General features: G+C 49.5%; 54 protein-coding genes, 4 tRNA genes, 2 riboswitches and 2 other annotated features (1 of these 62 running past the window's edge). Of the genes, 56 read left to right on the plus strand and 2 right to left on the minus strand.

From position 1 onward, the window contains the following. Window positions 1-212: 212 nt before the first annotated feature. From Q0G26_RS02965 to Q0G26_RS03055, 19 genes are all read left to right on the plus strand, one after another. Window positions 213-3,377 (plus strand): PD-(D/E)XK nuclease family protein, encoded by a 3,165-nt coding sequence (locus Q0G26_RS02965; RefSeq protein WP_293828474.1) that lies wholly within the window; start codon window positions 213-215, stop codon window positions 3,375-3,377. Then, a complete protein-coding gene (locus Q0G26_RS02970; protein WP_293828476.1) occupies window positions 3,370-6,759 on the plus strand; it encodes a UvrD-helicase domain-containing protein in 3,390 nt (1,129 codons plus the stop codon). The genes Q0G26_RS02965 and Q0G26_RS02970 overlap by 8 nt, the downstream gene beginning before the upstream one ends. Before the next feature lie 8 nt (window positions 6,760-6,767). Next, window positions 6,768-6,971: a hypothetical protein gene (locus Q0G26_RS02975; RefSeq protein WP_293828478.1), complete on the plus strand. Its 204-nt coding sequence runs from the start codon at window positions 6,768-6,770 to the stop codon at window positions 6,969-6,971. Window positions 6,972-7,054: 83 nt separating this feature from the next. Beyond that, window positions 7,055-8,176 carry a M20/M25/M40 family metallo-hydrolase gene (locus Q0G26_RS02980; protein ID WP_293828480.1) on the plus strand — a complete coding sequence of 374 codons (1,122 nt, stop codon included), beginning with the start codon at window positions 7,055-7,057 and terminating at the stop codon, window positions 8,174-8,176. A 70-nt stretch (window positions 8,177-8,246) separates the two neighbouring features. After that, window positions 8,247-8,363: riboswitch (FMN riboswitch) on the plus strand. Between the two features lie 82 nt (window positions 8,364-8,445). Continuing rightward, entirely contained in the window at window positions 8,446-9,570 is a 1,125-nt protein-coding gene (gene ribD, locus Q0G26_RS02985) for a bifunctional diaminohydroxyphosphoribosylaminopyrimidine deaminase/5-amino-6-(5-phosphoribosylamino)uracil reductase RibD (RefSeq protein WP_293828723.1), read from the plus strand. Continuing rightward, window positions 9,570-10,220 (plus strand): riboflavin synthase, encoded by a 651-nt coding sequence (locus Q0G26_RS02990; RefSeq protein ID WP_293828482.1) that lies wholly within the window; start codon window positions 9,570-9,572, stop codon window positions 10,218-10,220. Before ribD ends, Q0G26_RS02990 begins: the two co-directional genes overlap by 1 nt. A 21-nt stretch (window positions 10,221-10,241) precedes the next feature. Next, on the plus strand, window positions 10,242-11,471 hold the full coding sequence (locus Q0G26_RS02995; protein ID WP_293828484.1) for a bifunctional 3,4-dihydroxy-2-butanone-4-phosphate synthase/GTP cyclohydrolase II: 1,230 nt from the start codon (window positions 10,242-10,244) through the stop codon (window positions 11,469-11,471). Window positions 11,472-11,519: 48 nt separating this feature from the next. Next, on the plus strand, window positions 11,520-11,981 hold the full coding sequence (gene ribE, locus Q0G26_RS03000) for a 6,7-dimethyl-8-ribityllumazine synthase (RefSeq protein WP_009145144.1): 462 nt from the start codon (window positions 11,520-11,522) through the stop codon (window positions 11,979-11,981). A gap of 175 nt (window positions 11,982-12,156) precedes the next feature. Beyond that, window positions 12,157-13,056 (plus strand): Hsp33 family molecular chaperone HslO, encoded by a 900-nt coding sequence (hslO, locus tag Q0G26_RS03005; protein WP_293828486.1) that lies wholly within the window; start codon window positions 12,157-12,159, stop codon window positions 13,054-13,056. 90 nt (window positions 13,057-13,146) lie between these two features. Continuing rightward, window positions 13,147-14,199 (plus strand): recombinase RecA, encoded by a 1,053-nt coding sequence (gene recA, locus Q0G26_RS03010; protein WP_293828488.1) that lies wholly within the window; start codon window positions 13,147-13,149, stop codon window positions 14,197-14,199. Continuing rightward, window positions 14,174-14,701 carry a regulatory protein RecX gene (locus Q0G26_RS03015; protein WP_293828490.1) on the plus strand — a complete coding sequence of 176 codons (528 nt, stop codon included), beginning with the start codon at window positions 14,174-14,176 and terminating at the stop codon, window positions 14,699-14,701. The genes recA and Q0G26_RS03015 overlap by 26 nt, the downstream gene beginning before the upstream one ends. 237 nt (window positions 14,702-14,938) lie before the next feature. After that, on the plus strand, window positions 14,939-16,483 hold the full coding sequence (rny, locus tag Q0G26_RS03020) for a ribonuclease Y (protein WP_293828491.1): 1,545 nt from the start codon (window positions 14,939-14,941) through the stop codon (window positions 16,481-16,483). An 81-nt stretch (window positions 16,484-16,564) separates the two neighbouring features. Beyond that, a riboswitch (cobalamin riboswitch) is annotated at window positions 16,565-16,748 on the plus strand. A gap of 146 nt (window positions 16,749-16,894) precedes the next feature. Next, window positions 16,895-17,473, plus strand: a complete 579-nt coding sequence (gene cobU / locus Q0G26_RS03025) for a bifunctional adenosylcobinamide kinase/adenosylcobinamide-phosphate guanylyltransferase (RefSeq protein WP_210684739.1) — start codon at window positions 16,895-16,897, stop codon at window positions 17,471-17,473. Window positions 17,474-17,481: 8 nt separating this feature from the next. Beyond that, window positions 17,482-18,492 (plus strand): nicotinate-nucleotide--dimethylbenzimidazole phosphoribosyltransferase, encoded by a 1,011-nt coding sequence (cobT, locus tag Q0G26_RS03030; RefSeq protein WP_293828492.1) that lies wholly within the window; start codon window positions 17,482-17,484, stop codon window positions 18,490-18,492. 4 nt (window positions 18,493-18,496) lie between these two features. Further along, window positions 18,497-19,231: an adenosylcobinamide-GDP ribazoletransferase gene (gene cobS / locus Q0G26_RS03035; protein ID WP_293828494.1), complete on the plus strand. Its 735-nt coding sequence runs from the start codon at window positions 18,497-18,499 to the stop codon at window positions 19,229-19,231. Window positions 19,232-19,287: 56 nt separating this feature from the next. Continuing rightward, window positions 19,288-20,088 carry a nicotinate-nucleotide--dimethylbenzimidazole phosphoribosyltransferase gene (locus tag Q0G26_RS03040; protein ID WP_293828496.1) on the plus strand — a complete coding sequence of 267 codons (801 nt, stop codon included), beginning with the start codon at window positions 19,288-19,290 and terminating at the stop codon, window positions 20,086-20,088. Then, the gene (locus Q0G26_RS03045; protein ID WP_293828498.1) at window positions 20,088-20,729 is read left to right on the plus strand and encodes a histidine phosphatase family protein; all 642 of its coding nucleotides are present in this window, start codon (window positions 20,088-20,090) and stop codon (window positions 20,727-20,729) included. The genes Q0G26_RS03040 and Q0G26_RS03045 overlap by 1 nt, the downstream gene beginning before the upstream one ends. A 382-nt stretch (window positions 20,730-21,111) precedes the next feature. Beyond that, entirely contained in the window at window positions 21,112-21,396 is a 285-nt protein-coding gene (locus Q0G26_RS03050; RefSeq protein ID WP_009145133.1) for a zinc-ribbon domain containing protein, read from the plus strand. Between the two features lie 149 nt (window positions 21,397-21,545). Beyond that, window positions 21,546-22,796 carry a RecQ family ATP-dependent DNA helicase gene (locus Q0G26_RS03055; protein WP_293828500.1) on the plus strand — a complete coding sequence of 417 codons (1,251 nt, stop codon included), beginning with the start codon at window positions 21,546-21,548 and terminating at the stop codon, window positions 22,794-22,796. Window positions 22,797-22,806: 10 nt separating this feature from the next. Here the strand turns inward: Q0G26_RS03055 and Q0G26_RS03060 are convergent, their stop codons facing one another. Continuing rightward, window positions 22,807-23,478: a metal-dependent hydrolase gene (locus Q0G26_RS03060; RefSeq protein WP_293828502.1), complete on the minus strand. Its 672-nt coding sequence runs from the start codon at window positions 23,476-23,478 to the stop codon at window positions 22,807-22,809. 195 nt (window positions 23,479-23,673) lie between these two features. Between Q0G26_RS03060 and Q0G26_RS03065 the strand changes: the two genes are divergently transcribed. From Q0G26_RS03065 to Q0G26_RS03095, 7 genes are all read left to right on the plus strand, one after another. Then, window positions 23,674-24,618, plus strand: a complete 945-nt coding sequence (locus Q0G26_RS03065) for a glucosaminidase domain-containing protein (protein ID WP_293828503.1) — start codon at window positions 23,674-23,676, stop codon at window positions 24,616-24,618. 43 nt (window positions 24,619-24,661) lie between these two features. Next, complete coding sequence (trmL, locus tag Q0G26_RS03070; protein WP_293828505.1) at window positions 24,662-25,141, plus strand: tRNA (uridine(34)/cytosine(34)/5-carboxymethylaminomethyluridine(34)-2'-O)-methyltransferase TrmL; 480 nt, start codon at window positions 24,662-24,664, stop codon at window positions 25,139-25,141. Further along, the gene (queD, locus tag Q0G26_RS03075) at window positions 25,138-25,494 is read left to right on the plus strand and encodes a 6-carboxytetrahydropterin synthase QueD (protein WP_293388690.1); all 357 of its coding nucleotides are present in this window, start codon (window positions 25,138-25,140) and stop codon (window positions 25,492-25,494) included. Before trmL ends, queD begins: the two co-directional genes overlap by 4 nt. A gap of 1 nt (window position 25,495) precedes the next feature. Further along, on the plus strand, window positions 25,496-26,272 hold the full coding sequence (gene folE2, locus Q0G26_RS03080; RefSeq protein WP_293828507.1) for a GTP cyclohydrolase FolE2: 777 nt from the start codon (window positions 25,496-25,498) through the stop codon (window positions 26,270-26,272). Then, window positions 26,263-27,456: a dihydropteroate synthase gene (folP, locus tag Q0G26_RS03085; RefSeq protein WP_293828509.1), complete on the plus strand. Its 1,194-nt coding sequence runs from the start codon at window positions 26,263-26,265 to the stop codon at window positions 27,454-27,456. The genes folE2 and folP overlap by 10 nt, the downstream gene beginning before the upstream one ends. Window positions 27,457-27,809: 353 nt before the next feature. Next, complete coding sequence (folK, locus tag Q0G26_RS03090) at window positions 27,810-28,268, plus strand: 2-amino-4-hydroxy-6-hydroxymethyldihydropteridine diphosphokinase (protein ID WP_293828511.1); 459 nt, start codon at window positions 27,810-27,812, stop codon at window positions 28,266-28,268. Window positions 28,269-28,350: 82 nt separating this feature from the next. After that, window positions 28,351-28,752 (plus strand): hypothetical protein, encoded by a 402-nt coding sequence (locus Q0G26_RS03095; RefSeq protein WP_293828513.1) that lies wholly within the window; start codon window positions 28,351-28,353, stop codon window positions 28,750-28,752. A gap of 61 nt (window positions 28,753-28,813) precedes the next feature. Here the strand turns inward: Q0G26_RS03095 and rpmB are convergent, their stop codons facing one another. Next, on the minus strand, window positions 28,814-29,005 hold the full coding sequence (gene rpmB / locus Q0G26_RS03100) for a 50S ribosomal protein L28 (protein WP_021719311.1): 192 nt from the start codon (window positions 29,003-29,005) through the stop codon (window positions 28,814-28,816). 120 nt (window positions 29,006-29,125) lie between these two features. On the opposite strand from rpmB, the gene recG reads away from it, so the two are divergent. From recG to Q0G26_RS03250, 30 genes are all read left to right on the plus strand, one after another. After that, window positions 29,126-31,186 carry an ATP-dependent DNA helicase RecG gene (recG, locus tag Q0G26_RS03105; protein ID WP_293828515.1) on the plus strand — a complete coding sequence of 687 codons (2,061 nt, stop codon included), beginning with the start codon at window positions 29,126-29,128 and terminating at the stop codon, window positions 31,184-31,186. Between the two features lie 15 nt (window positions 31,187-31,201). Continuing rightward, window positions 31,202-31,900 (plus strand): TVP38/TMEM64 family protein, encoded by a 699-nt coding sequence (locus Q0G26_RS03110; RefSeq protein ID WP_293812732.1) that lies wholly within the window; start codon window positions 31,202-31,204, stop codon window positions 31,898-31,900. 83 nt (window positions 31,901-31,983) lie between these two features. After that, the gene (gene hemW, locus Q0G26_RS03115; protein ID WP_293828518.1) at window positions 31,984-33,180 is read left to right on the plus strand and encodes a radical SAM family heme chaperone HemW; all 1,197 of its coding nucleotides are present in this window, start codon (window positions 31,984-31,986) and stop codon (window positions 33,178-33,180) included. 107 nt (window positions 33,181-33,287) lie between these two features. Next, window positions 33,288-34,322, plus strand: coding sequence for a heat-inducible transcriptional repressor HrcA (gene hrcA / locus Q0G26_RS03120; protein ID WP_293828521.1), 1,035 nt, complete (start codon window positions 33,288-33,290; stop codon window positions 34,320-34,322). Between the two features lie 18 nt (window positions 34,323-34,340). Further along, entirely contained in the window at window positions 34,341-34,946 is a 606-nt protein-coding gene (gene grpE, locus Q0G26_RS03125) for a nucleotide exchange factor GrpE (protein WP_293828523.1), read from the plus strand. 107 nt (window positions 34,947-35,053) lie between these two features. Beyond that, window positions 35,054-36,913, plus strand: coding sequence for a molecular chaperone DnaK (gene dnaK, locus Q0G26_RS03130; protein ID WP_293828525.1), 1,860 nt, complete (start codon window positions 35,054-35,056; stop codon window positions 36,911-36,913). A gap of 173 nt (window positions 36,914-37,086) precedes the next feature. Continuing rightward, window positions 37,087-38,238 carry a molecular chaperone DnaJ gene (dnaJ, locus tag Q0G26_RS03135; RefSeq protein WP_293828528.1) on the plus strand — a complete coding sequence of 384 codons (1,152 nt, stop codon included), beginning with the start codon at window positions 37,087-37,089 and terminating at the stop codon, window positions 38,236-38,238. Between the two features lie 49 nt (window positions 38,239-38,287). After that, window positions 38,288-38,395 (plus strand) — a sequence feature (ribosomal protein L20 leader region). A gap of 82 nt (window positions 38,396-38,477) precedes the next feature. Next, window positions 38,478-38,981 carry a translation initiation factor IF-3 gene (gene infC / locus Q0G26_RS03140; RefSeq protein WP_009145116.1) on the plus strand — a complete coding sequence of 168 codons (504 nt, stop codon included), beginning with the start codon at window positions 38,478-38,480 and terminating at the stop codon, window positions 38,979-38,981. Window positions 38,982-38,998: 17 nt separating this feature from the next. Next, window positions 38,999-39,196 carry a 50S ribosomal protein L35 gene (gene rpmI, locus Q0G26_RS03145; RefSeq protein ID WP_009145115.1) on the plus strand — a complete coding sequence of 66 codons (198 nt, stop codon included), beginning with the start codon at window positions 38,999-39,001 and terminating at the stop codon, window positions 39,194-39,196. A gap of 28 nt (window positions 39,197-39,224) precedes the next feature. Then, on the plus strand, window positions 39,225-39,578 hold the full coding sequence (rplT, locus tag Q0G26_RS03150; protein WP_210684724.1) for a 50S ribosomal protein L20: 354 nt from the start codon (window positions 39,225-39,227) through the stop codon (window positions 39,576-39,578). 101 nt (window positions 39,579-39,679) lie between these two features. Further along, a complete protein-coding gene (locus tag Q0G26_RS03155) occupies window positions 39,680-40,606 on the plus strand; it encodes a hypothetical protein (RefSeq protein ID WP_293828530.1) in 927 nt (308 codons plus the stop codon). 71 nt (window positions 40,607-40,677) lie between these two features. Then, entirely contained in the window at window positions 40,678-41,463 is a 786-nt protein-coding gene (locus Q0G26_RS03160; RefSeq protein WP_293828532.1) for an RNA methyltransferase, read from the plus strand. A 60-nt stretch (window positions 41,464-41,523) separates the two neighbouring features. Next, window positions 41,524-41,608, plus strand: a tRNA-Tyr gene (locus Q0G26_RS03165). Between the two features lie 8 nt (window positions 41,609-41,616). Then, a tRNA-Met gene (locus tag Q0G26_RS03170) sits at window positions 41,617-41,692 on the plus strand. Window positions 41,693-41,702: 10 nt separating this feature from the next. Continuing rightward, window positions 41,703-41,778: transfer RNA gene (locus Q0G26_RS03175), tRNA-Thr, on the plus strand. 3 nt (window positions 41,779-41,781) lie between these two features. Next, window positions 41,782-41,858: transfer RNA gene (locus Q0G26_RS03180), tRNA-Met, on the plus strand. A gap of 487 nt (window positions 41,859-42,345) precedes the next feature. Continuing rightward, the gene (locus Q0G26_RS03185) at window positions 42,346-44,367 is read left to right on the plus strand and encodes a TonB-dependent receptor (protein WP_293828534.1); all 2,022 of its coding nucleotides are present in this window, start codon (window positions 42,346-42,348) and stop codon (window positions 44,365-44,367) included. Between the two features lie 73 nt (window positions 44,368-44,440). Further along, entirely contained in the window at window positions 44,441-45,403 is a 963-nt protein-coding gene (locus Q0G26_RS03190) for an ABC transporter substrate-binding protein (RefSeq protein ID WP_293828536.1), read from the plus strand. A gap of 4 nt (window positions 45,404-45,407) precedes the next feature. Continuing rightward, window positions 45,408-46,820: a radical SAM protein gene (locus Q0G26_RS03195; protein WP_293828538.1), complete on the plus strand. Its 1,413-nt coding sequence runs from the start codon at window positions 45,408-45,410 to the stop codon at window positions 46,818-46,820. Window positions 46,821-46,836: 16 nt separating this feature from the next. After that, window positions 46,837-47,367 carry a flavodoxin family protein gene (locus Q0G26_RS03200; RefSeq protein WP_293828540.1) on the plus strand — a complete coding sequence of 177 codons (531 nt, stop codon included), beginning with the start codon at window positions 46,837-46,839 and terminating at the stop codon, window positions 47,365-47,367. Between the two features lie 58 nt (window positions 47,368-47,425). Then, window positions 47,426-47,611, plus strand: a complete 186-nt coding sequence (locus Q0G26_RS03205; protein ID WP_293828542.1) for a hypothetical protein — start codon at window positions 47,426-47,428, stop codon at window positions 47,609-47,611. Between the two features lie 205 nt (window positions 47,612-47,816). Continuing rightward, window positions 47,817-48,863 (plus strand): Fic family protein, encoded by a 1,047-nt coding sequence (locus Q0G26_RS03210; RefSeq protein WP_293828544.1) that lies wholly within the window; start codon window positions 47,817-47,819, stop codon window positions 48,861-48,863. 198 nt (window positions 48,864-49,061) lie between these two features. After that, window positions 49,062-49,275 (plus strand) — a binding site (T-box leader). A gap of 123 nt (window positions 49,276-49,398) precedes the next feature. After that, window positions 49,399-50,430 (plus strand): phenylalanine--tRNA ligase subunit alpha, encoded by a 1,032-nt coding sequence (pheS, locus tag Q0G26_RS03215; protein WP_210684713.1) that lies wholly within the window; start codon window positions 49,399-49,401, stop codon window positions 50,428-50,430. Between the two features lie 12 nt (window positions 50,431-50,442). Continuing rightward, a complete protein-coding gene (gene pheT / locus Q0G26_RS03220) occupies window positions 50,443-52,896 on the plus strand; it encodes a phenylalanine--tRNA ligase subunit beta (protein WP_293828547.1) in 2,454 nt (817 codons plus the stop codon). 168 nt (window positions 52,897-53,064) lie between these two features. After that, window positions 53,065-53,829, plus strand: coding sequence for a cyclase family protein (locus Q0G26_RS03225; protein ID WP_293828549.1), 765 nt, complete (start codon window positions 53,065-53,067; stop codon window positions 53,827-53,829). A 148-nt stretch (window positions 53,830-53,977) separates the two neighbouring features. Then, entirely contained in the window at window positions 53,978-54,940 is a 963-nt protein-coding gene (locus Q0G26_RS03230; RefSeq protein WP_293828551.1) for an MBL fold metallo-hydrolase, read from the plus strand. Between the two features lie 184 nt (window positions 54,941-55,124). Next, window positions 55,125-55,901, plus strand: a complete 777-nt coding sequence (locus Q0G26_RS03235; RefSeq protein WP_293828553.1) for an HNH endonuclease — start codon at window positions 55,125-55,127, stop codon at window positions 55,899-55,901. 60 nt (window positions 55,902-55,961) lie between these two features. Beyond that, window positions 55,962-56,495, plus strand: a complete 534-nt coding sequence (locus Q0G26_RS03240; RefSeq protein WP_293828555.1) for a hypothetical protein — start codon at window positions 55,962-55,964, stop codon at window positions 56,493-56,495. A gap of 37 nt (window positions 56,496-56,532) precedes the next feature. Then, a complete protein-coding gene (locus Q0G26_RS03245; RefSeq protein WP_293828557.1) occupies window positions 56,533-56,943 on the plus strand; it encodes a peptide deformylase in 411 nt (136 codons plus the stop codon). A 49-nt stretch (window positions 56,944-56,992) separates the two neighbouring features. Then, a protein-coding gene (locus tag Q0G26_RS03250) for a hypothetical protein (RefSeq protein WP_293828559.1) crosses the window boundary here: on the plus strand, window positions 56,993-57,671 show its 5' portion. 89 nt of this gene lie beyond the right edge of the window; the window shows 679 of its 768 coding nt (coding positions 1-679); its start codon is at window positions 56,993-56,995; the stop codon falls past the right edge of the window.

A 57,671-nucleotide genomic window follows, 5' to 3' on the forward strand; every position in this document is an offset into this window, starting at 1 on the left:
ATGTTACCTGCAGTTTTGGAAGAACATACTTTAAGTTTACTTGAAGAGGAGAGAAAAGTCAAGGGAGGAGAGAGGAGGTTACTGTTCCTTTCTTCCTAAAAGTTTGTTCCTCGAATAGACAATTTTTGACAGTCGCTTATGGTATAATAAACAGTATAGAGATTTTATCAAGATTACTTGAAGCATTAGAGAAGCAAAAGAAGGAGATTGTTATGGCAAAGTTGATTTATGTACCTCTCGGCTGCAGCCTGCGACCGCAGCTGGCAGAGGAGCTTTCGCAACAATCGTTGGGCGAGGGCGTACTGGTGCTGCCTAACCGCCTGCTGATGGACGAGGTGTGCCGCAATTACCCTAATGTTGAAACCATGGGCATGGACACCTTGGCCAGCAAGCTGATGAATATCAACGGCGGTACTGATTACAAGGAATTGAGCCGCCGCAGCCAGGAGCTGATTGTGCAGGATATTATTGACTACATGATGGAAAACAAGCAGCTTACCGGTATGAAAACGCATAAGCAATTGGAATATTTTGGCTCGTTGGCGCACAAAACCGGCTTTGTGAAGGCCATGACCTCACTTGTAAGCCAGCTTTCGCGTTGTGGTGCGACTAAGGAGGATATCTATGGCCAAATGCAAAAATCCTTTGAAGAAGATGAGCTGAAGGGCAAGGATTTGGGCGTTTGCAATTTTTACTTGCTTTACCGTCAATATCTGGAAGATAACAAATGGTATGACCTGGAGGGCAAGTACCGTCTGGCGGTGGAGAAGCTTAAAAAGCAGGATTGCAAAATCCCCTGGAAGCATATTTATATCAGCGATTTCTTCAGCCTGGACCAGGTGCAGGTAAACTTTCTGCAGGCTTTGGCAAAGCATGTAGATGACCTGGTAATCAGCATGAGCTACGAAGGACGCAGGGTAAGCATTGACGAAAAGGCGAAGTATGAGTCGATTACCAAATTTATGCGCGCGAGCACGAATACAGTTAACTCTCTCAAAATTTTGGGCGCGACGGTTGAAAGCATCGCGGCTGAAGAGCTGCAGCAGGCTCCTGCAGCAGCTGCCATGCAGCAGCTGCGTCGCCTGGGGCATGCGCCCGCGCCGGTGCCGCTGGCAGGCGTGGAAAGCTACTGCTTTGCTTCCGACGAGCAGGAGATGCGTTGGGTGCTGAAGCGCATTAAACACCAGCTTGCGCAGAAGCAATGTGCTGCCAATCGCATAGTTGTGGCTGTGCGTGATTTTTCCTTATACAGCGGCCTGCGCCAGCTGGCAGATGAATACGGTGTGCCGGTGAGCCTGCCGCAGACAACAGCGCTGGTGTCGCAGCCATTGGCTGTTATGCTGCGCCTGCTGCTTACTGCTGCAGGCAGGGGACGTGAGGCTGCAGTGGCTTATCTGGAGCTGCTGGACTGCGAGCTTTTGCGTTTATTCTTTGACGTAGATGTGGAGGCGGCAAGCAGCCTGCGCTCCCAAACGTATTTTAAAACACGTCAGCAGGCTATGCAGAAGGCGCATGAGCTGTTAGGAGATGCAACGGCGCTGTGGCAGCAGCTTGATGCTTTTATCGAAAACACGCAGGCGGAGGCCAGCATCAGCGATTATGCCGAACAGCTGACGCAGCTTGTGCAATCGCTGCCGCTGGAGGAACGCCTTGGCAGCCTGCATAAGCAGGGTGTGCCTATTGCTTCGCTGCTTGCCTGCCTACGCAGTAAGGACGCTGTGCTGAAGGCTGTGCAGCAGCTGGTGCATGATTACGATGTTGCGCACAATCTTACCTATAAGCTGACGCTGAGCCAGTGGAACAGCCTGCTGCAGGAGGCCTTGGGACAGGTGCAGCTTACGCTGCGCTTCGGTCGCAGGGACGGCGTGCTGTTTACCGAGGTAGGCAACGTGCAGGGATTGAGCTTTGACAGTGTTTATATTATGGGCCTGCGCGAGGGCGAATTTCCGCAGGCTAAAAACGAAAACTGGATTTATAACGATACAGAACGTAAGCAGCTGGCAGATGCAGGCTATGACTTGCCAACAGTTGGCTCCTCCTTTGATGAGGACGCGTACTTCTTCGCTCAGGCTGTGTGTGCAGCGCAAAGGGAGCTTATCCTTACCTGGCATGAGGAGGTAGGCGAAAGCCTGGCCAGCAGCTATTTGGACGAAATCTGGAAGCTGTTCCTGCAGCCTGGAAGCGATGAAAAGCGCGTGGACAAGGATTATGTGAAGGCGCAGACACCGCCGGATTTTGGCATTGCTTCAGCTGAAGAGGCCTACAGCGACAAGCGCTTCGCTGCTGCTGACCTGCCGAAAATCGAGCAGCTCAGCGGCCAGCAGGCTCCTACGGCAGAGCTGCAGCAGGCTGCTCAAGCAGATACCTTGCGTAAAGCACAGCAGGCTGAATATAACGGTGATTTGCAGAACGTTTTGCCGACAGCTATGCTGCAGAAAAAAATCGGCAGCCGCTTCAGTGCGAGCAGGCTGGAGATTTATGCTGCCTGTCCCTTCCGCTTTTTGGCAGAGAAGGTGTGGCTGGCGCAGGCAGCGGAGGCGGCAGATGATTTGCTGCAGCCGCGTGATGCCGGTGATATCCTGCACCAGACGCTGAAAAGCTTTGTCGAGCCATATATTGGCAGCAAAATTATTGACGAAACCATAGAAGACCTGACAGAGGAGCTGGAGGCTGTCTTTGAGGATGTCTGCACCGCTGCACGTAATGATAACAGCAGTGCTATTGCTTCCGTCAATGAGGATATCTGGCAGGTAGAAAAGCAGCGCCTGTGGCGTATGCTCGTGCGCTGGCTGCGCTTTGAATATGCTGACCAGCAGCGCTGGGGCGGCTTTACGCCGTATGCTGTGGAATGGGACTTCAGCTCCAAAAACGGCAAGCCCTTGTATTTGTCGCTCAGTGACGGCAGTGAGGCTTCGCTTATCGGCCGCATTGACAGGATCGACAGCGATGGTGAGCATGCCTTTATTACGGACTATAAAAGCGGCAGCGCTCCCAGCAGTAAGGCGATGGCGCAAGGTCTTGATCTGCAGCTGCCGGTGTATCTGCTGGCGGCAGCTTTGGCTAAGGAGCAGCTTGCAGTCAGCGGCGGCTGCTATTATTCACTGAAGGAGGGCAAGCGCAAAAGTGCCTTTTTGCTGGAAAGCGTGGGCAACAGCGACTTGCCGTATAAAAAGCCGAAGAATGCCGAAGCACTGACCTGGGATAGCTTTAAGCAGGAAAAGGAGCAGCTGCTGAAGGATTATATAGAAAGAATTTATGCAGGCGATTTTGCGTTGGCTGGCTGCAAGCGCTGCGATATATATTGCCCGCTGCATGATATTTGCCGTGTACAGCTTATGAGCGGCACTAATGAACAGGGAGGCGAGAGCGATGAGTAAGAATCCTACACCGGAACAGGAGTTGGCAATCAACAGCATAAAAAGTAATGTTTCGCTGCTCGCCGGTGCCGGCAGCGGCAAAACCTATGTGCTGATGAAACGCTTTGTGCAAATCCTGCGCTCGGATTTAAGTGTTAACCCTACGAACATTGTGGCAATTACCTTTACACGTAAGGCTGCTGCCGAAATCAAGGGGCGTGTACGTCAGGCTGTCAGTGAATGCGTGGAGCAGGCGCAGACAGATTTGGAAAGAATGCGTTGGCAGGAGCACCTGCAAAAGGTGGAAAGTGCGCCAATCAGTACTATTCATGGTTTGTGCAGCCGCATTTTGAAGGATAACCCGGTAGAAACGCAGCTTGATCCTGATTTTACGATTCTGGAGGATTTTGAGGCGCAGGACTTTTTCCTGGAAACGCTGCAGCAGTTTTTGCGCAAAAATATCAAGGAAGATGAGGCAGTGCGCCGTCTGGTACAAACCTACGGCGTAACGAGCTTTGTGAATCAGGTTACGTCGCTGGGGGACAAGCTTTCGGAGCTGGTGCAGGACAAGGACCTGGCATTGCCTTATATCAAGGCTAAGGAACAGCTGCCGGGTTTGCAGCAAAAGCTGTTTGCCGCTGTGCGTGAGGTAATCGAAGCACGCGAGGCTTTGGGACAAAAGACGAAGGGACGCCAGACCTTGACGGAGGCAGCAGGCCATTTGGCTGAGCTGGAGCAGCAGATTCTGGCACCGGAGCCGGACTGCTCTCTGCTGGATGCATTGGGAATTGCTAAGGTCAGCGGCAAAGCGTTGGCGGCGGAGCTGGATAATTTAAAAAGTCTGCGGCAGGAACTGAACAATGTGATTTTGAACGCCAAGGGCTGTGCTTTAGTGCAGGACTGGCTTACTGTGCTGCAAAAATTTTACGCTTGCCTGAGCGCGCGTAAGCAGGAAAATAATGTGCTTTTCAGTGATGATTTGGATTTGCTGGCTATTGAGTACCTGCAGAAGAATGAGGAGCTGCGCAAAAAGTATCAGGAGCGCTATAAATATATCATGGTAGACGAATTCCAGGACACCAATGAACGTCAGCGACAGCTGATATATTTGCTGTGTGGCAACAAGCTTGACGGTACAAATAATTTGTTTATTGTCGGTGACGTGAAGCAGTCTATCTATCGCTTCCGTCATGCTGATGTCAGCGTCTTTACCAAGGTGAAGGAGGACATTGCACAAAATGCAGGCCAGAACCTGGGCATGAAGACTAATTTCCGCAGCACGCAGAGCATCGTGGAGACCTGTAATACAGCTTTTTGTCAGCTGATGGATTTGCCTGAGGAGGAAATCCGTCTGGAGCATCACGAGGGTGCAAACACCGGTGGGGCCAAGGTTTGTCTGTTGCAGGTGCCGTATAAATCTAAGGACGACGACCTGGGCAATAAAGAGGATAAATGGCAGAAGGAGGCAGAGGCAATCGCCGCCTATCTGCAGCAGGAGCTGCCCAAGGTAGAGCCGCAGCTCAGGCCGGGAGCCAGCAAGGCTATTTTGCTGCGTGCAATGACGCATTGCGAAATTTTGCGGCAGACGCTGCAAGGCTACGGCATTAATTGCGTAGTAGTCAAGGGCAAGGGCTTTTATGAGCAGCAGGAGGTACTGGATATTCTGAATCTGCTGGCTGCGCTGCACAACCGTTACGCAAGTCTGGAGCTGGCAGGTGCCTTGCGCTCCAATTATTTCGGTTTGGACGACGCAACACTGACGCAGCTTTTCTGGCAGACGGGCAAGGACAGACAGCTGTGGGACGTTTTGCAGGCTGTAGGCAGTGGCGAGCTGGAGATTAAACTAGAGCCGGAGCAGCAGGCTTTGGCAGTGCAGGCTGCTGCAATCCTGGGACGTCTGCGCGAAGCGGCAGCGCTGCTGGCGCTGCCGGAGCTGTTCGCACAGCTTTGGACTGAGCTGAAGCCTGAGTTCGTCCTCTCGCAACAGGAAAACGGCCCCAGCAAGCTGGCCAACGTCAAAAAGCTGCGCCGACTGGCGCAGCAGTACTGCCAGACGAAGCAGGCTTCGCTGGCTGAATGGCTGCAGTACGTCAAGGACCTGCGTGCCAACAGCAGTAAAGAGCCTGCTGCTACCGTACAGGCTGACGATGCCTTGCAGATTATGACGATACATAATTCCAAGGGACTGGAATTCGATCTGGTAATTTTACCGCAGCTTGATAAATCAGTGAAGGGCGATACCTCCTCTATCAAATATTTGCCCGGCAAGGAAGGCGAGCAGGGACTTTTGGGCATCAAGGTACCTGATGAACAGCTGCAGCTGCAAAACAGTGGGATTTACGAGCTGGCGAAGGAACGCGACAAGGTGCTGGAAGAGGAAGAAGCCAGACGCTTGCTGTACGTTGCGATGACGCGTGCGCAAAAACAGCTTTTAATGGTTGGTACGGTGGCAAGGGAAAAGCTGCCGGAGACTATTGTCAGTCTGCCGTCTGCTACAGGCTGGTGGCAGCAGCTGCAGGCAGTGCTGGAGGCAGATTGGCAAAAGCAGGCGTGCAGCTGCCAGTGGGTGCGTCTGCTGTGCGCCGATGATTTGCAACCAGCTGTTGCGCAGCAGAGCGAGCAAGAGCAGCTGGTGCTGGAGCCGTTGGCCTTGGCACCGCTGCCTGCTTACGCGGCCTGCGGCCGTACCTGCTTTACGGCAAGTGCGCTGCAGACGTATCTGCATTGCCAGCGCCAGTACTACTACCAGCAGGTTCTGGCGTTGCCTGAGCTGGAGCAGACAGTTGCTGACGAGCAGGCGCGTGAGCTGCCTGCGAGTGTAACCGGCAGTATTGTGCATAGAGCGCTGGAGCTGTATAATGGCTATAATGCGGAGGCTGTTTTTGCCATTGCGTTGCAGGAAAATGCTCCCGGCGCAGTTGGCGGCTGGGCGAAGCAGCTGTTTACCAATTATATTGCCAGCGATTTGTATAAAGCGCTGCCCAAAAAGCAGAAGCGTGAATTAGCCTTCGTGCAGCCGCTGCAGCAGGAGCTGGCGACTGAGGGCGTAATTGATTTGCTGGCCTTTGACGAAAATGATAAGATGATAATAGTGGACTATAAAACAGGTACGCCGCCGGAGCCTGATGAGGTGAAGCTTGGCTATGCTTATCAGCTGGCGCTCTATAAGGACGCAGCGGAAAAGCTGTACCACGGTAAAAGAGTTGTGCGCGCCGAGCTGCACTTCCTGCAGAACATGAGCGTCTGGCAGCTGCCGTTTGATAAGTCGTACCTGCAGGAGGCAGTGGAGCTGTGCGAGGAAATCAGCGGCAAGGGCGAGGAGGAAGACTTCACCTGCAGCTGTAACGCAGGCTGTGCTTACTGTCACTATGCATATCTGTGTCCGCAAAATAATAAAGAATAGGTGATGTAATGGAGATTTTTGCTAAATTGGAAAGCTGGGATTATCTGGCGGCGGCTATGCTGCTGTTTTCTGCCTGGCTGCTGTTAGGCGGTATCGGCTGTCTGCAGAAGAGCGATCCGGAGCGCGTTGATGTGAAAAAGCTGCGCATCCGTGCCTGCGGTGGCCTGGTTGCGGGCGCCTTGTATCTGGCCTGCCGTTATCTGCAAATGTAATATTGCCGGCAGCTAAACTTGCGCGTGGCTTTCATTAAGGTATATAATATGCTTATATCCGAAACTATTACGAGGTGACCTAGATGATAAACAAAACAAGATTAATTGATGAATTTATAGAGCTGGTAAGCGTTCCCTGCCCCAGCAAGGACGAAAAGCAGGAAGCAGAGCTGATTATGGCGAAGCTGCGCGAGCTTGGCCTGGAGCCTGAGATGGACAAGGCGCACGAAAAAACCGGCGGTACCTGCGGCAATGTGTGGGCCTATGTGAAGGGCACCGTGCCGAATGCTCCTACGCTGCTGTTTGAAGCGCACATGGATTCCGTAGCACCGACAACAGGCACTAAGGTTGTCCGCAAGGACGGCGTGCTGTACAGCGACGGCACCACAACTTTGGGCGGTGACGACAAGGTTGGTGTTGCTGCGATGCTGGAGGCGGTGCGCGCACTGAAGGAGGACGGCGTAGCTCACGGCGACGTGCAGCTGTGCTTCACCGTCAGCGAGGAAATTGGCTGCCTGGGCGTAGTCAACATGGACCAGAGCTGGATTAAGGCTGATTATGGCTATTGCATGGATATTGGCGGCGCACCGGGTGAAATTACCTACGCTGCACCGAAGCTGTACGATATTTACGTAACCGTCAAGGGCAAGGCCGCCCATGCAGGCATTGCTCCGGAAGAAGGCGTCAATGCGATTATGCTGGCAGCGGATGCTCTGTCCAAGCTGCCTGCTTACGGCCGTCTGGACAGCGAAACTACCTTTAACATCGGCATGTTCAATGCAGGCGTCGGCACCAACATCGTTTGCCCAGAGGCTAAATTCGTCATTGATATGCGCTCTCTGAACGTACCGCGTCTGGAAGCGTTGAAGGATTCCACCATCGCTTTGATTAAAGAGGCTGTTGAAGCCGGTGGCGGTCAGGTTGAATTCGACGTAGTGGAAGGCTGTCCTGCTGTGGAGCTGAACAAGGACCACGAATGCATTAAGCTGGCAGCACGCGCTGCGGAAACACTGGGCTTCCCGGTAGAGCTGAAAACCACCGGCGGCTGCAGCGACGGCAACTATCTTTGCGGTTACGGCCTGCCCTGTGGCCTTTTGGCAACCGGCATGAGCAATGTACATACTACCGCGGAATATCTGAAGGAAGAGGACCTGTACAACACTGCACGCTGGACCTACGAAATTATTAAAGAGGCAGCGAAGTAAATCATAGTGTTCACGTATAGTTTTCTTGACTGGAAGAAAATTTGACGCTATAATAAAAATAACTTCATAATGTAACCTTTGGGGCAGGGTGCAATTCCCGATCGGCGGTAAAGTCCGCTAGCGCAACAGCGCATGAACCGGTGTGATTCCGGTACCGACAGTATAGTCTGGATGATAAAAGGTGGCAAAACTGTATTTTTTACCGCATATGGGCTCCTTAGGTCTTTATGCGGTTTTTTATATTACTGGAAGGTGATATTTTGGCAAGAATGACAGATGAAGCATATATGCAGCGAGCCCTGGAGCTGGCGCTGCAGGCAGAGGGCAACACCAGTCCCAACCCGATGGTTGGCTGTGTGATTGTGGATGATGACGGCAATATTGTGGGCGAGGGCTATCACCATAAGGCCGGCGAACCGCATGCGGAGGTCAATGCCTTGGCTGAAGCCAAACAGATGGCTCAGGGGGCAACGGCCTATGTAACGCTGGAGCCCTGCGCACATTACGGTCGCACCGGTCCCTGCTGCGTAGCTTTGGCACGTGCTGGCATCGGCAAGGTTGTTGTGGCCTGCCTTGATCCTAATCCCAAGGTTGCAGGTCAGGGTTTGGAATATCTGCGCCTGCAGGGTATAGAGGTTGTTACCGGCGTGTGCGAAAAGGAGGCTCAGCGATTAAATGAGCGCTTCTTTACCTGGATTACCAAAAAGCGTCCGTTTATCACTTTAAAATACGCTATGACATTGGATGGCAAGATTGCGACGGCAACGGGCGACAGCAAATGGATTACTGGCGAGGAGGCACGCACCTTCGCACATCGCCTGCGCAAGCAGCATGACGCTGTGCTTGTCGGCATCGGCACAGTGCTGGAGGATGACCCGGAGCTGACCACCCGTCTGGTGCGCGGTAAGAATCCGGTGCGTGTAGTGCTCGACAGCAGCCTGAAGATTTCGCTGATGGCGACAGTTTTAAATCCGTTGGCGGATACGATTATCTTTACCGGTCTGGATTCAGATATCGTTAAGGCGGAAGCGCTGGCTGCTCTACCTAACGTAGAGGTGGTACGTCTACCGTTGGCTGACGGCGTGCTGCCTGTGGCGCAGGTAGTACAGGCTTTGGCCGAGCGCGGTATTACCAGCCTGTTGGTAGAAGGCGGCAGTGCAATTCATGGTGCCTTCTTCGATGCAGGCCTGGCTGACAGAGTGTGCGCCTTTGTAGCGCCCAAGCTGATCGGTGGCGCTGCTGCTCTGCCGCCGGTAGGCGGCGCAGGCAGCAGCCTGGTAGAAACCGGCTGGCAGCTTGATGAGGTCGAGGTTGAAAAAATGGGCAGTGATGTACTGATAACAGGTCTGGTGCCGGAGCTGGATAAGCAGGAGCTGCTGAGGGGGGCAGAATAATGTTTACAGGATTGGTAGCTGAACTGGGAACAGTGCAGAAGCTGGCGCAGCAGGGTGAATCATATCACCTGACAGTGGCGGCGGCGAAGGTACTGCAGAATTTGAAAATCGGTGACAGCGTTGCCGTAAACGGCGCCTGCCTGACGGTAGTAAGCATGGATGATTCCGCTTTTACCGCCGACGTGATGCCGGAAACAGTGCGCCTGACCAATATCGGCAGCCTGCATGCCGGCGACAGGGTGAACCTGGAGCGCACGCTGCGCCTGTGCGACGGTCTTGACGGTCACATCGTCAGCGGACATGTGGAAGGCTTAGGCGTGATTGCCAGCCGTAGGCCTGAGGGCATTGCCATGGTGGTGACCATCAACACCCCGCCGGAGCTTTTGAAGTATATCATCAAAAAGGGCAGCATTGCGATTGATGGTATCAGCCTGACGGTAACGCAGGTTACAGAAAGCAGCTTTTCCGTATCGCTGATTCCGCATACCGCCAAGGAAACAACGCTTGGCTTTAAGGATGTGGGCGACAGCGTAAATCTGGAAACGGATATTATCGGCAAATATGTAGAGCAAATGTTAAAATTTAACCCCAAGCAGACTCAGGAGCCTGCTTTAAATAAAAATATGCTGTTGGAAAATGGGTTTATCTGAGCAGCAACAAAGAGGTAGAAAATGGAAAAGTTTAAGTATAATACAATTGATGAAGCCATCGCTGCGATTAAAGCAGGTCAGATGGTACTGGTAACCGATGACGAGGACCGCGAAAACGAAGGCGACCTGATTATGGCAGCCGAGCTGTGCACTCCCGAGGCTATTAACTTTATGGCTAAGGAAGCACGCGGACTTATTTGCATGCCGGCAGACAGCGAGGTTATGGACAAGCTGCAGTTCGGCGCTATGGTAACGCACAACACCGACAATCACGAAACAGCCTTCTCTGTTTCTATTGACCATGTTGACACCACCACCGGTATTTCCGCTTACGAGCGCGCTTATACCATAAAAAAATGCGCTGAGCCCGGTGCACAGCCAAACGACTTCCGCCGTCCGGGCCACGTTTTCCCGCTGCGCGCACGCAAGGGCGGTGTACTGGTGCGTACCGGTCACACCGAAACTACTGTTGATTTGTGCAAGCTGGCAGGTCTGCAGCCTGTAGGCATCTGCTGCGAGATTATGAATGACGACGGCCATATGGCGCGTACTCCGGATTTAATCGAGTTCGCCAAAAAGCATAAGCTTGTTTTCATCACTGTTGCCGAGCTTGTTGCTTATCGTAAGGCACATGAAAAAATGGTGCACCGTGCTGCTGAGGCTGCACTGCCGACTAAATACGGCAATTTCCGCATTATTGCTTATGAAAACGATTTGGATAACCTTTGCCATGTTGCTATTGTCAAGGGTGATGTTGCCGGCAAAAAGGACGTGCTGGTGCGCGTACACAGCGAGTGCCTGACCGGTGATGCCTTCGGCAGCCTGCGCTGCGACTGCGGCGATCAGCTGGCAACCGCTTTGAAGATGATTGAAAAGGAAGGCTGCGGCGCTGTTGTTTACATGCGTCAGGAGGGCCGTGGTATTGGCTTGGCCAACAAAATCCGTGCTTACGCACTGCAGGATCAGGGCCTTGATACCGTTGAGGCTAACGTGCGTCTGGGCTTTGCTCCCGACCTGCGCGACTATGGCATGGGCGCACAAATTCTGGCTGACCTCGGACTCACCAGCATCCGCCTGATTACCAATAACCCCGCAAAACGCATCGGCCTCTCCGGCTACGGCATCACCATTACCGACCGCGTGCCCATCATCATGGAGCCTAACAAATACAACGAACATTATCTCGACGTTAAAGAAGAGAAAATGGGCCACAAGCTGCACGAAGGCTGTGGCTGCCACTGCGGAAAATAATAAAGTATAAATTAACGTAAAACGTAAAACCATTAGGAGGAACAAACCATGAAAACATTAGAAGGAAAACTCACCGCCAAAAACATGAAAATCGCAATCGTCGTAGCCCGCTTCAACGAATTCATCACCAGCAAACTCCTCAGCGGCTGCATCGACTGCCTGATCCGCCACGAAGCAGCTGACGAAGACCTCACCGTAGCCTGGGTACCGGGCGCCTTCGAAATCCCCATGGCAGCAAAAAAACTCGCAGAAAGCGGCAAATACGACGCAGTAATCTGCTTAGGCGCAGTAATCCGCGGCGCAACCCCGCATTTCGACTATGTATGCGCTGAAGCCTCCAAAGGCATTGCTCAGGTAAGCATGCAAACCGGCGTACCCGTAGCCTTCGGCGTACTCACCACCGAAAACATCCAGCAGGCTGTAGAACGTGCTGGCACCAAGGCCGGCAACAAGGGCGTAGACTGCGCAATGACCGCCATGGAAATGGTAAATCTCTTCAAAGAAATGTAACATTTTCACCGCTTGCCTTTTTGACTATTATGATTTATAATTGACATTGTGGAAGAGCTGATAACAGGCTGTTCCCCATGCATGAAATTTGCAAGCCCGCTAGCAGTAGTTTAGTGGGCTTGTTTTATTAAGCAAGTGAAATTTTTGCCGTAAGGCAGGATTGTGAGGCAATATTATGGAAGATGTTTTAACAAAGGCTACGGCCGATGGTGTACGTATTTATGCATTATGCACCACTAATCTGGTACAGGAGGCAGCTAAAAAGCATGGCTGCTCCCATCTGGCAAGCGCTGCTCTGGGACGTGCAATGAACGGTGCTTTGCTGCTGGCCGCAACCATGAAGGATAACGAGCGCATCAGCCTGCGCCTGAAGGGCGACGGCCCTCTGGGCGAGGTAGTAGCAGATGCCGAAGGCAGCACCGTGCGTGGTTATGTAGAAAACCCGGACGCATTTTTGCCGTTGAAAAATGGCAAGCTGGATGTCGGTGGCGGTATCGGCGAAGGCAATATTATTGTAACGCGTTATCTTCAGAATGCAGAGCCCTTCACAGGCTACTGCGAGCTGCAGGACGGCGAGATTGCCAGCGATTTGACCAAATACCTCTACGTTTCCGAACAGACTCCTACAAGCGTTGCTTTGGGCGTACTCGTTGACAAGGACGGCAACGTAACAGCCTCCGGCGGCTTCTTTATTCAGGCTATGCCGGGCTGCACAGACGAGGTGTTGGAAAAACTGGAAAACAACGTTAACCTGACGCCGTATGTAACTCAATTGTTGGAAATTGGCTATACTCCGCAAAAGATGATTGAAATTCTTGGCCGCGGTCTGGACGTTGATATTAAAGAAACAATTCCCCTGAGCTTCAAATGCCGCTGCAGTCGTGAGCGCATTCTGGCAGCTCTGGGAAGCCTTGATATGAAATCCCTGGAGGAGCTGGCGCAGGATAAAACAACAGAAGCTCACTGCGAATTCTGCAACAGCACCTATGAATATACTCAGGATGAAATCAAGCACCTGCTGGAAGAAAAGGAAAAGCAGGCACAGATGGAAGCTACTAAACAGAATATTAAATAACAAAACTTCTCTTGACAAACGAAACTTTTGTTTGTATAATAAAGGCAGTGAATCGATGAATTTTAAATTTATATATTAGGAGGCAAGCAAATGGACGCAGATAAAAAGAAAGCTTTAGACATGGCGATGCACCAGATTGAAAAGGATTTTGGCAAGGGCAGCATTATGATGCTGGGCGAAGCAAGTGCCAAGATGAATATTGAGGTTATCCCTACAGGTGCTTTATCCTTAGATATTGCTCTTGGTGTCGGTGGTATTCCGCGTGGACGTGTTATTGAGATTTACGGTCCTGAATCTTCCGGTAAAACTACCGTTGCATTGCATATGATTGCTGAAGCTCAGAAAATGGGCGGCTATGCAGCTTTTATTGATGCGGAGCATGCGCTTGATCCGGAATATGCCCGTCATCTTGGTGTAAATATTGATGATCTGTTGATTTCTCAGCCGGATAATGGTGAGCAGGCATTGGAAATTGCTGACGCACTGGTACGCAGCGGCGCTATTGATATTATCGTTATTGACTCTGTTGCTGCTTTGGTTCCGCGTGCAGAAATTGAAGGCGAGATGGGTGATTCACACGTTGGTCTGCAGGCACGTCTGATGAGCCAGGCTCTGCGTAAGCTGACAGGTCTGATTTCCAAATCCAAATGTGCTACTATTTTCATCAACCAGATTCGTGAAAAGGTCGGCGTTATGTTCGGTAATCCGGAAACCACTACCGGTGGCCGTGCGTTGAAATTCTACTCTACTGTCCGCATGGATGTACGTCGTATTGATACGCTGAAAAACGGTAACGATGTAATTGGCAGCCGTACCCGTGTCAAGGTTGTCAAGAACAAGGTAGCACCGCCATTCAGACAGGCAGAGTTTGATATCATGTATGGCAAGGGTATTTCCCATGAGGGCTGCCTTGTTGATCTTGGTGCAGATCTTGATATTATCAACAAGAGCGGTGCCTGGTATTCCTATGGCGATATCCGTTTAGGTCAGGGCAAGGAAAAGGTTAAAGACTATTTGCGCGAAAATCCGGAAATTGCCAACGAAATTGAAGCAAAAATCCGCGCCGTGACGATTGCCAAGAGCGATAATAAGGAAGTAGCTGAGGAGCCGTTGCAGGATGTGGAGTCGATCTTTAAGGAATAAAAAAAAGGAAGAAGGCTTTACCAGCGCGCAGCAGGTTTATGACTGCGCGCTGGATTTATTGTCTTATCGTGACTACAGCCATAAGGACATGCTGGAGCGTTTGCAGCGCAAGGGTGCCACTAAGGCGCAGGCGCTGGAGGCAGTGGCCAAGCTGGAGGACTATGGTCTGCTTAACGAGGAGCGTTATGCCCTAAGAGTGTACGAGGCATGGTTGGCCAAGCGCTACTATGGCAGGCAGCATCTGCAGCTGGAGCTGAGCAAGCGTGGCATACGCGCAGACGTGGCTGCAGAAATCATGGAACGCTTTACGCCTGACGTTGAAGAGCAGCAGGCAGAGAACGCGGCACAGCTTTTTATGCAGCGTAACCAGCGTAAATTAACAGAGGAAGCAGACTACAAAAAAATATATGCGGCTGCAGGACGCTTTATGGCGGCTCGCGGCTTTTCATCAAGATATATGCACATTATATTGGGTAAATTACATTTTTCAGACAATATGTAGCGGTTAAACTTGACAATTTTGTTAAATATAATCTATAATGTAGTTATCCAATCGTGTTAATATCAACGATTTTCACGAGGCGACGCGTAAAGCGGTTGCCTTATTTTTTGCCCTATTTCAGAATAGATAATACATAATTTATTATAGATTCAACGGAATAAGGACATCTATAGCAGACGCAAACAGGCGCCTGCTGTTACTATGCAAAAAAATCTTGGAAAAATCTACATTTAGGAGGTGAGGACGATTTTAGAAATTATCGGTACAGCTGTTGTAGTTGGTCTGGCCGGCGGTGCGGTAGGTTATCTGGTTCGCAAAAATGTTGCTGAAGGTAAAATTGCTACTGCAGAAGAGCAGGCTATCCGTATTGTACAGGATGCGGAGCAGACCGGCGAAGCAAAACGCAAAGAAATCATGATGGAGGCTAAAGAAGAAATCCATCGTCTGCGTTCCGATATGGAGCGTGAAAATAAAGACAGACGTAATGACCTGCAGCGTCAGGAGCGTCGTCTGTTGCAAAAAGAAGAAAATCTGGACCGTAAAATCGAATCCTTCGAACGCAAAGAAGAAAAGCTGGCTTCTAAGGAACAGCGTCTGAACGCTGCTCAGGAGAAGGCTGATGCTATGTTGGAAAAACGTCAGGTTGAGCTGGAGCGTATTTCCGGACTGACCAGTGACGAAGCAAAGCAGGAGCTGCTGCAATCCCTCGAGGAAGAGGTTAAGCATGAATCTGCTATGATGGTTAAGGATCTGGAGCAACAGGCTAAGGATGAGGCAGACCGCAAGGCAAGAGAGATTATCTCCCTGGCAATTCAGCGTTGTGCAGCAGACCATGTAGCGGAAACCACCGTTTCCGTAGTAGGCTTGCCTAACGATGAAATGAAGGGCCGCATTATCGGTCGTGAAGGCCGTAACATCCGCACCCTGGAAACCCTTACCGGCATCGATCTGATTATCGATGATACTCCGGAGGCTGTTATTATTTCCGGCTTTGATCCGGTACGCCGCGAGGTTGCCCGTATCGCTCTGGAAAAATTGATTAATGACGGCCGTATTCATCCGTCCCGCATTGAGGAAATGGTTGAAAAGGCACAAAAAGAGGTTGAGCAGAAGATTAAGGAAGCCGGCGAACAGGCTACCTTTGCTGTCGGTGTGCATGGCCTGCACCCCGAACTGATTAAGCTGCTGGGCCGCCTGAAATATCGTACCAGCTATGGTCAGAATGTCCTGAACCATTCTGTTGAGGTTGCTAACCTGGCAGGTGTAATGGCTTCTGAGCTTGGTGTTGACGTTGTTCTGGCAAAACGTGCCGGCCTGCTGCATGATATCGGCAAGGCTATTGACCATGAAATGGAAGGCTCTCACGTTGAAATCGGCGGCGAAATTGCCAAGAAGTTCCGTGAGTCCGACTTGATTGTCAATGCTATTCTGGCGCATCATGGTGACTGCGAGCCTAAGAGTGTTGAAGCTGTTCTGGTATCTGCCGCTGACGCAGTATCTGCTGCCCGCCCGGGTGCAAGACGCGAAACTCTGGAAAGCTACCTGAAGCGCTTAACTCGATTGGAAGAAATTTCTGAGTCCTTTGAGGGCGTTGAAAAATGCTATGCCGTACAGGCTGGCCGCGAAATCCGCATTATGGTTAAGCCGGATGTTATCGATGATGCTTCCGCTGTGCTTCTGGCACGCGATATCTCCAAGAAGATTGAAGCTGAAATGGAATATCCCGGTCAGATCAAGGTTGTTATCATCCGCGAAACCCGTGCGGTTGATTACGCAAAATAACGAAATTCAAAAAAGAGCTGTTTAGGCAGCTCTTTTTTTATGCTTTGGCAGGATTATAGTGATTGCTGTCGAATATATATAATTGGAATTTTTTTGACAGGTGCGACGGCGACGGCCGACGCTGAAAAGGGAATGCCGGTGAGAATCCGGAGCAGTCCCGCTACTGTAAGTGGAGCCCAGGCAATTATGTCACTGACGCAAGTTGGGAAGGCGCTGAGGGCGATGAAGCTAAGCCAGGAGACCTGCCTGTTACGAAGCTTGGAGCCTACGGGAGATAGGCTGGCTTTGGTATGCGTAAATATAGAATTTTTGGCTGCAGCTGCATTTTGTGAATCTCCCGCAAGGGAGCTTTTTTCATTTGGACATAACGTGAAAAGCATGCAGCATATTAAAACGAAGGGAGGTAAAAATATGCCTGGGAAAATCATTATGGTTACCGGTGGAGCACGCAGCGGCAAGAGCGAATTCGCTGAACGCTATGTATTGCATTATTCTCCCAAATGCGATTACGTTGCTACGGCAGAAATCCTGGATGAGGAAATGGCGGAGCGCGTGCGTCTGCACCGTCAGCGTCGTGATGCGCGTTGGATTAATCACGAAGCGCCTTATCATGCCGAGCGCACGCTTGAAGCGCTGTCAGCGGAAACAGGAGCGGTTCTGTTTGACTGCCTGACTGTTTATATGTGTAACCTGCTTTACGGCAAGGATGCGCCGGAGGGTGAATTCCTGGAGCGCTGTCAGGTAGTATTTGATGAAATTGACAAGGTGCTGGCAGCAGCACGAAATTGCGGCAAAATCGTTGTCTTTGTTACGAATGAGGTGGGCAGCGGTATTGTGCCGGATAATCAGATGGCGCGTGAATACCGTGACCTTGCCGGCTGGGTTAACCAGCGTGTGGCAGATGCGGCTGATCATGTTTATTATTGTGTGGCAGGTCAGGCCGTAGACGTAAAAAAATTGGCTTTTAAATTTGAGGATGAAGGAGAATAACGACTGATATGGAGAAAATCATAATACCTGCTCTGGATGAAGAACGTATGCAAGAAGTGCGGGCAGGCTACGCTAAGATAGACAAGCCGGCAGCTAATCTGGGCAAGCTGGAGGATATGGTTGTAGGCCTTGCAGGCATGATTGGCAAGGATTTACCGGATAAATTAAAGACAGCGATGGTTCTGATGTGCGGTGACCATGGTATTGCGAAATACGGCGTCAGTGCTTATCCGCAGGAGGTAACACGTCAGATGATTAACGGCTATATGCGCGGTACTGCAGGCGCTACCGTACTGGCACGTCATGCGCACGCTGATGTTTTCGTCTGCGATGTGGGTACTGCCTTTGATTTGAGCGATTTGCCCAAGGTTTATCAGAAAAAGGTGGCCTGGGGAACAAATGACTTCACCCAGGGACCGGCGATGACACGCGAGCAGGCGGAAAAAGCGATTGCCGTTGGCATCGAAATGGCTGATATGTGCATCGACCAGGGCTATAATATGCTTTATACAGGCGAAATGGGCATCGGCAATACCACCTCTACCTCTGCTATTGCCAGCGCCTTTTTAGGCTTGGCCCCGCAGCTGACTGTCGGCCGTGGCAGCGGTATCAATGACGAACGCATGAAGATTAAACGTCAGGTTGTTATCGACGGTTTGGCAAAAAATATGCCGAAGCAGGGCGATGCAATGGATATTCTCTGCAAGGTCGGCGGCTATGACCACGCAGGTCTGGCCGGTGTAATTATCGGCGCGGCCCGCCGCCGTGTGCCGACTATGGTTGACGGTGTCAACGCTACGGCTGCAGCACTGCTGGCCTACGGCCTCTATCCGCAGTGCCGCGATTATATGCTGTGCTCGCATCTGAGCAGTGATATTTCCCACAAGAAAATGCTGGAGCTGCTGCAGCTTTCCCCGATTGTTGATGCAGGTATGCGCCTGGGCGAGGGCACCGGTGCTTCTCTGGCTATTGTTGTGCTGCAGGCAGCTATGGATGTGTATAATCATTTAAGCAGGTGATGTAATGCGTGATTTTGTAACTTGTCTGGAATTTTTGACCAGAATCCGCTTTTCCAACCGCACGGACTGGCATGATGACGATTTCAGCCGCAGCGTGCCGTACTTCCCGTTGGTCGGTCTGGTAATGGGCATTTTTATGGGGGCGGTAAATTACGGTCTGTATTATCTGCACACACCTGATTTAATGCGTGCGGTGATGCTGGTGCTGGCGGAGCTGATTATTATCGGCGCGCTGATGTACGACGGCTTTATGGATACCTCCGACGGTGTTTTCAGCGCCCGTGACCGTGAGCGTATGCTGGAAATCATGAAGGACAGCCACGTAGGCTCCAACGCTGTTATCGCACTTGTCTGCCTCGTGTTGCTGAAGGTGGCTGCCTATACTACGCTGCCGCCGGTAAAGCTGTCGTTTGCTCTGGTTGCGGTTTTTGTAGCAACGCGCACCTTTATGGTTACCTACATCGTCAACTACAAGTATGCACGCAAAACCGGTATCGGTCATATGTTTAAGGCCTATGCCAAGCCGATGTACACCTATATTGCCTTTGCACTTTGTCTGGCGCTTGTCGCAGCCTGCGGTCTGCCGTATCTGTATACGGCAATAGCGGCCTTCGTTATCTGCCAGGGCATTGCGCATTTCCTCAGCGGTCAGCTGGGCGGTCTTACCGGTGATACCTACGGCTTTTTGACGGAATGCGGCGTGGTGGTTTACCTGATGCTCGCAACCTATATAATCTGATATATTTCCCCGGCAATATTTTGCCGAATTCTAAAGAGACAGAAAGGAAAAATGCTATGCATATAGAAGAAATAATCCAAAAGATTGTGCCTGCGGACAGAGGCTGTATGAAGCTGGCGCAGACACGCTTTGATAATCTGATCAAGCCTGTCGGCAGTCTGGCCAAGCTGGAAGAAATGACCTCGCGCTATTGCGGTATCAAGGGCATTTATGAAAAAGAGGATTTAGATTATCCTAAACGCGATTTACTGGTATGGTGCGGTATCGAAGAGGCTGCCCAGGCCGAAAAAATTATGCACGCCAAATGGCCGGTGAATGTGCTTGCTGCAGAAACCGGTGCGAAGGCTGTGGCTCTGCTCGTAACCTCGGAGGAGGAGGCTGACGCTCTGGAGGAGGGCGCTGCCCTGGTGCAGGAGCTGGTGCATGAGAAGGGATTGGAGCTGTTGGGCTTCGGCTGTCTTTCCAAGCCTGATAATGAGATGGTGCGCACTGCAATGGCCGGCGCTCTGCTGCAGGCTGCAGCGATGAAGGTGCCGGTAATGCTGGACGGCGTTGCTGTCTGCAAGGCTGCCAAAAAGGCGGCGGAAATGGCACCTGCAGTGTTGGATTACTGCTTTGCCGGTCACGTTTCCGCAGAGCCGGGGGCGGAAGAATGTCTGCAGGAGCTGGGTCTTACGGCACCATTGCGCCTGAATATTCCTGACGGCGCCGGTGAGGGCGCTGCTGTCTGCTTTACGCTGTTCAACGCCGGCATCAAGGCCTACAAGGAAATGGAAACCTTTGAGGAAGCAGGCGTGCATGCGGAGATGAAGGAATTTTCCCTGGCAGAGCAATCTAAAAAAGGAGCGAAGGCTTAATGGGTAAAATATATTTAATCCGTCATGGTGAAACGGACAGCAACAAGGGACACCGCTTTCAGGGACGCATCAACATGACGCTGAATGCCAAAGGTCTGGAGCAGTCCGAGAAGCTGGCTGCCTATATGCAGCATCTGCCGGTTGACAAGATTTACTGCAGCTCTATGCTGCGTGCCTGCATGACGGCAGCACCGCTGGCTATGAGCAAAAATATGTCCTACCAGCCGCTGGATTTGCTGCAGGAGGTAAGCTTCGGTGCCTGGGAGGGCCTGGAATATGCGGAAATCAGCCGCCGCTGGCCTAAGGAGATGGATGATTTCCTGACGCGTCCGGGCGAATGGATTCCGCCGCAGGGCGAAAGCTTTCATGATGCAGCGCGTCGCTGTCAGGCAGCCTTTGACTATATCTTCGAGCGTGAAGGCCACGATAAAAATATCGCGATTGTATCGCATGGTGGTATTATCCGCGTGCAGCTGTGCCTGCTTTTGGGCATACCGCTGAACAATCTGTGGAAGCTGAGTGTGCATAATGTTTCTGTCAGCACGCTGAATGACTGGCAGGGTAATATTATTGCCGAAACCATCAATGATGCTCACTTTGCTAGAGAGCAGGGAAGCTCTGTAAACTGGCTGCATAAATAAAAATTAAAGCATGAAAACCGCGCAGACGTAAAAAGCTGTCGCGGTTTTTCTATAAGGCGGCAAAAAAGACAGTCATGGTTTTTGCTGTAAACTTACCGATGTGCACCATTATTTTAAACGCAAGCTTTTTCTGTGAGCACTGTTAACAAGCGGATTTGAGCATATGTTGAGAAATGAAAAGTTTCTTATTAAAGAATTTACGCATTTTTGATAAACTAAGATTGACTTTTACAGGCGCTTACTATATACTGTAAGAGGTGTATCTCAGTGGTCCGTTTAAGTTCCTAACTTCTTCTATCATAGATGACATGGGGAAGCCAAGGTAAACATCTTAATGCGTTCTTTGGGGTATGTTCTATCTATGATTAGGAGTGATTAAACAATGAAAGAAGACAAGACTTTAACCTGCTGCGAGTGCGGCAACGAATTCGTATTCACCGCTTCCGAGCAAGAGTTCTACGCAGAAAAGGGCTTCACTAACGAACCGCGCCGTTGCCCGGCTTGCCGTCAAGCTCGCAAACAACGCATGGGCGTACAAAACGACCGTCCGCAACGCGAAATGTTCCCCGCAGTTTGCGCTGAATGCGGTAAAGAGACCATGGTACCGTTCAAACCCAGCGATCGTCCGGTTTACTGCCGCGAATGCTTCAACGCACGTAAACACTAATTAGACGCTTGAAGTAACAAATTCAGGTACAGCTTAGGCTGTACCTGTTTTTTATTAGCCAATCATAGAAAAAACGAAAGTTGTTTTACATAAAAGTGCTTATATGCTATACTTTTTACAATATAAATTATTCGAAGCAAGGGAGCTTTATGGCACGTATTATAGACAGTGACTTTCTGCACCGCGCGCTGCAGCATTTTTATGGCTACAGCAGCTTTCGCACAGGGCAGGAAGAAATTATAAGTGAAATATTACATGGACAGCCTGTTTTAGCAGTGCTGCCTACGGGTGCAGGCAAGAGCATCTGCTTTCAGCTGCCTTCGCTGCTGCTGAAGGGTGTGACGCTGGTTATTTCGCCGCTGATATCGTTGATGAAGGACCAGGCGGAGGCGCTGACGGCCCGCGGTATTCCGGCAGCTTATCTTGACAGCAGCATGAGCAGCAATGAGTATGGCCGAGTGCTGCATGCTGCGCTCAACAAGCAGTGCAAGTTTTTGTACGTAGCGCCGGAGCGATTGGTCAACCAGCAATTTATTGATTTTGCCCGTCAGGCTTATATTACGATGGTGGCGGTGGACGAGGCGCACTGCGTATCGCAGTGGGGACACAGCTTCCGCAAGGAGTATTATAATATCCCCGATTTTATTCAGGCCTTGCCGACGAAGCCGTTGGTGGCAGCCTTTACTGCTACGGCTACACCGGATGTACGCTGTGATATTATCAAACGCTTGGGCATTCCGGAGGCAAAAATTGTGGTGACGGGCTTTGACAGGCCTAATCTGCATTTTGCTGTGCAGCGCACGCAGGATAAGGAGCGCTCGCTGCTGGAGTTTATGCGTAAGCATAAAAAGGATTGCGGCGTAGTTTACTGTGCTACGCGCAACAAGGTGGAAAGCGTGACGCAGCTTTTGCGGCGCCAGGGCTTCAGTGCCTTGCGCTATCACGCGGGCCTGACGCCGGAGGAGCGGCGTGAGAATCAGAATGCTTTCGTCGGCGGCAGTGTGCCGCTGATTGTGGCAACCAATGCCTTCGGTATGGGCATCGATAAGCCGGATGTACGCTTTGTGGTGCATTATAATATGCCCAAGGATATCGAAAGCTATTATCAGGAGGCAGGGCGCGCAGGGCGTGACGGCCTGCCTGCGGAATGTCTGCTGCTTTACGATAAGGCGGATATTGCGGTCAATACTTATCTCATCGGCCACGACCAGCCGGATTTGACCTGGAAGGAGCACGAGCTGCAGCTGCTGAGCAAAATGACCAACTACTGCAATACGTCCATGTGTCTGCGCAAGGTACTGCTGGAATATTTCGGAGAAAAAACAACGTCGCAGTGCAACAATTGCGGCAACTGCGACGTGAATAAGAACGCTTCGTGGCGTAAGTTTTTGAAGTTTTAATTTTTAATTTTTAATCGATATCAATAGTATTGCCCGGTTTTACAATGAGCACCTTGCTGTCGGTTTCGTCCTCAACGGCAGCCTTGAAGGCTTCCACGTCCTGAGCGATGGGCGGCCAGGTGTTGTAATGTACGGGAATAACGTATTTTGCCTGCAGCAGCTTGCAGGCGATAAGCGCATCGTTGGGGTCCATAGTGAAGTTGCCGCCGATGGGAAGCACTGCGTATTCAAAAGCGTCGAGCTTGGGCAGCAGCTGCATATCGCTGAAGAGTGCGGTGTCACCGGCGAAGTACAGCTTGGTGCCGTAGAAATCGATGACGATACCGCAGGCGTGACCGCCGGGAACGCCGCTGCCGTGGAAGGCCAGCGTCAGGCGAACCTTGCCGAAGGGAAACTTAAAGGTGCCGCCAAGATGCATAGCGTGTGCTTTGCAGCCGGCTTCCTGCGCCAGACCGCAGATTTCGGCAGTAGAGATGATGGTAGCGTCACAATTTTTGGCGATTTCAAAGGCACTGCCCAAATGGTCGAAGTGACCGTGGCTGACGAAAATATAATCAACCTTGATGTCTTTGGCGGTGAGTCCTTCCGGATTATCGTCCAGATACGGGTCGAAGATAATAGCGGAATTATTTTTTTCCAGAATAAAGCAGGCATGGTTGATGAAATGGAATTTTGCGGACATAATTTTCCCTCCTTAATTTGACAAGTTGATTGCTATTTTATATTAAATAAGATAGCGCTTGACTGTTATCTTATAAATATTATAGCTTAAATCTACTTTTTTGTGAATTCCTCACTGCAGGGGTGGGAAAAACTTTACAATTTTGCCTCAGGTGCGGTAAAATTGATAGCGTGATATATATAGGAGTAATGCGCTATGAACTATAAAAAATTTACTTTTGCGTGTGTTCTGCTGGGCCTGTCGCTGTACGCCGGCGTGTGTGCGGCGACTGTGCGCGAGGTCGCTGATGAAGCGCCTGCCTCTAAGCAGACCATTATCGCTGATAAAAAGGATAAGAAGCTGTTGAACAAAAAGCAGCGCGCTGTCCAAATAACTCAGGAAAAGGATAAAATTGTAGTATCTACCAAACCGGTGGCTAAACCGCCTGCCGGTACGATAAATGTTCCTGCCGCTCCGCGTCCGTCGCTGCTGCAGGAGAAGGACGGCAAGTTTTATTTTTCCGGTACTCAGCTGCCGGACGATTACCGTAATATCGCTATTTACGGTGAGGCGATTGCCAGCAAGGCGCAGGCTGTTGCCTATATTTTGGCGGCTAACCCGGCTGTGAAGCTGGCCTGCCCGGTAGAGGAGCTTGTTGAGCTGTACTGGCAGGAGGCTAAGCGTGAAAACGTGCGTCCTGACCTTGCACTGGCGCAATCATTGGTAGAAACAGGCGCTTACCGCTATGGCGGTGATGTGCTGCATCATCAGAATAATTTCTGTGGTCTCGGTACTATCGGCGGCGGTGTGCGCGGTGCGTCCTTTGCTACACCGCAAATGGGCGTGCGTGCGCATATCCAGCATCTGCTGGCTTATACGCAGACGAAGCGCCCTTCAACCGATATTGTCGATCCGCGCTATGACCTGGCGCATAATATCCGCCTGGAGCGCGGTGTTGTCAACACCTGGTACGGTTTGAACGGTACTTGGGCGATGGGTTCGCTGTATTGCGAAAAGATTATGGCTACCTATCAGAAAATCCTGGCACAGCAGCCTGTGGAGGCGGTTAAGCCGGCACCGGCTGAACCGGTTAAGGAAAAGAATAAAAAGAAACGCAGTATGAAGCAAAGAGTTTCTGAAATACTGCAGGAGCAAAAATAAATTATGGACTGCGTTGCAGTCCGCTGAGGAGGCATTCAGTAAAATGCATATAGTTTTAGTTGAACCGGAAATTCCCGGCAATACCGGTAATATTGCACGTCTGTGCGCAGCAACCGGCTGCCACCTGCATTTGGTTCGTCCGCTTGGTTTTTCTGTAGAGGATAAATATTTGAAGCGTGCAGGTCTGGATTATTGGCATCTTGTCGATATCCATTATTATGACAGCGTTTATGAGGTGCTGGAAAAATATAAGGATAATCCTAAGTATTTCCTGACGACGAAGGCACACAGCTCTTATGCCGATGTGCAGTATGCTCAGGACAGCCTGCTGATTTTCGGCAAGGAAACTGCCGGTCTGCCAGAAAGCTTGCTGCATGAATATCCCGAAAGCTGCATCCGTATTCCGATGATTGAGGATGCACGCTCTTTGAACTTGTCCAATTCCGTGGCGATTGTGGCTTATGAGGCTCTGCGCCAGAACGGTTTTGCTGATTTAACCCTTTATGGAGGAGAGTATAAATGATAATTATCAAGGAATTCGATTTTGACGCTGCGCATTATCTGCCTGCCTATAACGGCAAGTGCGAGCATTTACACGGTCATACCTATAAGCTAGTGGTAAAGGTGGAGGGTACTCCTGACCACGAGGGTATGGTTATTGATTTCATTAAGCTGAAGAATCTGGTGAAGGACGAGGTGCTGGCGCATCTGGACCATGCCTGCCTGAATGATATTCTGCCGGTGCCTTCTGCAGAAAATATCAGCGTCTGGGTTTGGAATAAATTAGTGGAGCTGCTTAAGAGCGACCATTATCATTTATATGAAGTAGAAGTTTGGGAAACTCGCACCAGTGGCTGCGTGTACAGAGGTGAATGACGTGAAGGATGTACAAAGCGAAAAGGATTTACGCAATATTCCTTTGAAGCATGTGGGAATAAAGGGCCTGCGCTGGCCGATTGAGCTGCGCGATAAAGCGCGCGGTACGCAGCACAGCGTCGCAGAGGTGACGTTGGCTGTGGATTTGCCGCATGATATGCGTGGTACGCATATGAGCCGCTTTGTGGAGTGTTTGCGCACGCTCGGCCCTGTCGGCCTCGCTGATGTGGAGGCTATTTTGGATCAGCTGAAGCAGCATCTGCAGGCTGAAAGAGCTTTTATCGAGCTGAAGTTCCCGTATTTTGTGACGAAGAAGGCTCCTGTGAGCGGCATGGAAGCGCCGATGGATATCGATTGCGTGTATAAGGCTGAGAAGGGTGAAAAGCTGCGTTGGCGTATTACTGCTGTTGTGCCTGTGCAGACGCTGTGTCCGTGCTCTAAGGAAATCAGCGAATACGGTGCGCATAACCAGCGTGCCTGGGCAAAGCTGGAGGTTGAGGCGCAGGAGATGGTGTGGCTGGAGGAGCTGGTGGAATATGCCGAGGCTTCTGCAAGCACGCCGCTTTACGGTCTTTTGAAGCGTCCTGACGAGAAGTTCGTTACGGAGCATGCTTATGAGAATCCGCGTTTTGTGGAGGATGCCGTGCGTGAGGTTGCTTTGCGCCTGGAGGCGGATAAGCGCATTACCTGGTATCGTGCAGAGGTGGAGAGCATGGAAAGCATCCATAATCATAACGCTTTTGCTGTTGTGGAAAAAGGTGAGAATGAATGTTATTAAAGGTTAACCGTGAAGGTTTGGAGGCAGCGCTGGCAAGCATCGGCGCTCATGCCGACAGTCTGCCTATTTTTGCGCATAAGGCGGAGATTATTCCGTTTAAGCTGCTTGGTGTGCGTACTCCGGCAGCGAATATTATCAAGCAGGAGATGCTGGCGGTAGGCGGCGACGCCGTAACACCGGTGGGTGCTGTTACCTGTGCTGCGAAGTATGTTGATATCCTGCTTTTGGGTACGCTGAAGCATTATAAGGTACTGCTGAAGAAAATGGCGCAGATGCCGTACTTTGGCATTCCTCAGGCTGCTATTGATCTGGAGATGGCGCTGACGCCGCAAAAGCTGTGCACTACATTGGCTGACGGCCGCGTGCTGACCTACGAGAAGATGTGCGTGATGGGTATTCTGAACGTTACGCCCGATTCTTTTTATGAAGGCAGCCGTGTTCCTGCTATGGAGGAGCTGGTGGAGCGTGCCGGCAGAATGCTTGCTGCGGGTGCCGGTGTGCTGGATATCGGCGGTGAGTCTACCCGTCCGGGCAGTGACAGCGTTGATGGGGAGGAGGAGCGCCGCCGCGTAATTCCTGCGATTACTGCTTTGCGTAAGGCTTATCCCGATGCTGTTATTTCTATTGATACCTATCGTGCGGATACGGCGGAGGCAGCTATTGCTGCCGGTGCTGATATTATCAACGATATCAGTGCGATGGAGGTTGACCCGCGCATGGCTGATGTGGTTGTGGCAACTAAAGCGCCGATTATTCTTATGCATATGCGCGGTACGCCGAAGAATATGCAGCAGAACTGCGAGTACAAGGATGTTGTGCAGGAGGTTGCTGTTTATCTGGCGCAGAGAGCACAGCTTTTGCGTGAGCGCGGTGTGAGTGCGGATAAGATTATTCTTGATCCGGGTATCGGCTTTGCCAAGAATGTGGAGCAGAATTTGCTGCTGATGCGTGATTTGAAGGCTTTGACGAGCTTTGGTTATCCTGTGCTGCTGGCGGCTTCACGCAAGAGCACGCTTGGTGCTGTGCTGGGCGGTGTGCCGGCGGAGCAGCGTTTGGAGGGAACGATTGCGACGAGCCTGCAGGCGATTTACGCGGGAGCGCAGATGGTGCGCGTGCATGATGTTGAGGAGAATGTGCGGGCGATTCGCACGCTGGAGGCTATTTTGCGCGGCAGCGCGGAGTAGGTTTTGTTTCAGCAATTATCTGTCACGCTGCGACGGAATAATTACTGCGATAGTATCGCTTATTGTGTTACAGGAAGAAATGTTTTAGCAATTATTTGTCACGCTGCAGCGAAAAATTTTTTAACGGCAATTTCGTGCGGAACAAAGACGAAATTGCAATAAACTCGCGCTAGGCGAAGCGTTTTTCTGTAGAAGTCAGCTTAGCGCTCAAACAGTATTGCAATTTCTGTTGTTCCAGGCACTCATTGCCTAAAATTTTTATGCTTTCGCCGCGACAGAATAATTGCTGCGACAGTATCGTTTATTTTGTTGCTAAGTCTATCATCATCACATCAAAAGAACAGGAGTCTGAAATGGCTATTGCATATGTTGCCTTGGGCAGTAACCTGGGCGATAAGAAAAAGAATTTACAGCGTGCGCTGATGCTGCTGATGCAGCAGGGCGTGGAGGTATTGCAGGTTTCCGGCTATTTTGCTACGGAGCCTTATGGTGTGACGGACCAGCCGCAGTTTTTGAATGCTGTGTGCAGGGTGCGCACTAATCTGGAGCCTGTGGCGCTTTTGCGTACGCTTTTGGCAACGGAGCTGGCGATGGGGCGTGTGCGCCTGCGTCATTGGGGCGAGCGCAATATTGATCTGGATTTGCTGCTTTACGAAAATGTCGTGATGCAGACGCCGGAGCTTACGCTGCCGCATCCCGATATGCAGAACAGGGATTTTGTGCTGCTGCCGCTTGCGGATATTGCACCGGAGCTGGTGCATCCGCTGCTGCATAAGACTGTACGGGAAATGGCGGCGGAACTGAATAAATAATGCTATGGCACGAGCGATTTGTTTTACAGCAAATATGCGCTTGTGCTATAATTAAGAAAAAACATCTGGCAGGAGGATAGCTATGAGAATAGATGGTGCCGGCGGTTGCTTTGATAACCGTCTTTATGAAGTTGATATTGACGTAGCCTGGAATATTGCTTTACTGTGCGTTAACGAGATGGGTGTAACTATTGATGAGCAGGATGATGCTGTACATCAGCTGCATTTCCATAACAAAAAGAAAATCATGCAGCTGGCTATGCAGGCTCTTGATGAAGAAACCGTACAGGTTATTATGGACTCCACCAAGGAGCGTCTCCAGATTTATAACTGGAAGCGCGAGGACAAGGAGGTTAACCAGTTCTATGAGCTGTTCGAAAAGAAGCTCACGGAATACCGTGCCTTTATTTTGTGCCCGAACTGCTCCGCCAAAATCAGCTCTTTGGTTAAGTTCTGCCCCGAGTGCGGCTGCAAAGTAAAATAAGCGCAAAAAAAAAGAAACCAAATACCGATTGGTATTTGGCTTCTTTTTAAATCCGAACGGATTAGATTGCGCGGTTAACTTTACCGGAACGCAGGCAACGGGTGCAAACGTTCAAGCGTTTAACAGAACCTTCAACAACTGCTCTTACTTGTTGAATATTCGGGTTCCAAGCACGTTTGGTGTGTCTATTGGAGTGGCTGACGTTGTTGCCAGCGAGTTTTCCTTTACCGCAGATTTCGCAGATAGATGCCATTGTTTCCCACCTCCTTAAACGTGATAAGACATAAGGCACATTCAAATTTAACATGAGTATCATACCATAAAGAGCGCAGAAAAGCAAGGAAATTTTAAGATAAAGAGGGTATTTTTATAAATGTGGTGGAAAGAACCTGTAACAACACTAAAAGGTGTAGGTGTAAAAAAGGCAGCTGAGCTAGCTGTTCTTAATATTTTCAGCGTGGGTGATTTGCTGGAATTTTACCCGCGCCAGGGTGCTTACCTTGATTATGCCAAGCTCAAAACGATTAAAGAGCTTGAGGTTGACAACAGCAAGCAGATTTTCAAAGCTACGGTTTATCAGGTGAAAAATGGTTACGGTGCCAGCCGTCGCAGTTATACGTCCGTGACGGTGCGTGATGAAACAGGCTATGCTACGCTGTACTTTTTCGGCGGGCAGCGCTACAAGGCGCAGAAGCTGAAGCCGGATACCATGCTGCAGATTACGGGACGCGTAAGACAGGGGCGCACTACGAAGTCCGTCAGTGAGGTTGATGTGCAGCCTTTGGAGCAGGACGAGGGCAAAACGCCGGGCATTGTACCGGTGTATGCTTTGAGCGGTAACCTGACGCAGAAGAACCTGCGTACGTGGGTGAGCGAGGCGCTGCGTCTGGCAGCCAAGGATTTGCCGGAAAGCTTGCCGGCGAAGGTTGTCAGCCAGTACAATTTGCCCGACCGCTATACGGCGCTGAAAAATATTCACTTTCCGGAAAGCTGGGAAGCATTGCGACGAGCCAAGCAGCGCTTTGTTTTTGAGGAGCTGTTTTTGCTGCAGTGCGGTCTGCTTTACTATCGCCAGCAGAGTCATGATAACAGAGAAGGCATTAAGCACGCTGTGGACGGCAAGCTGGTGCAGGACGTCATGCAGGGACTGCCCTTTGAGCTGACGGCGGCGCAGCAGCAGGCGTGGCACGAAATTTCGCTGGATATGCAGGATAAAAAGCCTATGCACCGTATTCTGCAGGGCGATGTAGGCAGCGGCAAGACGGTTATCAGCGCGCTGGCGTTGGCTAAGGCGGTGGAAAACGGTTATCAGGGCTGTATTATGGTGCCGACGGAAATTTTGGCAGCGCAGCATTTTGAAACGCTGGAGCAATATCTGCAGCCTTACGGTGTGCGTATTGCTCTGCTGACTGGCGGTATGCGTGCTAAGGCAAGGCGTGAGCTGCTGCTGAATCTGGAGCTGGGCCTTGTTGACGTGATTGTGGGTACGCACGCGCTTCTGGAGGAGGATGTGCGCTTTGCCAATCTGTCACTGACGGTGACGGACGAGCAGCACCGCTTCGGTGTAGAGCAGCGTGCGCGTCTGTCCAATAAATCGGCCAATGCTCCCGATGTACTGGTAATGACGGCAACGCCGATTCCGCGTACCTTGGCGCTCACTGTTTACGGCGATTTGGATATTTCCGTAATGAAGGGACGTCCGCCGCAGCGCAAGCCGGTGCGGACGCTGTGCTATACGGATGAGCGCCGCCGTGAGGTTTACGCCGGCCTGGTGCGTCAGGTGCAGGCGGGAAGGCAGGCCTACGTTGTCTGCCCGCTGATTGAGGAATCCGATGTCCTTGCTGTACATAGTGCTGAAAGAGTATACGAGGAGCTGCAGCGCGATTTTCTGCAGGACATTCCCTGCGCTCTGCTGCATGGCAGGCTGAAGGGCGCGGAGAAGGATGCGATTATGAACAGCTTTGCGGCAGGCGAGCTGAAGGTACTGGTGAGCACTACGGTTATCGAGGTAGGTGTGAACGTGCCCAATGCTACGCTGATGGTGATTGAAAACGCCGAGCGCTTCGGTCTGGCGCAGCTGCATCAGCTGCGCGGACGTGTAGGACGCGGCAGCGAGCAGTCCTACTGTGTGCTGCTGACGGCTGCCGATTCGCCGGAGGCACTGGCGCGCCTAAACGTACTGCATGAGAGCGAGGATGGCTTCTATCTGGCGGAAAAGGATATGGAGCAGCGCGGTGCCGGTCAGCTCTTCGGCCTGAAGCAGCATGGCTTGCCAGATTTGCGAATTGCTGATATAATGCGAGATGTTGACGTAATTGCGCAGGTTCGCCAGCTGGCGCAGGCGCAGCTGCGCACACCGGAGGACTGGGCGGAAATCCGCCGCCTGGTGGAAATGCAGTTTGGCGAACGCTTTAATATGATTTTTAATTCTTAAAGAGGTTATAAATACATGAAAAAAGACTGGTTAAAAAATCCTGATGTTTGTGCTAAGGTGACGGCGGCAGTACTGCTGGTGGCCTTGTTTTTGGGTATTCACTTTTTTGCCGATGATTTCTTCAACAAAACCTTTACGCTGGCAATCAGCGGCAATGTCAATGGTTTGGTGGAATATCTGCGCTCCTTTGGCCCATGGGCGATTTTAATCAGTTTTGTGCTGGATGTGCTGATTAATGCCGGCAGCGTATTCCCGTCGATTTTTCTTTCTACAGCCAATGGTCTGATTTTCGGCCTGCCCTTGGGTATTACTATTTCTTGGCTGGCGGAAACAACCGGTGTGGTTATCAGCTTTTATCTGATGCGCTTTTTCTTCCGTGATACGGCGCAGAAGCTGATTGAAAAAAGCAACTCGCTGAAATCCATTGATGAAGCAAGCAGCAAGCACGGCCTGGAGTGGATGGCCTTCGCCAGGGCGCTGCCGTATTTTCCTTCAGGCATTTTGACGGCGGTGGGTGCTGTGAGCAGCATGAGTGCGCGTGATTACATTATTGCCAACCTTATCGGCAAATTTCCTTCCACAGCGTTGGAGGTTGTCATCGGCCATGATGTAGTTAATTTTCAGGAGCACAGCCAAAGACTGACACTTTTGATCCTGGTTGTGGGCGCTGTCTTTTTTGCGTATAAAAAGTGGTTCTATAAAAAGGGAAAATAAATTTGCTTAGGCGTCGCTGCAGTAATTTCTGTGGCGGCGTTTTTTGCAGATAGAGATACAGATAGTGAAAGGAAATAACAATTATGGAAAATAAACAAGTGCAGCCCTGGCAGCAGTATCAGGCGCTTTATCTGCATATACCGTTTTGCGTACAGAAGTGCCTGTACTGCGATTTTGCTTCGTATGCCGGCTTTGGCGAGCAGGCAAAGCGTGAATATACCGACGCCGTGTGTCAGGAAATCGCCCTGCGTGCGGATGAGGCTGCAAATATGGCGGCGAACGCCAGCATTTACTTTGGCGGCGGTACGCCGAGCGTGCTGCCGACAGAATGTATCGCCCAGCTGGTGCAGGCCTTGAAGCAGTACGGCTTTTGGCAGCGGCCCTGCGAGGCAACGATTGAGGTGAACCCAGGCACTGCGGATTTGGCTAAGCTGCAGACGCTGCGTCAGCTTGGCTTTGACCGCATCAGCTTCGGCGTACAGTCGCTGCAGGACAACGAGCTGCAGGCGATAGGACGTATTCACAACGCGCAGCAGGCGCTGGAAGCGCTGACGCTGGCGCGCAAAGCAGGCTTTGCGCGCGTCAGCGCGGATTTGATTTACGGCCTGCCGTCGCAGACGCTTACAAGCCTGCAGGATACGCTGGAGCGTTTGACCGATACGGGCATAGAGCATATTTCTGTTTACGGCCTGATTGTGGAGGAGGGTACGCCGTTGGCAAGCCTTGTGGATAAGGGCAGAATAACTTTGCCGGATGATGATACGGCGGCGGATATGTACGAGCTGGTGCAGGATTTTTTACGCAAGCGTGGTTATGAACGCTACGAGATTTCCAACTACGCCAAAAACGGACAGTATTCACGGCACAATACCGTTTACTGGGAATATCATCCTTACATGGCCTTCGGCGCTGCCGCCTGCGGCTTTGACGGCCAAAGACGGCGTACCGGGCTGAGTACGGTACGGGAATATATTGAGCAGCTGCAGAGCTTTGATGGTGATGATTTGTGTGCGAGTGATTTATATAATGTAGAAGAATTATCTTGTGCAGAGCTGCTGGAGGAGTTCATGTTCATGGGGCTGCGTCGCAGCGAAGGCGCGAGCCTGGCGGAGGCTCGCGAGCGCTTTGGCGTTGATGTGCTGCAGCGCTTTGCCTCTGAACTGGCACCGCTGTTTGAACAAAAGCTTATTGCATATGATGCAGGTACGCAAAGACTGCGCCTGACGGAGCGTGGTATGGAGGTCGGCAATCAAATATTTGAAGTTTTTGTGATAAGTTAAAAATAAATAAAAAAGGTGTTGACAATAAAGTAGGCTAGTGCTATCCTAGTATCAAGATGTTAGCACTCCTAATGATAGAGTGCTAACAATCAAAATGAGGTGGGAATATGTTAAACGAAAGAAAGAAAAAAATTCTCCAGCTCATAATTGAGGATTATATTTCAACTGCTGAGCCTGTAGGTTCAAGGACGATTGCCCGCAAATATGATTTGGGCCTCAGTCCTGCGACCATCCGTAACGAGATGAGTGACCTGGAGCTCCTGGGTTATCTGGAGCAGCCGCACACCTCGGCCGGACGTGTACCGTCGGCTCAGGCTTATCGTCTTTATGTTGACTCGCTTGTTGAGCCGGGAACTCTGACAGATAATGACAGAGCGCTGATTAACGGCTGGTTCAGCGAAAGACGCAGAAGCATTGATGAAATCTTCCAGTCAACGGCGAAAATTCTTTCCCGGATGACGAAGAATGTTTCGATGGTGCTGGCTAACCGTGATGCCGGTGCGTGCTTCCGTTATATGAAGTTTTTACCTCTGGATGAGCACCATGCCATCCTGTGCATTGTAACAGATGACGGCAATGTGGCCAATTGCGTGGTAGAAATTCCTTTGGGAATGCGGCCGGAGGAGCTGGACTACATGGCAGGACGCGTCAGCAGACTGCTGGAGGGTAGAGAGCTGGCGAATATTACCGAGGACCTGTTGCAGGCGGTGCATAGCAATATAGCAGATGATAAGCTGCTGTTCACGTCGCTGGTACAGTCCATCCGCCAGATGCGTCAGAAATACCAGCAGCAGAAGGTTTTCCTGGGTGGCACCAAGCAGCTGCTGAACCAGCCGGAATTCCGCGACGTGGAGCGTGTGAAGAATCTTCTGGGTATCCTGGAGGAGGAGCGCGTGGTACGCGATTTGCTGAAGGCAGGCGAGGACAGCGGACTGAAGATCACGATTGGCAGTGAAAACAAATTCACCGGCATTCAGGATTGCAGCATGGTACAGGCAACCTACCGTCTTAACGGTCAGATAGTCGGTACGATGGCAGTTCTTGGCCCGACGCGTATGGAATACGGCAAGGTAATCACTGTTATGGATTACCTGCATAAGTATTTGAAAACGATGTTCGAGCAAAAGCCCGAAAATAAATAAAACTAAGGAGGAAGAGCCTTGCAGGATAATGAAATGAAAGAAAAACAGGCTGAGCAGGAGGCTGCGGAAGTGAAGGCTGCCGAACAGGAAACTGCGGAAGCTGCAGAAGCTGAAAAAGCTGAAGATGCTGAAGAAGCTGAAGATGCAAAAAATGCGGAGGAAGCCGCTGAGCCTGAGGTTGACCCGAAGGATGCTAAAATCGAAGAGCTGCAAAATCGTTTGCTGAGATTGCAGGCCGATTTTGAAAACTTCCGCCGTCGCACCAATATAGAAAAGGAACAGCTTTCCGCCTTTGTAACAGCAAATGTGGTTGGCAAGTTCTTAAAGGTTTTGGATAATTTTGAGCGTGCTGAAGCAAGCGTCGAAAAGGGCGATAATGTGGATGCAGTTGTAGATGGTATGAAAAAAATCCGCCGTCAGTTTGAAGATGCCTTCAAGGATTTGAAGGTAGAAGAAATCGAAGCTCAAAATGCTAAATTTGACCCGAACATCCACGAAGCTGTAATGCGTGGTCATAATCCGGAGCTGGATGATGAAATCGTAGATATGGTTTTCGAAAAAGGCTATAAGCTGGGTGACAAGGTTATCCGTCACAGTAAGGTAAGAGTAAACACCAACGAATAAAGCTGGCGTGCTCTTCACAATAAATTTAAAAAATATATCACATCGATTCGGTAAAAATGTGGCATTTGCCGCATCACCGAAGGATAGTAATCAGGAGGATAAAAATCATGGCTAAAGTAATTGGTATTGACTTAGGTACTACTAATAGTGTTGTTGCAGTTATGGAAGGCGGCGAACCTACCGTCATCACTAACCAGGAAGGCAGCCGCTTAACCCCGTCTGTTGTAGGCTTTGCTAAAAACGGCGAGCGTCTTGTTGGTCAGCTGGCAAAACGTCAGGCAGTTTCCAACCCTGACAGAACTATCAGCTCCATCAAACGTCACATGGGCGAAGGCTCTTACAGAGTAACTATCGACGACAAAAAATATTCCCCGGAAGAAATTTCCGCAATGATTCTGCAAAAACTGAAAGCTGATGCAGAAGCTTATCTGGGCGAAAAGGTATCCCAGGCAGTTATCACTGTTCCTGCATACTTCAATGACAGCCAACGTCAGGCTACTAAAGACGCTGGTAAGATTGCAGGCCTCGATGTTCTGCGTATCGTCAACGAGCCTACCGCTGCTTCTCTGGCATACGGCATTGATAAAACCGACGACCATACCATCATGGTATACGACCTCGGCGGCGGCACCTTCGATGTATCCATTCTGGACGTTGGCGACGGCGTATTCGAAGTAAAAGCAACCAATGGTGATACTCATCTGGGCGGCGATGACTTCGATAAGAAAATCATGGACTGGATGGTTGACGAATTCAAGAAGGCTGAAGGCATTGACCTTTCTACCGACCGTATGGCTATGCAACGTCTGCGTGAGGCTGCTGAAAAAGCTAAAATCGAATTGTCCGGCGTTATGAGCACCAACATCAACCTGCCGTTCATCACTGCAGGTGCTGACGGCCCGAAACATCTGGATATGGACCTGACCCGTGCTAAATTCGAATCAATGACTGCAGATCTTGTTGAACGCACCATGGGCCCTGTTCGTCAGGCTATGAGCGATGCAGGTCTTTCCGCAAACGATATCAGCAAGGTAATCCTGGTTGGCGGTTCTTCCCGTATCCCGGCTGTACAGGCTGCTATCAAAGCATTCATGGGCAAAGAGCCTTACAAAGGAGTTAACCCGGACGAATGCGTTGCAGTAGGTGCTGCTATCCAGGCCGGCGTTCTCTCCGGTGAAGAAGGTACCGGCAACGTACTGCTGCTGGATGTAACTCCGTTGTCCCTGGGTATTGAAACCCTCGGCGGTGTATTCACCAAGATTATCGACCGCAACACCACCATCCCGACCTCTAAGAAACAGGTATTCTCTACCGCTGCTGATAACCAGCCTTCCGTTGATATCCATGTTCTGCAAGGCGAACGTGAAATGGCTGCAGACAACAAAACTCTGGGCCGCTTCGAGCTGTCCGGTATCCCGGCTGCACCGCGTGGAATTCCTAAAATCGAAGTTTCCTTCGACATCGATGCTAACGGTATCGTTAACGTAAGCGCTAAAGATCTTGGCACCGGCAAAGAACAAAAGATTACCATTACCTCCTCCGGCACCCTGGATAAGGACGAAGTAGACAGAATGGTTAAAGAAGCAGAAGCTAATGCTGAAGCTGATAAGAAACGTAAAGAAGGCGTAGAAGTTCGCAACCAGGCCGACAACATGTGCTATCAGGCTGAAAAGACCATGAAAGACATGGAAGGCAAAGGCAAAGACGAATTAATCGCTAAAGTTAAAGCTGCAGTTGACACCCTGAAAGAAACCATGAAGGGTGACGACCTCGACAAGATTAAAGCCGATACCGAAGCTCTGACCAAACCGCTGTACGAGCTGAGCGCTGAGCTTTACAAAGAAACTCAGGCACAAGAGGGTGCTGCAGGCGCACAAGGCGCTGCAGGTGCTCAAGGTGCGCAAGGTGCTAAAAAAGCCGATGACGATGTTGTAGATGCGGAAGTTGTTGACGACGACAAGAAATAAGGCTGTAGATAAGGCACCATCTGCGTTGTTGAAACGCCTGGACGTACTTGTTGATGCAGACGTAAAAAAGTAATATAATATTAGTGCCCAGCTGCTGTGGCAACCGCCATCATGCATCTGGGCATTATATGCTTAAATAATATTCGGTAGAAAAGTTATAGGAGGCGCCTGTTTTGGCTAAGAGAGATTATTATGAGGTACTGGGAGTAAGCAAAACTGCTTCCCAGGACGAAATAAAAAAAGCATTCCGTAAACTGGCCCTGAAATATCATCCTGACCGCAATAAGGGCAACGAAGAAGCCATGAACAAATTCAAGGAAGCCAATGAGGCTTACAGCGTCCTTTCCGATGAGCAGAAGCGCCAGCAGTATGACCAGCTTGGCCCTGATGCCTTCGAACAGGCGCAGACTGCCGGCGGCGCTGGCGGCAATCCGTTCGGCGGCGGCTTCGGTGGCTTTGGCGGCGGTGGCATGGAGGATATTTTCGACATGTTCTTCGGCGGCCAGGGACGCGGTCGCAGCGGCCGCGAAGCGGGCCCGCAGCGCGGTGCGGATTTGCGCTTTGATATGGAAATTACCTTTGAAGAAGCAGCTTTCGGCGTAGAGAAGGAAATCAACCTGTATCGCGACGAAACCTGCGACCATTGCCACGGTGATGGTGCAGAGCCCGGCTCCAAGGTTGAAACCTGCTCTGAATGTCACGGCTCCGGCTATGTACGCTTCACCCAGAACACCATGTTCGGTCAGATGGTAAATGAGCGTCCGTGCTCCAAGTGCCACGGCGAGGGCAAGATTATTTCCAACCCCTGTAAGGAATGTCGCGGCAAGGGTACTGTGAAGAAGAATAAACGCCTGAAGGTAAAAATCCCTGCAGGTGTAGATAACGGCTCCCGCCTGCGCGTAAGCGGCGAGGGCGAGGCCGGTGCTAAGGGCGGTCAGAGCGGTGATCTTTACGTATATCTGTACGTGAAGCCACATAAGTTCTTTGAACGTGATGGCACTACTGTTCTGTGCGAGGTACCTGTCAATATCGTACAGGCAACCCTGGGCGCTGAGATCAAGGTTCCTACGCTGGATGGTCAGGTAACCGTGAAGGTTCCCGAAGGCACTCAGCCCGGTAAGGTACTGCGCCTGAAGGAGAAGGGTATTCCCAGCCTGCGTGGTGGTCAGCGCGGCGATCAGCTGGTTCGCATCAAGGTAGTTGTACCGACTAAGCTGAACGAAAAGCAGAAGGAAGCACTGCGCAGCTTCGGCGAAATCAGCAAGGATAACATCAGCCCTGAGGAAAAGAGCTTCTTCAATAAAATCAAAAATCTTTTTAAATAAAAACTGTAAAAAGCTTGACACTTATCAGGCTATGTGTTATCATATTCTAGTAACAAAGCAGAAGCCACTCGCTTCTCACCTTGCGGCAAACGCTCGACAGGGTTGGATATGATATTCATGCGGGTGGAATTTGTTCTGCCCGCTTTTTGTTTTGCTTATATCTGATATGTTACAGATTTTATGAGCAGTAATTGCTTATCTGATGTTCATGGAGGTGAATTGTTATAAGTAAGGAAAGCTTGCGTATTAACGAAGAAATTCGTGCGCGTGAAGTGCGTGTTATTGCCAATGGGGGCGAACAGCTTGGCATTATGTCCAGCCGTGACGCTCTGAAGCTTGCATTAGAAAATCATCTGGACTTAGTCGAAATTGCTCCGACAGCAAAACCGCCTGTGTGCCGGATTATGGATTATGGCAAGTATCGTTACGAGCAGCAAAAACGCGAAAAAGAAGCTCGTAAGAAACAAAAGACCTTCGACATTAAAGAAGTTAAGCTGCGTCCCGGTATCGAGGACCACGACTTCAATGTTAAGTATAAGAATGCAGTACGTTTCCTGGAAGATGGCGATAAGGTAAAAGTTACCATCATGTTCCGTGGCCGCGAACTGTCTCATCCTGAGCTTGGCGAGGTGCTGCTGAATCGTATGGCACAGCAGTTGAAAGAAATTGCCGTCGTAGAAAGAGTTCCAAAATTAGAAGGCAAAAACATGATTATGATTGTTGCGCCAAAACCTGCTAAATAATAGAGGAGGAAATCACAATGCCGAAAATGAAAACCCGTAGAGCTGCTGCAAAGCGCTTCAAAAAAACTGCTTCTGGTGAATTCAAACATTTTAAAAACTTCAAGAGCCACATTCTCGAACATAAATCTCCTGCACGTAAGAGAAACCTGCGTAAAGCAGCTCTGGTGCACAAGACTGACAAAGAGCATGTAGCAAAAATGCTCCCGTACGCATAATTAAGAGATTTAAAGGAGGATACTAACAATGGCAAGAGTTAAAGTGGGCGTAACCGCTCATCGTCGTCATAAACACATTCTGAAACTGGCTAAAGGTTACTATGGTTCCCGCAGCAAACAATTCAAAAAAGCTAACGAGCTGGTAATGAAAGCTCTGTCCTATGCTCGTCGTGACCGTCGCGCTAAAAAACGCGAGTTCCGTCGTCTGTGGATCGCTCGTATCAACGCTGCTACCCGTGCTAACGGCCTGAGCTACAGCCGTTTCATCTGCGGCCTGACCAAAGCTGGCATCGAAATGAACCGCAAAGTTATGGCTGACATGGCTATCTATGACTCTGCTGCTTTCGCTAAGCTGGTAGAAGCTGCTAAAGCTGCTCTGTAAGAGTAAAGTAAATACTGACTGGTGCGTAGGCGCTGGTCTGAGCCTGCTCCTGTGTACGCATGGGAGCAGGTTTTTTTATAATTTGTGAGGGGTTTAGTTTTATGTTAGTAGTTTTAAGTAAAGCCCTGGCCTTTGTGCTCATCATACTTATAGGCTATATCTGCAAACGCCGTGGCTTTTTTTCACCGACCGATTATCAGGTCGTAAGCAAAATAGTGTTGAATATTACGTTGCCCTGTGCCGTAATCAACAGCTTTGCGCATTTTGAGATGGATTATTCGTTAATCGCTGCCGTCTTTTTAGGCTTATGCGGCAACCTGCTGATGCTTTTTGTATCCTTGATGCTGACGCGCGGAGATACGCCGGCAACCAAGATTTTCTATATCTTCAGCCTTGCGGGTTATAATGTAGGCTGCTTTACGCTGCCGTTTGCGCAGGCCTTTTTAACGCCCTTTGCTGTAGTCGGCCTGTGTATGTTCGACGTGGGCAATTCTATTATGTGCACCGGTATGACCTACGCGCTGACTGCCTCCTGCATCGGTTATGCGGACGGACGCAAGGATAAATTCAGCGTGCGGAATATTACGGATAAGCTGCTGCATTCGGTGCCGTTTGTTGTTTATATCAGCATGCTGCTGCTGTCGCTGGCAGGCGTGCACTTCCCCAAGAGTGTGTACACGTTTACCGAGATTGTGGGCACAGGCAACCCGTTTTTGAGTATGCTGATGATTGGTATGATGTTTGAAATCAAGCTGGATAAGAAGGCTATTGGCTACGTCAAGGAGCTGTTCAGCGTGCGTTATGCAATATCGCTCTTGTGTGCTACAGCTTTTATTTATCTGGCACCGTTCAAGCAGGAGATAAACTATGTGATTGCGCTGGCGTTTATGGCACCCTGCACGATTATCGGTCCGATTTTTGTAGAGAAGCTGGGAGCTAATGTACAGCTGGCCAGCCTGTTCAATTCATTGACAATTATTACCAGCGTCATTCTTTTTACAGCCTTCTTTATTATCATCAATGGCTGATTGACGCTGGCTGGAATATATTAGTATAATAGTAGCAAAAGTAATTTAGCTGCGTATAGAGGAGAAACGAGATGGAACTTACCGGATTGCAAAACCCAATGGTGAAGGCTGCAGCAGAGCTGAAGCAGAAAAAATATCGTCAGCAGCAGGGCCTGTTTTTGGCGGAGGGCCTGCGTACTGTGGAGGAGGCAGTGCGTTACGGCGCTGTGCAGAGCATTTTTTATACTGCGATTGAGGATGACCGCACCCGTGCTGTGCTGGAGGAGGCTGCGGCCAAGCAGATTAAGCTCGTCTGCGTGAGCGACAAGGTGCTGAAAAAAATTGCCGATACCGAAACGCCGCAGGGAATTATTGCCGTATGTGAAATGCGCAGCAAGCGTCTGGATGATTTTCTGGCATCCGGCAAAATGCTGCTTGTTCTGGACCGTGTAACAGATCCGGGAAATATCGGCACTATGCTGCGTACTGCGGATGCTGCCGGTGTTGGCGGTCTGCTGCTCCTGCAGGGCTGCGCTGATATTTATGCGCCGAAAACCGTGCGTGCTTCCATGGGCTCGCTGTTCCACCTGCCGGTGCTGAGCGGCTTGAGCGAGGAGCTGTTGGTGCAGGCAGCACGTAAGGCCGGCTATGAGCTGTTGGTTACCTGCCTGGACGGCGCGGATAATTTGTATAAGGCTGATTTGCAGGGGCGCCTGGCTTTTGTGATGGGTAACGAGGCCAATGGTGTGAGTCCTGCTTTGCTGACGGCTGCAGACAAGCGTGTCTTTATCCCGATGCAGGGACGTGCGGAATCGCTGAATGTGGCTATGGCAGCCGGTATAGTGATGTTTGAGGCGCTGCGTCAGAAGCTCAAATAATTTTTTTAGTTTTTGCTTGACAAAAGTATCTCACTATAATATAATATCTATGTTGCCTATGGATGGGTTCCCGAGTGGTTAAAGGGAGCAGACTGTAAATCTGCCGCGTTTCGCTTCGTTGGTTCGAATCCAACCCCATCCACCAACTTTCATCGCGGGGTGGAGCAGTTGGTAGCTCGTCGGGCTCATAACCCGAAGGTCGGTGGTTCAAGTCCGCCCCCCGCAACCAACTAAATATTGCTGATGTAGCTCAGTCGGCAGAGCGTATCCTTGGTAAGGATAAGGTCACCAGTTCAATCCTGGTCATCAGCTCCAAATGGCGGCGTAGCTCAGTTGGCTAGAGCATGCGGTTCATACCCGCAGTGTCCGCGGTTCGAATCCGTGCGCCGCCACCAACTGCAATTCAAGACTTCCAAGAAATTGGGAGTCTTTTTTGTTGTCTGCAACAAAAAAGCTTGCTGGAATTATCCAGTCTGCTCCAACGTAGTATTTCAGCATATGTTTTATGAACTTTTCTATAGAAATAAATCTTAATATTTTTCAAACTTTTGTTGACTCAATAGTCTTTGAATGATATACTTATAAACAGTATTGATTCCGAAAATAGATAATATCATAAATAAGTTATATGTCTGAATAGACATGTATTAAAATGACTGGTTTAGCTATGGCAGACTTTGCCGAATTTTAATCTGTTATAGCTGTGATTGGTATATATTTTAAGGAGTGGTATGAGTATGCAGAAAAAAGAACTATCCAAGTTAGTCCTGACAACATTGCTGACCAGTAGTGTACTGTGGGGGGGGGACAGCACTCGCTGCTGAAGAGAATTTACAAGAATTTTCCTTGGACACCATGGTTGTTACCGCAACCAGAACCCAAATGTCAGTTAAGGAAACCCCTTCTGCCGTAGAGGTTGTTGACAGCAAAAAGCTGGAGCAGACACAGGCTAAAACCTTGCATGATGCTTTAAAGGGTGCTTTGGGGGTCAATGTCTTCAATGATTTCCAGGGACGCAGCAATGTGAGCATTCGTGGCAGTGAGTCGCGTCATGTGCTGATTATGGTGGACGGCAAACGTCTGGGCGGCGAGCTGTCTTATAACTCTGCCAACGCTTGGGATGTAGACAGAATCCGCATGGAAGATGTGGAGAAAGTCGAAATTATTCGCGGACCTGCGGGTGCGTTGTATGGCAGCGATGCTATGGGCGGTGTTATCAATGTTATTACCAAAACACCTGATAAAACAATTGCCACTGTGAACTATGAATACGACTGGTATGAGAACGGTAAGGGTGCAGGCTATAAAGGTAACCTTTATCTGCAGGGCAGTGAAAATCATTACTCCTATAAAATCAATGCCGGACTGAACAAGAACAGACCGTATGAAGTTTCGGAAGGCAATGACGCTAATTTTCATGGCAAAGAGCAGCCTTTATCTTTAAATGTTGGCTATACGTTTGATAATGGCAATAAGCTGAGTGCAGATTTTAGCAGATTGAAAGAAGAAACTCGAAAGGATAGCAAGTCTGTAACTAATACAAGCGTTATTATGGGAATGATGGGCACTATACCACAAGTTATTACTGAATATGGTGCAATTATAAACAATAATAAACGTACAGATTATGCTTTGACGTACAGTGGTAATGACGATAAGCATGACTGGATGCTGAGAGCGTATAAATCTGTTTATGATAAAGATTACACTAGCTATACAGATACCTATAAAAAGTTGTTTATGCGTGGACAATGGATAGATCAGAAGCATGAGGATCCAGAAGTTAAGCATGATACTGTGAAACGTACCTTATCTGTTATTGAAGGTAAGGATACTATTAATTTAGGCGATAAAAATAGATTAACTGCTGGCTTTGAATATCGTCAAGATAAAAGCGAGGGTACTCGTTTAAAGAAAAAGAGTACGTCGCTACCGGGAGCAGGTAATAATGTTCATGATGCATATGATGAAGCAACAATAAATTATTTGGCTGCGTATGTTCAAGATGAGTTTAGACCTAATGAAAAATGGTTAGTGATTCCTTCTGTTCGTTATGATCATAGTGATAAATTTGGTAGCGAAGTTACGGGTCGATTGGGTACAACATATAATGCTGCTGACGATGTGCGTATTAAAGCAGTTGTTGGTCAGGGATATAGAACTCCGACTGTAAACGAAATGTATCACTATTGGGAAATGTATAATGGCAGATATATGCCTATGGCTCCTTCCCAAGTAATGTATTATGGGCAGTTCTTTGAAGGTAATCCTGATTTGAAACCAGAGAAATCATTGAGCTATGAATTAGCAATTGAAAAAGACTGGGGCGATAAAACTACTGTACATTTAGGTGCATATCGTAATGAAGTAAAAGATTTGATTAATAGTTATTGGACAGGCAGAACAACTAACAGCACTACTCACCCTGGCTTGGTTGGACCAGATCACATTATGACATATAAAAATGTTCCAGAAGCCACTTTACAGGGCGTAGAACTGTATGGTTCGCACAGACTGGGCAAAGATATTTACCTGAACGCAGGCTACACTTTCCTTGATGCGAAGGACAAAACTGCTGGTACACGTCTGACTGATAGAGCTAAGCATCAAGTAACCTTAGGCGTTTCTTATCAGCCTGAAAATATCTACGCTTGGGATTTGAGCTTTGATCTTGTTTCTAATATTGATTATTACTTTAATAATGCAGAGAAAGGTAGCATGGGTCACAGCGTTTACGAAACCAAGGACTTCACTATCGCTAACATCATGGCTTCCAGACATCTTAACAAGGATACCAAGATTTATCTTGGTATTGACAATATCAGTAATCACCAAAACTTCGGTGCTTATTCTGATGGTAATCTTGGCCGTATGTACAGAGTTGGTATGGAATATAAATTCTAAACATAGCTGGTAAAGCAGAACAACAAATAAAGCAGGCCCGATGGCCTGCTTTGTTTGGCTAAGAGGAATTATTATGCGAAAAATTTTTAGTTTCATTTTAACAGTTCTTGTGGTATGCTTATGTATAAGCGGTTGCACACCGCTAACTGGCAACTCCGGTTCGGGTACTGCAGTAAAAATTACCGATGATAACCAGCGTATTGTTACTATCAAGAAGGTTCCGGAAAGAATCGTTGTCCTGTCACCGTCCTTTTTGGAGCTGGTGGAGGCTGTAGACGGCAAGGTGGTCGGCCGCGCCAAAACGCAGGTAGGCAAGGTGCCTGCGTTTGCCAAAGATGCTGCCGAGGTTGGCTTTATTTTCAACATTAATGTTGAAAGAATCATGGAGCTGAAGCCCGATGTAGTAATTGCCTATAAGGGCATGCACGAGCGATATCTACATACCTTTGAATCCAACAATATTCCTGTAATTGTGCTTAACTTGAAATCTTTTGAGGATGTTAAGCACAGCATGCTTACCATAGGTAAAATGATGCGCAAGGATGATAAGGCGCAGAAGGTTGTGGAAAGCCTCGATAAGGATATCAATGCTACAGTAAGCAAGCTGCCTAAAAGCGAGCGCAGCGTAGCGATTCTGCACACCACCAGCATGGGCATTACTATGGAAAAGGAAACCAGTATTGCCGGTTGCTGTGCCAAAATGCTTAAATTGCGCAACGTAGTACAGGGCGAAACCAAGCCTGTCAGCGGACCGATGGGAGCTCAGCCTGACAAGGCTCCCTACAGCCTGGAGGACTTGCTGGAGAAAAATCCGCAAGTAATTTTTATCACCTCTATGGGCGCGCCCAGAGATAGCGAGGGTAATCCTAAGCTGGAGATTATGAGCAATCCTGCGTGGAATTCCATTGATGCGGTAAAAAACAAACAGGTATTTTTCCTGCCGGATGATTTGTTTTTGCTCAATCCGGGTTTGGAATATCCGAAGGCAGTACGCTATATGGCAGCAAAAATGTACCCTGATGTAGTAAAGGAGTAGGCTGATGACTGATTATGCAAAAAATATTCAGGCGTTTTATGAGCGCGATGATTATAAGGCTCTTGCCGGTCAAGCGGGGGCAACTGCAGTAGAAGCAAGCTTCAAGGATCTGACCTATGTTCCGCGCAAGACCAAACCGTTGCCGGGGCTGATGGCAGGCACGATGCTGCAGGAGTTTGCTTTGCAGCCAGCGCAGCCGACGGCGCTGTATCTGCATATTCCGTTCTGTAATTTGCGCTGCTCTTATTGCAGCTTTTACCGCAATCCCTTTGAGGCGGAGCAGGTGGAAGAATATGTGCAGGCGCTTTTGGCAGAGCTGGATTTTTTGCAGCAGCAGGGTGTTTTTGCCAAGCAAAGACCGGAAGCAGTTTTCTTTGGCGGTGGTACGCCGTCCGTACTCAGTCCGGTGCAGGTCAGCTCGCTGCTGAAGAAAATTCACAGTGTAGCAAAGCTGGCGGACGATTGCGAGATAACCTTTGAAAGCAGCATTTATGATTTGTCTGCAGACAAGCTGGATGCCTGCATTGCCGGCGGCGTTAACCGCTTCAGCTTTGGCGTGCAGGCCTTTGATACGCATTTGCGCCGCTCCTTAGGCAGGCTGAATGCCAAGGAAGAGGTAACGGCCAAGCTCGAAGAGGTGGCAGCTAAGGGCGTCAAGGTTATCATCGACCTGATTTACGGCCTCAACGGCCAGACGCAGGCCATGCTGCTGGACGATATCAGAACGGCGCTGGCCTGCGGCGTGAGCGGCATGGATTTGTACAAGCTGCAGATTATGCCTAAATCTCCCTTAGGTCAGGCGATTGCCAAGGGGAATATCAAGTATGAGTATAATGATAAAATGCTGGCGGAAATGTTCGTCGCTGCCGATGCGCTGCTCGCAGAGCAGGGTGCCAAGGCACTGAGCTGTTGCCATTGGGCAATGCGCGAGGATGAACGCAGCGGTTACAATACGCTGGTGAAGAGCGGTGCGAACATCATTACCTGTGGTGCGGCCTGCGGCGGTCACATGGGAATGTATAATTACATGAAGACTATGGACCGAAGCGACTATGTAAAAAAGGCTACGTCCGGACAGTACGCTGTTATGGGCATGGGCAAGCATAACGAAAATTATCTGTTGCTCGAAAAGCTGTCCGGACAGTGTGATTCCGGCAGGCTTGATTTTGCTTTGCTGAAGCAGTATAGCGATGCAGATTGGGAAAAACTGTTTGCGCCGCTGCTGGAGCAGTGGGAGCTTTTGGACCTGCTTTACGCTGTTGACGGCAAGTATTATTTTACGTCGAAGGGAAAATATTACTATCGTCAGATGGACAGAGTGTTGCTGACGGCTGCGGAATGCGCACTTTACGGCAAGCCGGGACTGATGGAGCAGGCAGGCCAGAGGATGATGGGTATTATGAAGAATATGAAATAAAAAGGAGTGTAATATTATGCAGGACATTTTAATCGTTTATGACAGCAAAACCGGTAATACGGAAAAGGTTGCCAAGGCTCTGGCTGAGGCTGCAGGCGAACGCTGCGTACTGGCGCAGGTTGACGCTGCTCCGGCTGCGGATGACTTTGCCGTTGTTGTGGCAGGCTATTGGGTTGATAAAGGCGCACCGAACGCAAAAATGAAAAAATATCTGGAAACATTGCACGGCAAAAAGGTAGTGCTGTTCCAAACCTTGGGCGCAGATCCTGCGAGTGACCACGCTGTAAGCTCCCTGGTAAATGCAGGCGTGTTGATGAACAATGACTGCAAGGTGTTGGGAACACTGTCTATCCGCGGCGCTATTGATCCGGCGCTGATTGCCATGATGCGCAAGATGCCGGCAGGCAGCCCGCACAGCCCCAGCCCCGAGAGCGAGGCTCGTTGGGCTGCGGCTGCAAGCCATCCGGATGCAGCGGATCTGGCTAAGGCCAAGAGCTTTATGCAGGGATTTTTGGCTATGTATGACAAGTTCCTGAAAATGATGTAAGAGCAGTCCTTCATATAAGAACAGTGCTTTATAATGCGCAGTTGCAATTTGGCTGCTCGTGGGCAAGGATAAACCTAAGCGCCAGGTTATCAAGGGCGAAATTACCGCTCCCATCAACCTGCCGGATGCCTGCTGTTTCATGAAGCGCTGCGACTGCCAGGTTGCCGGTGTTTGTGATAAAGGCAATCCTGTACTGCGCGAGGTTGAGCCGCAGCATTTTGTGCCCTGCTCCTGCGTAAAATAATTTATATTGAAAAAATTAACCGCCCTCTGAAAAGCTGATTTCAGTGGGCGGTTTTGTCTAATATTTGTTACTTTCGTCCAATTATATAACGATTTTGGACGAAAGGTTAAGGAGTTGGATGAATAGGGTCGGGTTTTCCCTTATCCTATTGGTGATTCCCTTATTTTATGGTATAATTTAAGGGAATGGAAGGAGGAATAAGGGAATGAGAAGCTTTAACTACTCAATAATTAGAGAACAAAAATGGGATTCAGAAATTTTGAGCTTGATAGCTGCAATTTATAAAGAGGCAGGTAAACAGGAGCTTTTTGTAAAGCAACGGACAGAAGAGCTTAATAAGCTGGTAGAAATAGCAAAAATTCAAAGTACGGAAGCGTCTAATGCGATTGAGGGCATTGTTACGACTAGCACTAGAATACGTGAGCTTGTAAACGAGAAAACAACACCGAGAAATCGTGATGAGCAGGAAATTGCCGGCTATCGTGATGTATTAAATATAATACATGAGAATTTCGATGTTATCCCCATCTCCAAAAACTATATTTTACAGCTTCATAAAATTTTGTACAACCATATGAATAACCAATTTGCAGGGAGAACTAAGAGCGTGCAAAATTACATCAGTGCTACTTACCCGGATGGTAGTACTAAGATTTTATTTACACCGCTTGCTCCTTACGAAACACCGGAAGCGCTTGAGCGTATCTGTGAAGAATATAATAGAGTAATAGGTAATTTGGAGTTAGAGCCACTTATTGCTATACCTGTTTTTATTCATGATTTTTTATGCATTCACCCATTTAATGATGGTAATGGAAGAATGAGCCGTTTGCTTACAACCTTACTTTTGTATAGAAATGGTTTTTATGTAGGCAAATATATTTCGTTGGAAGCCAAAATTGCTAAGAATAAGGATTTATATTATGAAGCTTTGGCTGATTCGCAAGTAGGCTGGCATGAGGGTAAGGAAGATGCTATACCATTTGTAAAATATATTTTGGGGACAATTCTTGCTGCTTATAAAGACTTTGAAGAACGTATGACTATCATTGAGCCTAAGCTTTCTGCGCTGGAAATGGTACGTAGAGCAAGTGAAAATAAAATCGGACGCTTTAATAAGCAGGATATTCGTGAGCTTTGTTCTACGCTTAGCGACAGCTCTATTGAAGCTGCATTGCGTAAGCTGGTCCTTTCTGGTGAATTGCAAAAAGAAGGCAAGGGGAAAAGCACTTGCTATTTTAGAGTTAAATAGGGTTATATCTGAACCGCCCTCTGAAAAGTTAATTTCAAGGGGCGGTTGTTATTATATTTGCTGGTTTCATCCAAATAGATGATGGTTTTGGACGAAAAGCAAATAGGCTGGATGAAAGAAGAAAAAATAAATCATTTTACCCCTCTTTATCTTTTGCTCAAAAAGTGCTATAATAAACGTCAAATTGAATCGACCCCTGATAACACGATGAACAAGCAAGTAGGCTTAAGGCTGTGTTTAAGAGAGCGAAGTCACCGGCTGTAAGCTTCGCACACAAAATTATGCCGAAGTTCCCTTGGGAGTGTCCTGCCTGAAGACCGCATGGCTGCGTAGGGTGGGCGTAAGGCTGCGTTAAAGCTTGCAAATGAAGGAACAAATTTGGGTGGTACCGCGAAACTTTTTCGCCCCTGTAAACTTATCAGTTTTGCAGGGGCGTTTTCTTATTTTTTGGTGACAGTTGATAAAGCACCATTTATGTTGATATTCCGCATATCCGGCACTTTCTATACTGTCCAATGAAGAAAGGATGAAATCAATGAAAGAAAAATTAGAAGCATTAAAAGCACAGGCTTTAGAAGAGCTTGCTGCCGTAACTTCTCTTGATGCGCTCAAGGACCTGCGCGTCAAATATCTGGGCAAGAAAGGCCCGATGACCGAAATCCTGCGCGGCATGGGCAAGCTGCCTGCCGAAGAGCGTCCGAAAATAGGCCAGATTGTCAACGAAATCAAGGCTGAGCTGGAAGGCAAAATCAACGAAGCAACCGCAGTTTTGGAGAAAAAAGCGCTGGCTGATAAGCTTGCTAATGAGCAGGTTGATATTACTCTGCCGGGCCGCAAGCCGAAAACCGGTCATCTGCATCCTGTAACATTGACCATGCGTGAGATTAAGAAAATCTTCATGCGCATGGGCTTTGACGTTTGCGACGGTCCGGAAATCGAGGACGTATACCACAACTTCACCGCACTGAATTTGCCGCCTGATCATCCGGCACTGGATATGCAGGATTCCTTCTATATCACCGAAAACTATCTGCTGCGCACCCAAACCTCCGGCGTGCAGGCACGTACCCTGGAAAGCAAGGAGCCTAACACTCCGATTCGCATGATTTGCCCCGGTACCGTTTATCGCTGCGACTACGACGCAACCCACTCCCCGATGTTCCATCAGGTAGAAGGTCTGGTTGTAGATAAAAACATCAGCCTGGCAGATTTGAAGGGCACTCTGGAGCTGTTCTGTAAGCAAATGTTTGGCGAGGATGTAAAGGTTCGCCTGCGTCCTTCCTACTTCCCGTTCACCGAGCCTTCCGTAGAAGTGGACGTATCCTGCCCGATTTGCCATGCTAAGGGCGGCGGCTGCCATGTCTGCAAGGACAGCGGCTGGCTGGAAATCCTTGGCGCCGGTGTTGTACATCCCAACGTACTGCGCATGAGCGGTTATGATCCCGAGAAAATGACCGGTTTTGCCTTTGGTCTGGGCGTTGAACGTATCGCTATGCTGAAATACGGCATTGACGATTTGCGCCTGTTCTTCGAAAACGACCAACGCTTCATCAGTCAATTCAAATAAGGAGGATCAATCATGCTTGCATCTTTAGAATGGTTAAAACAATATGTAGATATTAACATCTCCGTTGCGGAGCTGTGCGATAAAATTACCCGTGTCGGCCTGGAGGTTGACACTGTAACCCAACTGGGCAAGGGCCTGGAGGGTGTTATCACCGGTAAGGTTATGGAAATTCACCGTCATCCCGACAGCGACCACCTGTGGGTTTGCATGCTGGATTACGGCCAAGGCGGCGAACCGGTGCAGATTCTTACCGGCGCGCAAAACGTTCATCAATATGACATTGTGCCTGTTGCCGTAGTTGGCAGCGTACTGCCTCCCAGCGAGCGCAACCCGCAAGGCCTGAAGCTGAAAAAAGCTAAAATGCGCGGCCTTGATTCCTTCGGCATGCTGTGCAGTGCCGATGAGCTGGGCATTGAATCCAAGCTGCTGCTGCCGGAGCAAAGAAACGGCATCTTCATTCTGCCGGAAAACACTCCGATTGGTGTAGACATCAAAACCGTTTTAGGCTTGGATGATACCGTTATCGATATCGACCTGACCAGCAACCGTGCCGACTGCTTCAGCATTATCGGTCTGGCGCGTGAAATCAGCGCTATTACCGGTTGTCCGCTGAAAATGCCTGCTATGGATGTTAAGGAAGCTGCCGCAGGTAAGGCCAGCGATTATGTAAACGTAAAAATTGATGCACCGGAGCTGTGCTCCCGCTTTGCTACCCGTGTGCTGAAAGATATCAAAATCATGCCTTCTCCCGAATGGATGCAGCGCCGTCTGCGTGCCTGCGGCGTGCGCCCCATCAGCAACGTAGTTGACGTTACCAACTATGTTATGCTGGAGCTGGGCCAGCCGATGCATGCTTATGATGCAGACAAGGTTGCAGGCCACACTCTGATCGTGCGCCGTGCAGAAGAGGGCGAAAAGCTTGTTACCCTCGATGGCAAGGAGCGTGAGCTGACCTCCGCTATGATTACCATCGGTGATGCCGAAAAGGCTGCCGGTCTTGGCGGTGTTATGGGCGGTCTGTTGACCGAGGTTACCGACGAAACCAAGAACGTTATTCTGGAGGCTGCTTCCTTCCACGGTCCTTCTATCCGCCGCACCTCCCGTGCGCTGGGCCTGCGCAGCGAAGCCAGCGGTCGTTTTGAGCGTGGTGTAGATACCATCCGCGACCATGACGCACTGAACCGTGCTGCTCACCTGCTGGAGCAGATGGGTGCCTGCGAAACCTTCAGCGGTATCGTAGAAGCTTATCCGGAAGAGCTGAAGCCGGCAGTAATCACCACTACCGCAGCAAAGATTAACGGCCGCATTGGCGTGAATATCGCTGAGGACGAAATGATTGCTATCCTCACCAAATTGGGCTTTGGCGTAGAAGCAAAGGACGGCGAGCTACTGATTACCGCTCCTACTTGGCGCCGTGATATCGACTGCGATGCTGATATCAGCGAAGAAATTGCCCGTATGCATGGCTATGACTTCATCGAAAGCCATCAGCCGGAGCTGACCATCACCCAGGGCAGCCAATCTGTGCTGGACGATGTAAAGGACGATGTACAGGATTACATGGTAGGCGCAGGCCTGAGCGAGATGATGACCTACAGCTTCATCAAGGCTAACGCTTACGATAAAATGCTGCTGGCAGCAGATGATGCACGTCGTAACTGCATTGAGCTGCTGAACCCGATTACCGACGCTTTCTCCGTAATGCGCACCACCATGGTTCCGAGCGCGCTGCAGACTGCCTCCTTCAACCTGCGCAACCACAACAACAGTGTTGCCTTGTATGAAATCGGCCGTATCTTCCTGCCGAAGGCACTGCCGCTGACCGAGGATCCCGAAGAGCGTCAGCTGCTGACCGCAGTATTGAGCGGCAGCCGCAAAGCACTCAACTGGTGCGACGATAAAGGCAACGTTGACTTCTATGATATGAAGGGCATCGTTGAAGGACTGCTGGAAGCAATGCAGGTGAGCGATTACACCATGACTCGCAGCCAACAGCCGTATCTGCATCCGGGCAAGAGCTGTGACATCGTTGTCAATGGAGAGGTTATCGGCTCCTTCGGTGAGGTGCATCCTGTAGTTCAGGAAAACTTTGAGCTGGATCAGGTTACTTACGTGCTGGAAATGGCCGTAGAGCCTTTGGTAGCAAGCGCAACCGCTGTACCGCAATACAAGCATCTGCCCAAGTTCCCGAGCATGAGCCGTGATATTGCCGTTGTTGTTCCGGCTGAGGTAACCAACGCCGAGCTGGAGCAGGTTATTCGTGCGCATGCAGGCGAGCTGCTGCAGGGTGTGCGTGTATTCGATATCTACACAGGCAAGCAGGTTGCTGCAGGCTGCAAATCCATGGCCTTCAACCTGACCTATCAGGCTGCAGACCGCACTCTGACCGACGCTGAGGTTGATGCTTCTATGAAGAAGGTAATCGCTGAGGTTGCCGAAGCATATAAGGCTAAGCTGAGAGATTAATTAAGATATAATTATTACGTATAAAAGGACTCGCTGTCGCTGTTTAGCGGTGGCGAGTCTTTTATCTTTGTACAAATATTCCGTTGTTAAAATATCTGCTTTACAAAATCCTATCAATGTACTATGATAATAGCGAGGACCAATATTTTTTATTGAGGGGGTTTTCTTATGTACAAATTATGGAACATGTTAGCAGAAATGAAATCAGATGCTTATGAATGGGTGGAGCTTTCTCACTCCATGAACAATGACAGCCCGGTGTGGAGCGGTATTCCCGCAGGCTCCGTAGAGGTTAGCAAGACGGTTTTCGATTGGGGCAACCCGATGCTGGAATGCCTGATTCAAACCTTTAAATTTCCCGGGCAATATGGCACACATATTGACTTTCCCGGTCACTTTGTTAAGGATATGCCTTTATCCGAAGCGTTTGGCGCGCAGCAGATGCTGTTTCCCTTGTGCGTGATTGATATCACCGCCAAGGTTGCGGAGGATGTGCATTACGCCGTAACGGTGGAGGATATCAAGGCTTATGAAGCGGAATACGGACCGATTCCCGACGGTGCCTTTGTGGCACTGCGTACCGACTGGTATAAAAATTGGCCGGATATGGATAAGCTGAGCGGTATTGCTGCAGATGGCAGCGAAAACTTCCCCGGCTGGTCTTTGCCGGCGCTGCAATATATTTATGAAGAGCGCAATGCTGCAGCCAACGGTCACGAAACACTGGATACCGATGCTTCGGCAGAGGCTGCCAAAGCAGGCGATTTGGCGTGCGAGCGCTATGTGTTGGGCAAGGGCAAGCTGCAGATTGAAGTGCTGCAGAACCTGGACCGCGTGGCACCTGCTGGTGCATTGCTGGTTGCGGCCTGGCCGCGCATTGAAGGAGCGACCGGCTTGCCGGTGCGCGTGTTGGCGATTACTCCGAAAAAATAAGAAAAATTTCAGGCGTTTTAAACTAACGGATTAAGAATTAGGCGTACATACGATTTAAAAGTATGTACGCCTTTTTGTATGCGTGATATAATAAATGTATTAGCAAAAAGCTGATTAATTGAGTGAAGAAGAGGGAAGTAAGATATTCATGCGTAAATTAAAGTTTGTTTTTCAGATTATCATAGCCTTCATCGTGGCGCTGGCAGCGTATAGCGGCCTGTATCAACCAAACGCCGAAAGCGTGCGCGCCGCAGTCAAAAACAATATGCCGCAGAGCATGCAGCAGAAGCAGGACACAGGCACAGCGCAGGGCAGACTGCGCATCAGTGTACTGGATGTGGGGCAGGCGGATGCGATTTTGCTGCAGGACGGCAAGCGTAATATTATGGTTGACGTGGGCAACGACGTTAAGGATAAGGTTGGTGACAGCGGCGGCAGGCAGGCGCTGATTAAGGCGCTGGACAAGACCGGCGTCAGCAGGATTAAGACGGTTTTTGTGACGCACCATCATCGTGATCATATGGGCAATATCATGTATGTGCGCGGTAAATACGGCGTCAGCAATATTTATGACAGCGGTTATGTCAACAGCGGCTACAAAGCGTCCGTGGCGCTGGACCAGGATTTGCGTGCCGGCAAGTATCACGGTCAGGCGCTGAAGGCCGGGGATACGATTAAAATCGACAAAAATTATTATATCGAGGTGCTGGCACCAGGGGATTTCCTTAATAAAAAGGATCTGAAGAATATGAATAACACCAGCCTGGTGCTGATGCTGCATTATGGTAGCTTTAAGATGCTGCTGACGGGTGATGCAGAGGCGCCGGTGGAGGATGCGCTGCAGCAAAAATACGGCACTGCGCTGCAGGCGGACGTGCTGAAGGTTGGTCATCACGGCAGCAAGACATCGTCCTATTGGCCGTTCATCAGCAAGGTTAAGCCTAAATACGCGCTCATCAGCTGCGGTGATTTTTCGATTTACAAGCATCCGAACAAGAACGTGGTGGGCAGCTTAACGCATCTTGATGCGAAGGTGCTGACAACGCATGACCATGGTACGCTTACTGTGACGACGGACGGCAAAAGCTTTGAGGTGAAGACGGAGCGGTAAAAATGGTGAATTAATTTTACTTGTAACGTAAAATGGGTTACAAATCAAATTTGTGTAGAATTTATTTAATATGTACAAGCGTGTTTGAATGTACTGATGTAGTGATAAAGGGCTTGCAGTTGCCTAAAGAGCATAAGTTGGGTAGAATAGGGAATAGAAAGAAGAAGCGGAGGTGTGATTACTTATGGCTAGAAATTTATGGTCTAGGGATGAAATGATTTTAGCTTTAAATCTATATTTAAAGATGTCGTTTGGTAAAATGCATAAAACCAATCCTGAGGTCATCAGAGTTGCGAAGCTTATCGGCAGAACTCCTGATGCTGTTGCCTATAGGCTTGTTAACTACGCTTCTTGTGATCCGATGCTGAAGCAAAGAGGCGTTTCCGGCATGCAGCATGGTGGCCCCAAGTGTCAGCAGTATTGGGATGAATTTTCTCATGACAGAGAAAAGCTGATATATGAAAGCGAAGCCATTCTTGCGCGCTATGAGCAGTTAACAATTGAAGAAAAATATCAGCAACAGTTACAGGATATTCCTGATTATCTTGTGGGTGCAGAAAAATTAAGCTTGATAAAGCAAAGAGTTAATCAAGATGTCTTTAGAAGCTTAGTTATGGCAAATTTCAATAGCAAGTGCGCACTTACCGGGATAGATATTCCTGAATTGCTAGTAGCAAGTCACATTATTCCTTGGGCGATGAATGAGAAAGAACGCTTAAATCCAGGCAATGGTATATGCTTATCAGCATTGTATGACAAGGCGTTTGATAAAGGCATTATCGCCTTTGATGAAAATAACAGAACTATATTCTCATCCAGATTAGAGAAAGCTATTACGCAGGAGTATTACGTAAAGTATTTTTTGCCCATTAAAGGCAAAGAATTAGCTGTTCCCAGCAAATATAATATCGACAAAACCTTTTTAGAATGGCATAGGGATTGTATATTTGAAAAAGCGTGAAGCTGCGTCTGTTGTTGAGTAAATATTAAAGAATGTAGTCAAGAAAAGGATAGGCAAAATATGAGCTTTGTAAGCAATGTTTATATTATCAAAACCCTTAGTGCAGCTAAAGCATTGACGTTGCAAGAAAGTCAGGTATATAGAGATGTATCGGAAATGGATATTTATAGCGATACATATTTTACCGCTTGCTTTGGTGAAGGTGCTTATGCTTGTATGGACGAGCTGCAGGACACAGAAGCTTTGGCAGATGCTACTGCAAGATTTTATGAGCTAGTTAATGCACACGCTGATGCTACTGTATGTGAGTTACATAATAATGTTATTATTATCAAAAGAGGCTATCTTAAGCAGTACTTTGATAATAAAATAGCAGGCCTTAAGAATATCATAGATAAGGCTGCTGGCAAAGATTATTTAAGGGTAAAATATCAGCTCAAAGATTACCTTGAAAGTATCGATAAGCATGTGTACCCGACGCAAGACAGCAAGGGACATTTTATTCAGTCTGTGGATTCTTGGCTGGAAAATTATCTGGAAGCTGATAAGGATACTTATATACAGATTGTCGGACATTTCTCGGTAAGAGGATGATGACTTTAAAGAAAAAATCAACACCCGGAGGTACACCATGGAAAAACCAATAGTTAAAGACGAAGCCTTTTTGGCACAAAAATCCCAGCCTGCAACCTTTATGGATATTGCAGTAGCGCAGGATTTATTAGATACGCTTGCAGCTCATGCGGACCGTTGCGTGGGCCTGGCAGCAAATATGATTGGCGTGCAGAAATGCGTTATCGCCGTGAATATCGGCCCCACGAATATTGCGATGCTGAACCCGGAGATTATCAAGCGCTCCGGCAAGTATATGACGGAGGAGGGCTGCCTGTCGCTGGATGGCGAGCGTGCTGCAGTGCGCTACGAAAAAATTACGGTGGCCTATCAGGATATGCAGTTTAAAAAGTGCAAGCAGAGCTTTAGCGGCTTTACGGCGCAGATCATCCAGCACGAGATTGACCATTGCAATGGTATTATAATTTAAGCGCAGGGATGGGCGTAGAGCCTGCAAAGTGCTTGTGTATTCAAAAAGAATGTTAGAAATTATCTTAGAAAATATCGTCACTGCTCCCGAACGGCTTGGCCTGACTGCAGCGTATGCGGAGTCCGACGTGCTGCTTTACAGGCAGTACGGGCGCTATGACACTGTTGCCGTGCAGCGCGAGGGCAGGCAATTACTCCGGCGTGCGGAAGCGTTGCAGGCGGAGAATGATATCGCTGCATTGCCAAGGCTTGCCAAGCAATATGCCGAGTGGAGCAAAAAGCTGCAGCAGCTAAAGTTCAAACGCCTGCTGCACGGTGAATTTGCTGCGGGTAAGGGTATTACGCTTTATGTGCATGCCATTAGGCAGGAATGTGCTGAGCATGGCTGGGATTATGCAGCCTATTATGATTCTGTACTGGTGCATGAGCGTGTACATCTGCTGCATTATCAGGCAGTGCTGGCGCATTTCGGTGCTGTCGGCGCAGCGGTGCAGAGTGCGAAGTACAAGCAGGCGCGGCGCTATTGGTACGGCCGGCAGACGGAGGCGGCGCAGGCTGCCGTAGTCAAGGAAACGCTGGCGGAGTTTGCCCGCTGGCTGTGGTGTCTGCAGCAGGGGCATTTGGCGCTGGCGCAGGCGCTTTTGCAGACGCCCGAGGAGGCGCGGACGTGCATTCCCTACTATCCTTATGCGGGAGTGCGGGGACTGTGCGCGTTGTATGCAAGTTCGC

This window comes from uncultured Phascolarctobacterium sp. (genome assembly GCF_934190775.1).
Taxonomy (GTDB): Bacteria; Bacillota; Negativicutes; order Acidaminococcales; family Acidaminococcaceae; genus Phascolarctobacterium_A.

Excerpts from the sequence above, each read along its gene's own strand:
- Q0G26_RS02965 (WP_293828474.1), top strand. The coding sequence starts at position 213 with ATGGCAAAGTTGATTTATGTACCTCTCGGCTGCAGCCTGCGACCGCAG.
- Q0G26_RS02970 (WP_293828476.1), top strand. The coding sequence starts at position 3,370 with ATGAGTAAGAATCCTACACCGGAACAGGAGTTGGCAATCAACAGCATA.
- Q0G26_RS02975 (WP_293828478.1), top strand. The coding sequence starts at position 6,768 with ATGGAGATTTTTGCTAAATTGGAAAGCTGGGATTATCTGGCGGCGGCT.
- Q0G26_RS02980 (WP_293828480.1), top strand. The coding sequence starts at position 7,055 with ATGATAAACAAAACAAGATTAATTGATGAATTTATAGAGCTGGTAAGC.
- ribD (WP_293828723.1), top strand. The coding sequence starts at position 8,446 with ATGACAGATGAAGCATATATGCAGCGAGCCCTGGAGCTGGCGCTGCAG.
- Q0G26_RS02990 (WP_293828482.1), top strand. The coding sequence starts at position 9,570 with ATGTTTACAGGATTGGTAGCTGAACTGGGAACAGTGCAGAAGCTGGCG.
- Q0G26_RS02995 (WP_293828484.1), top strand. The coding sequence starts at position 10,242 with ATGGAAAAGTTTAAGTATAATACAATTGATGAAGCCATCGCTGCGATT.
- ribE (WP_009145144.1), top strand. The coding sequence starts at position 11,520 with ATGAAAACATTAGAAGGAAAACTCACCGCCAAAAACATGAAAATCGCA.
- hslO (WP_293828486.1), top strand. The coding sequence starts at position 12,157 with ATGGAAGATGTTTTAACAAAGGCTACGGCCGATGGTGTACGTATTTAT.
- recA (WP_293828488.1), top strand. The coding sequence starts at position 13,147 with ATGGACGCAGATAAAAAGAAAGCTTTAGACATGGCGATGCACCAGATT.
- Q0G26_RS03015 (WP_293828490.1), top strand. The coding sequence starts at position 14,174 with ATGTGGAGTCGATCTTTAAGGAATAAAAAAAAGGAAGAAGGCTTTACC.
- cobU (WP_210684739.1), top strand. The coding sequence starts at position 16,895 with ATGCCTGGGAAAATCATTATGGTTACCGGTGGAGCACGCAGCGGCAAG.
- cobT (WP_293828492.1), top strand. The coding sequence starts at position 17,482 with ATGGAGAAAATCATAATACCTGCTCTGGATGAAGAACGTATGCAAGAA.
- cobS (WP_293828494.1), top strand. The coding sequence starts at position 18,497 with ATGCGTGATTTTGTAACTTGTCTGGAATTTTTGACCAGAATCCGCTTT.
- Q0G26_RS03040 (WP_293828496.1), top strand. The coding sequence starts at position 19,288 with ATGCATATAGAAGAAATAATCCAAAAGATTGTGCCTGCGGACAGAGGC.
- Q0G26_RS03045 (WP_293828498.1), top strand. The coding sequence starts at position 20,088 with ATGGGTAAAATATATTTAATCCGTCATGGTGAAACGGACAGCAACAAG.
- Q0G26_RS03050 (WP_009145133.1), top strand. The coding sequence starts at position 21,112 with ATGAAAGAAGACAAGACTTTAACCTGCTGCGAGTGCGGCAACGAATTC.
- Q0G26_RS03055 (WP_293828500.1), top strand. The coding sequence starts at position 21,546 with ATGGCACGTATTATAGACAGTGACTTTCTGCACCGCGCGCTGCAGCAT.
- Q0G26_RS03060 (WP_293828502.1), bottom strand. The coding sequence starts at position 23,478 with ATGTCCGCAAAATTCCATTTCATCAACCATGCCTGCTTTATTCTGGAA.
- Q0G26_RS03065 (WP_293828503.1), top strand. The coding sequence starts at position 23,674 with ATGAACTATAAAAAATTTACTTTTGCGTGTGTTCTGCTGGGCCTGTCG.
- trmL (WP_293828505.1), top strand. The coding sequence starts at position 24,662 with ATGCATATAGTTTTAGTTGAACCGGAAATTCCCGGCAATACCGGTAAT.
- queD (WP_293388690.1), top strand. The coding sequence starts at position 25,138 with ATGATAATTATCAAGGAATTCGATTTTGACGCTGCGCATTATCTGCCT.
- folP (WP_293828509.1), top strand. The coding sequence starts at position 26,263 with ATGTTATTAAAGGTTAACCGTGAAGGTTTGGAGGCAGCGCTGGCAAGC.
- folK (WP_293828511.1), top strand. The coding sequence starts at position 27,810 with ATGGCTATTGCATATGTTGCCTTGGGCAGTAACCTGGGCGATAAGAAA.
- Q0G26_RS03095 (WP_293828513.1), top strand. The coding sequence starts at position 28,351 with ATGAGAATAGATGGTGCCGGCGGTTGCTTTGATAACCGTCTTTATGAA.
- rpmB (WP_021719311.1), bottom strand. The coding sequence starts at position 29,005 with ATGGCATCTATCTGCGAAATCTGCGGTAAAGGAAAACTCGCTGGCAAC.
- recG (WP_293828515.1), top strand. The coding sequence starts at position 29,126 with ATGTGGTGGAAAGAACCTGTAACAACACTAAAAGGTGTAGGTGTAAAA.
- Q0G26_RS03110 (WP_293812732.1), top strand. The coding sequence starts at position 31,202 with ATGAAAAAAGACTGGTTAAAAAATCCTGATGTTTGTGCTAAGGTGACG.
- hemW (WP_293828518.1), top strand. The coding sequence starts at position 31,984 with ATGGAAAATAAACAAGTGCAGCCCTGGCAGCAGTATCAGGCGCTTTAT.
- hrcA (WP_293828521.1), top strand. The coding sequence starts at position 33,288 with ATGTTAAACGAAAGAAAGAAAAAAATTCTCCAGCTCATAATTGAGGAT.
- dnaK (WP_293828525.1), top strand. The coding sequence starts at position 35,054 with ATGGCTAAAGTAATTGGTATTGACTTAGGTACTACTAATAGTGTTGTT.
- rpmI (WP_009145115.1), top strand. The coding sequence starts at position 38,999 with ATGCCGAAAATGAAAACCCGTAGAGCTGCTGCAAAGCGCTTCAAAAAA.
- rplT (WP_210684724.1), top strand. The coding sequence starts at position 39,225 with ATGGCAAGAGTTAAAGTGGGCGTAACCGCTCATCGTCGTCATAAACAC.
- Q0G26_RS03155 (WP_293828530.1), top strand. The coding sequence starts at position 39,680 with ATGTTAGTAGTTTTAAGTAAAGCCCTGGCCTTTGTGCTCATCATACTT.
- Q0G26_RS03160 (WP_293828532.1), top strand. The coding sequence starts at position 40,678 with ATGGAACTTACCGGATTGCAAAACCCAATGGTGAAGGCTGCAGCAGAG.
- Q0G26_RS03185 (WP_293828534.1), top strand. The coding sequence starts at position 42,346 with ATGTCAGTTAAGGAAACCCCTTCTGCCGTAGAGGTTGTTGACAGCAAA.
- Q0G26_RS03190 (WP_293828536.1), top strand. The coding sequence starts at position 44,441 with ATGCGAAAAATTTTTAGTTTCATTTTAACAGTTCTTGTGGTATGCTTA.
- Q0G26_RS03195 (WP_293828538.1), top strand. The coding sequence starts at position 45,408 with ATGACTGATTATGCAAAAAATATTCAGGCGTTTTATGAGCGCGATGAT.
- Q0G26_RS03200 (WP_293828540.1), top strand. The coding sequence starts at position 46,837 with ATGCAGGACATTTTAATCGTTTATGACAGCAAAACCGGTAATACGGAA.
- Q0G26_RS03210 (WP_293828544.1), top strand. The coding sequence starts at position 47,817 with ATGAGAAGCTTTAACTACTCAATAATTAGAGAACAAAAATGGGATTCA.
- pheS (WP_210684713.1), top strand. The coding sequence starts at position 49,399 with ATGAAAGAAAAATTAGAAGCATTAAAAGCACAGGCTTTAGAAGAGCTT.
- pheT (WP_293828547.1), top strand. The coding sequence starts at position 50,443 with ATGCTTGCATCTTTAGAATGGTTAAAACAATATGTAGATATTAACATC.
- Q0G26_RS03225 (WP_293828549.1), top strand. The coding sequence starts at position 53,065 with ATGTACAAATTATGGAACATGTTAGCAGAAATGAAATCAGATGCTTAT.
- Q0G26_RS03230 (WP_293828551.1), top strand. The coding sequence starts at position 53,978 with ATGCGTAAATTAAAGTTTGTTTTTCAGATTATCATAGCCTTCATCGTG.
- Q0G26_RS03235 (WP_293828553.1), top strand. The coding sequence starts at position 55,125 with ATGGCTAGAAATTTATGGTCTAGGGATGAAATGATTTTAGCTTTAAAT.
- Q0G26_RS03240 (WP_293828555.1), top strand. The coding sequence starts at position 55,962 with ATGAGCTTTGTAAGCAATGTTTATATTATCAAAACCCTTAGTGCAGCT.
- Q0G26_RS03245 (WP_293828557.1), top strand. The coding sequence starts at position 56,533 with ATGGAAAAACCAATAGTTAAAGACGAAGCCTTTTTGGCACAAAAATCC.